The following is a 47334-nucleotide window of genomic DNA, read 5'->3' on the forward strand; positions in this document are numbered from 1 at the left end:
GGGGGGGCCTTGGAGGGGGTTGGGGGGGGGGGGGGGGGGGGTGGGGGGGGGGGGGGGGGGGGGGTGGGGGCAAAACCCAAACCCCCCCCCCACGACCACGCCGACCCCGTCCTTCCTGTTCCCGACCTGCGGAAGTGATAGCAAAGGTCCCCTGCTCCCACCGCCGCCCTTTCGGACGCTGCGCCCGTCACTACTTGTCGGTAGGGTGCTCCCATGGGCGAAGCGAGTCGCGTCACGGGACGGTTCCGCGGGACGTTCGATGTACTGCATTCCCTTACCTACTTCGCCCCCGAGACGGAAGCCGCGCTCACCGGCGCGGGCCTCCGGCCGGGGCGCATGACGTACTTCGCGGGCCGCGCGGCGCCGATGGGCGCGGTGGGTCCCGGCGTGGTCGCGGCCACCTTCTACAACTTCAACCCCGAACTCGTCGCCCGCCACATCCCGCGCGCGTGGACGCTGGCCACGCCCGAAAAGATCATCGAGGCCCGGTTCGAAGCCGTCGACGCGACGCTGACCCGGCTGCTCGGCAAGGAGACGCTCGGTTCCGACGAGGTCGCCGAGGCGGCCGAGCTCGCCCGTGAGGCGACCGGCGGCTGCCAGGTCGACGGCCGTCCCCTGTACGCCGGGCACGCGGGTCTCGACTGGCCGAGCGAACCGCATCTCGTCCTCTGGCACGCCATCACCCTCTTGCGCGAGCATCGCGGCGACGGCCACATCGCCGCGCTCGTCGCCAACGGGCTCGACGGGCTCGCCGCCCTCGTCACGCACACCGCCACCGGCAAGGGGTTCCTGCCAGCCGCGGCCAAGGCATCCCGCGGCTGGAGCGACGAGCAGTGGGACAACGCCGCCGTCAAGCTTCGCGAGCAGGGCATCCTCGACGGCGAGGGTGGCCTGACCGAGGCCGGGAACGATCTTCGCGAACGGCTCGAAGTCGCCACGAACGCGGCGTCGACAGGGCCTTGGGAGCATCTCGGCGAGGAGAAGACGAAGCGGCTTCACGAGCTGTGCGGACCTTTGAGTCGCCAGGCCGTCGAAGCGGGCGCTTTTCCCGCGAATGTGTTCTCGACAGGCCGATAATCACGCTATGTAGTGAAAATATCCGCTCTGTTTTCGCTTAGGGTAACGGAAGTGTGACTTTCACTTGACCGGCGCTCAGGATTTTTGTCGAATGCGTGCTCACCCAGCGGACTCGCGAGAAGCCACCGAACGAGTCATGTCACACTGGTCGAGGCTGGATTCTCCTCGGTCGGTCAGTACTCAGGGTGAGCAAGATGCCTCGCAAGCGAGTGAGGCCGTCAGCACACTGCGAAATACGGGTGGCCGGGGTTAATTCAGACGACCCTTGCAGCGATGATGGAGACCGAGGATGGTCGGGGTGCTGTGCCTCGCTCTGTGATCAGTAGACAAAACGATATCTACAGAGCGCGCTTTGACCACTACGCCTCGTGACGCCATGATGTTCGAAGCACCACCGAGCCAGAACCGCGCGAACCCCCTCTCCGCGCACCGGGAGTAATGCGATGATGACCATGACCACCCTCGACACGCTGGCCGCCGGCGAGCTCGGCACCGGCAACGTCCGCACCTGGCTGATCGACAACATCATCCCCCTGGTGCTGCTGGCCGTCGCGCTTCTTCTGCTGTGGCTGGGCGGTGGCAAAGGGGACAACGCGGGTGTCATGCGCCGACTCGCCGGTGTCGTGATCGCGCTGGCGATCATCGGCCTCGCGGTGAGTGGCGCCGGAGTCAACGTGGGCCAGTGGATCGCCGGCCTCTTCACAGGCTGAGGGCTCGCGTTGCGTATCCGTACCGATGACGAGGTTTACCGGGTCGATGCCGTATGGCTCGGCCCGCCGAAAGCGACTTTTCCCTGGAGAGCCCGCTACGTCGCGTGGCTCGTCGGTATCCCGGTCTTCCTGCTCGTGCTCACCGTCGAACGGTGGGCGGGCTGGAGCTTCGGGTTCTTCTCGACCGCCTGGGCCTTCGTCGCCACAATTGTGATCACCAGATTGATCACGGCCAAGATCAGCCACGAGCGTCCGCTGGGCGCCGTGGCCGCGATGGCGGCGAAAGAGCTCAACACACCCAGAGAACGGACCACGGGCACAGGCGGCGCGGCCAGCGCCTCCCGTGTCCGGGTACGGGCGAACCGCCCGCTACCGAAGCACCGCAGGAGACGGCAGTACCAGCACCACGGCTACGGCGGCGGCGCCGGAGCTCAGGGAACACCACGAGCGCGTCGGAGCCGCCCTGCGGCTCGGGCCGGGAGGTAGTCGTTGTTCGGTCGCGGCGGAAGCCGAGGAAAACGTGATCGAGATCTGCAGCAAGGGGCCTGGCACGCGCCCCAGCAGGTCCGCTCCGCGCAGCCCAAGAAGGCCGGCAAGGGGAGGCGGCTGCCCGGCGAGGCGGCCATACCCTCGTATACCCCGTCGATCGCGGCGCGAAGCATCGACGGGCACCTGTTACGCACCGGTTATGAGGTGTACGCCTGGTACCGGCTCGCGCCACAGCGCTGGTCGTTCCGGTCGGACTCGCAGCGCCGCGACCTGATCGCGGCCATCGCCGGGCAGTACGCGGAGCTCCAGGGCCGCTGGCTGCACCTGCGCGTGACCAACCGGCCGTACCCGATCCGCATGTGGGCCGAGGCCCACGTGCACAACGCCGTCGGCCGTCCTCAGGACGTCCAGGGCGCACTGTCCTTCGACGACTACCTCATCGGCGAGCAGCAGCAGCTGATGGGCCGTTCGATGGCCGAAAAAGAGGTGTACCTCGGCGTCCAGGTGCAGACGAGGCGGATGATCGACCGCGCGGTCGAGAGCGCCGCCCCGGTGCTGCGCAAGATCCTGCCGGAGGCCGTCGACGCCGAGCTGGCCGCGCTCGACTCCGAGGTGGAGCACCTCGACCAGGTGATCGGCTCCGCCGGGCTCGAAGGCCGTCCGGTGCACGCCGAGGAGATGTCCTGGCTGATGCACCGTTCGTGCTCGCTGGGCCTGCCCGCGCCGCGCAACATGCCCGCGGTCCCCGGCGCGGCCTGGGAGCCCGAGGACCTCGCCAGCTTCACCGACGCGGCGGATTTCCACGCCGAGCCGTACGCGCCGACGGTGACCGTCCGCGGTCGCACGGGGTCGAACGCCGGCGTCTCGCGGCATCTCGCCGTCCTCACCGTCGGCCAGATGCACGGCCTCCAGATCCCCGAGGTCGACGACCCGTGGATCCAGCACGCGGACCGGCTGCCCGCGGCGGTCGAGGTGTCCGCGCGGATCTACGTCCGGCGGCCCGAAGAGGTCGCCGGTGAGCTGCAGCGCCAGATGAACAAGGTGCGCTCGCAGGTCAAGCACTACACCGACGAGCACGAGCTGGAGCCGCCGCAGTCGCTGGCGCGCCAGGCGGGCCGCGTGCTGGAGATCGACGACGAGATGACGTCGGGCTTCACCGCGCTGGCCACCCGGGTCCGGTCGTGGTGGCGGCTCGCGGTGTCCGGGCCGACGGAGCGGGACGCGCTGCGCCTGGCCCAGCAGCTTCTCGACCTCTACAAGCCGAAGATCGCGGTCGAGCATCCCGAAGCCCAGTACGCGCTGGCCCGGGAGTTCATCCCCGGCGAGCCGCTGGCTTCGGCGGCGTACATGCGCCGCGGTTCGGTCGTGTGGGCGGCGTCGTCCGTGCCGACGGCGACGGCCGAGGTGGGCGACCGCCGCGGCATCCTGCTCGGCGAGACCGTCACCGCGACCCGGCGCCCGGTGGCCTGGGACCCGTGGATGGCGCAGGAGATCCGCGACGGTTCCGGTCTGACGGCGATGGTCGCGGGCCTCGGTGGCGGTAAGTCGTTCCTCGGCGGCGGCATCGTCTACAAGACGCTCCGCGCGGGCGCGCACTGGACGATCCTCGACCCCTCGGGCCCGCTGTCGCGGCTCTGCGACCTGCCCGAGCTGCGCCCGTACGCCCGGCCGATCAACCTGCTCAACGCGCAGCCCGGCATCCTCAACCCGTACCGGGTGGTCGCCGAGCCGCAGATCGAGCACTTCATGGACGAAGACGACCCCGAGCGTTCGTGGCGGCGGGAGAAGGCCCTCGCGGGCGCGACCCGCCGCCGTCTCGTGCTCGACGTCCTCACCGGCGTCCTGCCGTACGAGGTCTCGCGGATGGCGCAGACCCGGATCGTGCTGCTGCGCGCCGTCCGCGCGGTCGGCGGCCGGTTCGACGCCGACCCGGGCCAGGTCATCGACGCGCTGCGGCGCGACTCCAGTGAGCACCACGAGCACGCCGTCGTCGTCGCGGACTTCCTCGACGAGATGCGCGAGCGGATGGCGCTGCTCATCCCGGAGACCGACGCGGACCCGTACTCCGAGACCCGCGACGACCGGATGACCGTGCTGACCATGGCGGGGCTGACCCTGCCCAAGGACGGCGTCCCGCGCGAGTACTGGACGGACGCGGAATCCCTCGGCGTCGAGATGCTGAACCTCGCCGCGTGGCTGACGCAGCGGTCGGTGTACGAGAAGCCGAAGGAACTGCGCAAGGGCGTCTGGATCGACGAGGCGTTCTTCCTCTCCGAGGTCCCGACCGGTCGCGTGCTGATGAACCGCTTCGCGCGTGACTCGCGCAAGTGGAACGTCCGTGTCCTGCTGTCCTCGCAGATCCCCGCGGACTTCCTGAAGATCCAGGGTTTCGTGGCGCTGCTCGATTCGGTGTTCGTCGGCCGCCTGGACGACGACGACGCCCAGGCCGACGCGCTGCGCCTGCTGAAGGTCCCGGTCGGTGTCGGCTACGAACAGGTCGTCGCGGCGCTGGGCCGCCGCCCCGGTTCGCAACGCGATCTCCAGCGCGACGTCGAGCCGCGGCAGTTCGTCTTCGGTGACGGCGCCGGCGGCGTGGAGCGGATCCGAGTCGACTTCTCCGGCCCGCACCTGGAGCATCTGCGCCGGGTCATGGACACCACGCCGGGTTCACCCGACGCCAAACCGTCCAGGCCGGGCAACGAGCTCGCGGTCCCGGAGGAGAAGCCGTTCGTGGCTTCGCCGCCCGAGGACGACTTCGAACTCGAAGAGGACCTCGAGCTCGCGGCCGAACTCGAGGTCGGCCTCACCGACGAACAGATGCTGGGCGCCCCGGACCCGCTCGCCGCGGAGACAGGTGAGGTCCAGGGTGCCGTCCAAAATGGACACAACGGTAACGGGGGTCAAGGCGAGCACGCGCGCGCCGGCAAGGGTGGCACCGGCAGGGATGCCGCATGAACACAGTGCTGACACTGGCGTTCGTGCTCGCGTTCGCCGCCGGCTGGCACGCGCTGCGCCGCCGGCTCAAAGAGGGGCCGCGGCCCGGCAAGACCAGACCCAGCCGCCGCGCGACGATGTTCGTCGTCATGGTGATCCTGGGCCTTCAAGCCGTGGCGACCGCTCCGGCGGCGTCGGCCGCGGCCTGCGGTGAGGCGCCGAACCCGGAACGGCCGGGCGCGGGCATGGTCGGCGCGCTCGACCCGCCCGCCACCGCTCGCGGTGAAGGCGGCAGCCCGTACAACGTCTACGGGTACGCCGGACACGTCTGGGACACCTTCGAAACCGACTGCGGCCCGCTCGCGGGGATCACCTCGCCCAACTCGACGATCGACACCTGGGCGGGCAACCAGCTGTTCAACATCGGCAAGAACATCGTCGGTGCCACGAACTCGCTGCACTACACCGTGTTGCAGGGCAGCCTGCTCAGCCCGCTGTACAACGCCGTCAAGGCCGGGGCCGAGAAAGTCTACAACAACATCTATGCGCAGCTCTTCGGCCTGGCCGCGCTGATCATGTCGATCATGTTGTTCCGCAACATCTGGCGCGGTGATCTCGCGGCGGTCAGCAAACGGGCGCTGTACGGGCTGGCCGCGGTCTGGCTCGCCGCGTCTTCCTTGGCACTGCTGAGATTCCTCGATCCGATCGACAACGCGATCGTGCAGACCACGACCAACATCCAGGCCGGGTTCATCGACGAGGCCAAGACGCCGCCGCCGTCCCAGCCGCAGCCGCCCGCCGCGCAGCCGTGTCAGGCGACTCCGGAGGCCGTGGCCGCGCGCCAGCCGTGGGACCGGGTCCCGACCGAGCTGCATTGCCGGGTCGTCTACGACAACTGGCTCCGTGGAGAGTTCGGCAGCCCGGACTCGCCGCAGGCGATCCAGTACGGTCCCGCTCTCCTGGACGCGCGTGCCTTCACCTGGGGGCAGATCCAGCAGGGCGGGGACGCCGACGCCGCGCTGGTCGACTCCAAGAAGGCGGCGTTCAAGGACATCTCGACCAAACTCGGCCCGGCGACCGGGTACTTCACGGGTGAGGACGGCAGCCGCGTCGGCGCCGGTTTCCTTTCGCTGGGCCAGGGAATCTTCTACTCGTTGTTCCAGCTGCTGGCCAAGGCCACGGTGCTGCTCGCGCAGGTGCTGATCAGGATCTTCGTGCTGACGGCTCCGCTGATCGGCCTGATCGCGCTGCTCCAGCCCCAGATCATGCAGCGCATCCTGAAGGTCGTCGGCGCGGTCGCCTTCAACCTGATGGTGCTCTCGGTGCTGGCCGGTGTGCACACCCTCCTTCTGGAGGCGATCTTCACCGCGGGGAATTCGCTGTCCCTGCTGACGAAGATGGTGCTGGCCGCGATCATCACCGTCCTGCTGTTCATGGTCGGCCGTCCCGTGCGGCGGCTGTGGCAGATGGTCGAGATGTCCGTGGGCATGGTCGGCGGGGCGATGCCTTCACCGCGCGGCGGGCTCTTCTCCCGCTTCCGCAAGAAGAACAACGAGCAGACCCCGCAGGACGCTTTCTGGCAGAACGTCCGCGACACCGACGACGTCGTCGACGGCGATCTCCGCGGTCCCGTGGGCGCGACGGTCGGCGGCGGGCGGTTCCGCCCCGAAGCGACGATCTTCGCCAGCTCCCAGCGGCTCGACAACGGTTCCGGCGCGATCCGCCCCGCGGCGGCCTGGTCGGGAGCGCCGTGGCCGGGTGCCGTCGGCGGTGGCGGCGGGCTGCCCGCGCTGCCCGCCGGCGGTGGCGGAGGCGTTCCCGTGTTCGGCCAGTACAACCCGTCCGCGGGCAATCCCGGCGACTCGATGTTCACCTCCGGCGGGCGGAGCCCGATCCAGGTACCGAGCCGCCGGGTCGACACCTCGCCGGTCGCCGACCGGCGTTGGAGCGACGAACCCGAGCCGGTCGTGGTGCCGTCGCGGATGAACTCCGCGGGCGGCGGTTACACCACTCCTGACTACTCGGGTGCCGTGCCGGTGCAAGCCGGCCCGTCCACCCCGCGCCCTCGCCGCGTCGACCCCGAAGTCGTCGCGGGGAAGCCGGTCTTCGTGCTGTACCGGCCGTCGCGCGGGCTCGAAGTCCGTGAGGAAGTCCGCGACACAGACCACGCAGTGGGCCGGTGACCCATGCCGATCCGGACCAACCGCGGGCGCACCGCGGTCTACCGCAGACTGTGGGGCTGGCCGTTGCGCTCGCCCCGCCACCTCGTCGGCACGCTGGTGATCCTCGCGGTCGTGCTCACCGCCTTGGGCATCCTGCTGCCCAAGGCCATCGGAAAACCGGGACAGACGGCCACCGGGCCGGGTTCATCGGCGACAGCCACCTCGCGTCCCGGCGTCGCGGCGCCGGTGACCGTGACGTCGACGTTGCCGCCGAGGCTCACCACCCAGCCTCCGCCGTCTTCCGCGCCACCTGACCAGGACGGTATCCGGGTCGCCAAGAATTGGGTGACGGCATGGGCGAACCATCCCGACGGTACGACGACCGAGCAGTGGCTGAGCGGCTTGCGGCCGTACACCACCGAGGAGTACCTCGCCGGGGAACTGACGACGGTGGACCCCGCGAACATCAAGGCGACCAGGGTGGCCGGGGAGCCGCAGGTGGTCTCCTCGCTCGCCGGTTCGATGGAGGTCGACGTCTCGACGGACGGGCCCAAGGTCCGGGTGACCGTCGTCAAGACGAACCCGGGATGGCGGGTCACCAAGTTCACCCAAGCGGGCTGACCCGATGAAGATCGGGCTCATCGTCGGCGTGCTGATCGCCGCGGTCTTCGCCGCGGTGGTCACCACGAGCACGGTCACCAAGGTGGTGACCGACCATGTGGAGGCGCAGTCGGGCGGGGTCGTCAAGACCTCCTGCGACGCGTCGATCGGGCCGACCCTGCCTGGACAGACCGATCGCGGTTCTTCGGACATCAACAAGCTGGACGAAGAACAGAAGGGGATCGTCGCGCTGATCATCTCGATCGGCAAGCAGCGCTCGCTGTCTCCGCGCGCGTGGCAGGTGGCGATCCAGGCCGGGATGACCGAGTCCAAGCTGCGGAACCTGACCTACGGCGACCGCGACTCGCTCGGCATCTTCCAGATGCGGCCGTCGATGGGCTGGGGCACCGTCGCCCAGGTCACCGACCCGCCGTACCAGGTCAACAAGTTCTACGACGTCCTGCTCGCGGTGCCGGACTGGGAGAACATGCGGCCCGGCGACGCCGCCCAGCGGGTCGAGCGCTCCGGCTTCCCCGACCGCTACCACAACTGGGAGCCGATGGCGGCCCTCCTCGTGCAGAACGAGGGCCAGATCGTCGACGTCGTCGGCTGCGGCACGAGCGTCGGCAGCGTGGTGCCGCCGAGCCAGGCGGCCGCGCAGGCCATCAAGTTCGCCCTCGCCGAGCAGGGAAAGCCGTACGTCTGGGGCGCCACGGGACCGAACAGCTACGACTGTTCCGGGCTGATGCTGCGGGCCTACGAGTCGGCCGGGATCATCCTGCCGCGCGTTTCCCGCGACCAGTACAAGGCGGGCGCGATGCTGCCGGTGCGGCAGGCGCAGCCGGGTGACCTGCTGTTCCTCGCCACCGTGCCGTCGAACCCGGCGACCATCCACCACGTGGCGATGTATCTGGGTGACGGCAAGATCGTCGAAGCGCAGCAGACCGGGGTGCCGGTGCACATCCGAGACTTCTCCTTCGACGAGGCCGAAGTGGTCGCGCAGGCGGTCCGCCCTGGCGTTTAGCATGGTGAGAGCGTGGTATCGCGATCGCGGGACCATCGGATTCACCCGAAGTGGCGGCCTGTCCACCGGCACGCGGCCGCACACTGGCAGAGGATGAAGAACGTGGCACGGAAATTCGGAAGGCGAGGCAAGCCCGCGGCGGGCAACGGCCCTGAGGTCGATCCCCGCGATCTTTTCGGCACCGCCCAGCCCGCGCGGCACGCGGCGCGGCCGGCGTCGAGCACGCCGTTGGCCGACCAGCTGAACCAGGGCTGGCCCGGCGTCGATCCCGGTTACGTCGTGTTGCCGCGTTCGCTGGCCGAGGGGATGTCGCTGCCCTGGCAGCAGCAGATGGCCACCCTGCTGGCCCAGTTCCACCAGGAGAACGCCAGGCTCGCCTGGCCGATCTACCGGGTGGTCCCGTCGCGCTACGAAAAGCTCGTCGATCTCGACGAGGAGCAGCTGGCGGAGGCCGGCTACCTGGTCGAGATGGACACCGAAGGCGAGATGATCTACCGCGAGCGCAGCGGCCGGAAGATCGAAGACCCGGCGAACACGACGGTGCTCGTCTCGTGTCTCGACCCGATTCCGAAGCCGTCGCAGCGTCAGGCGCCCCCGGCGCCGTCGCAGGCCGCGCCGCCCGTGACCGGGCAGCCGCCTCGCGCTCCGGCGCCGATGAACATCGGGCCCGCGCCGGTGTGGCGCACGGTCACACCTTCGGGGCCGCCGCTGCCGGGCCATCAGGGAGCGCCTGCGCCTCAGGCACCGGCCCCGCCGGCTGCCGCGCCTCAAGCACCTGCGTCCCAGGCGCCGGCCTCGCAGCCTGCCGCGGCTCAGGCGCAGGCCTCGCAGCCTGCTGCGCACCAACCACCTGCGTCTCAGGCCGCCGCCCCGCAGACGCCCGCGTCTCAGGCACCGTCGGCCCAACCGCCGGTGTCCCAGCCGCCGCTGCCCCAGCCCACGTGGACACAGCCGCCGTCCGGGAACCACATGTCGCCGCCTCCGCCGGTGAGCGCGCCTCCTTCCACCCTGGAAGCCCCGGCCGCCGCCGCGCCCTCCCAGGCCGAGCCGGAGCCGCCCGTGACACCGCCGTCGTCCGCGATGCCCCCGGCTCCTCCGTTGACGCAGCCGGTGTCGCCGCCGCCGGGAATTCCCGTGTCACCCGAACCGGCGACCCCGCCGCGCGGCATCCCGATGCACCGCGGCTGGTTCGACGAACTCGCGGAGAACGTGCCGGAAAGCTCGAAGGTCGACCCGCCCGAGGGCGGCGAGTTCGGCCCGACCGGCGATCCCACGGAGATCCCCTACCGCTATCGCAAGTGATGACAGGACGTCCGGGTGATGTCAGGCTTGACCCATGTCGAGCGACCCGAACCCGGATCAGGGCTGGTACTTCAACACCAAGACGAACCAGGTCGAGCACCTGGAACGAGGCCGGAGCATCGACCTACTCGGGCCGTACCCGGACGAGGCGACGGCGAGGCGCGCCCTGGAGATCGCCAAGGAACGCACCAGGCAGGCCGACGCCGAAGACGCCAAGTGGAACGGCGACTGATCACTGGTCCGTGAAGGCCTCCTTCCCTACCTTGAGAGTGGGGAAGGAGGCCTTCACGGACTCCCGGCAGCCGGTCAGGCGTCCTGCCGCGCCAACGCCGGGCCGAGCACGAACTCCGGGTCCACCTGCGCGGTGAGGTCTTCCCCGGCCCGCCCGCTGCCCCAAGCCCGCGCGTTGCGGAGGTGGAACTCGACGCCCTGTCGCTGGTAACGCGCCCAGTCCCGCTGCTCGCCGTCGACGGTCGCGAGCATCGAGCCCAGCGTCGCGAGGTTGTGCGCCTCGAGTTCGCCGATCGGGCGGGCGCGGCCGCGTTCGGCGGCGCGGACGTGCCGCGAGTTCTCCATCCAGCCCAGCAGGGCGTCGCCGACCTCTTCGCGCAGGAACTCGATGTCCTCGTCTTCGGTGACCTTGTTGCCCACGACGACCAGCCGCACACCGAAGTCCCGCGCGTAGTCGGCGTACTGCCGGTACACGCCGACGCTGCGTACGGTCGGCTCGCACACCAGGAACGTCACGTCGAACCGCGTGAACAGCCCGGACGCGAACGCGTCGGCGCCGGCGGTCATGTCCATGACGACGTATTCACCCGCGTCGTCGATCATGTGGTTCAGCAGCAGCTCCGCCGCGCCGACCTTCGAGTGGTAGCAGGCGACGCCGAGATCGTCCTCGTCGAACTGCCCGGTGACGCCGAGCCGCACGCCGCCGAACTCGCGGAAGCAGGCCTGGAAGATCGGGTTGTCCTCGAACGGCCGGACCAGCCGCGACCCGCGCCCCGGGGGCGTCGTCTTGATCATCGAGGCCGCGTCGGCGATCCGCGGGTTGTCACCGCGCAGGTACTCCTTGATCAGGCCCATGTTGTCGCCCAGCGTCGGCCACGCGATGGCCTCTTCCTCGCTCGCGCCGAGCGCGACGGCGAGGTGCTGGTTGATGTCCGCGTCGATCGCCAGAACCGGTTTCCCGCCGCCGGCCAGGTACGCGGTGAACAGCGACGCCAGCGTGGTCTTCCCGCTGCCGCCCTTCCCGACGAACGCGATCTTCACGCCACGGCCCTTCCTGTCGTTTTGAAAAGGGTATCGGTTTTCATTTCGGTCCGTAACGTACACCCGACCGGCCCGCACCCGAACGGGCGATCAACGGCGCCGGATCGGGATAGGGTTGGGTGGTGCCTCCACTCGTGATCAGGACACATGCGGCGGGAGGGGACTTCGGTCACCTTCGAGCCGAGTTCTCGCTGCCGGAGTCGTTCGGGCCCGAAGTGCTCGCCGAGGCGGAGGCGGCGGTTGTCGACCCGCTCGAGTCTGCGGGGGAACGCGAGGACGCCACCGGCCTGCCCTTCGTCACCATCGATCCGCCCGGCGCCAAGGACCTCGACCAGGCGGTGCTGATCGAGCGCGTCGAGGGCGGCGGGTTCCGGGTCCACTACGCGATCGCCGACCTGGCCGCGTTCATCCCGCCGGGTGGCGCGCTCGACAAGGAGGCGCGCCGTCGCGGGCAGACGCTCTACCTGCCCGACGGGAACGTCCCGCTCCATCCGCCGGTGTTGTCCGAGGGCGCGGCGAGCCTGCTGCCGGGGGAGACCCGGCCCGCCGTCCTGTGGACCATCGACGTCGACGCGGCCGGCGAGCCGACGGCGACCAACGTCCGCCGGGCGCTCGTCCGGTCCACCGAACAGTTCGACTACGAGACCGTCCAGGCGGCGATCGACGCGGGCGACCCGCATCCCTCGGTAGCCGCCCTGCCGGAGCTGGGCCGTCTGCGCCGCGAACTCGCGATCCGGCGCGGAGCGGTGGAGTTGCAGCTGCCGGAGCAGGAGATCGGCGGCGACCCAGACGGCGGGTGGGCGCTGATCCAGCGGCCGCGTAACGACGTCGACGCGTGGAACGCCGAGATCTCGCTGCTCACCGGCATGGCCGCGGCCAAGATCATGATCGGCGCCGGGATCGGGGTCCTGCGCACGCTGCCCCAGCCCGACGCCGAAGCGATCGAATGGCTGCGCCGGTCCGCGCAGGCGCTGAACATCGACTGGCCCGAGGGGAAGAGCGTGTCGGAGTTCCTGGCCGCGCTCGACCCCGGTCAACCCGCGTCCATGGCGCTTTTCGCCGACACCACCAGGCTTCTGCGCGGCGCCGGGTACACCGCGTTCGACGGCGAACTGCCCGCCTTGACCACGCACGCCGGGATCGGCGGCGCGTACGCCCACGTCACCGCGCCGATCCGGCGGCTGGTCGACCGGTTCGCCACCGAGATCTGCCTCGCCGTGAGCGCCGGCCGCGAGGCACCCGAGTGGGTCCGCGCGGCGCTTTCGGAGGTGCCGGAGCAGATGACCGCGTCCGACACACTGGCGGCGAAGGTCGAACGTGCCTGCATCGACCAGGTCGAGGCCTGGGTCATGGCCGAGCACATCGGCGAAGAGTTCGACGCGATCGTGCTGCGAGCCGACGACTCCAAGTCGGAGATCCTGATCGAGAATCCGCCGGTGATGGGCAAGTGCGCGGGCGAGAAGCCGCCCGAAGGCGAGCGGATCCGGGTCCGGCTCACAGCGGTGGACGTCGACAAGCGGAAACTGTCGTTCGAGCGGGCATGATCGACGACCTCGGCGAAGTGGTCCCGCTGCGCGAACCGGCGTCGCGGGTGGTGTCGCTCGTGCCGTCGCTGACCGAGGCCGTCGAGGTGAGCGCGCCGGGAAGGCTCGCGGGCGCCACGGACTACTGCACCCATCCGGTCGATCTGGACGTCCCGAGGGTGGGCGGCTCGAAGTACCCGAACGTGGACAAGGTGCTCGAACTCGAGCCGGATCTGGTGCTGGCCAACTCCGAGGAGAACCGGCCGGAAGACGTGGAATGCTTACGCGCCAACGGGGTTCCGGTCTGGGTGATGGAGGCGTCGGCGACCGTGCCCGGCGCGCTCGCCTCGATCCGGCGGATCCTGACGCAGGCCTACGACCTCGCCGAGCCGGATTGGCTGGTCGAGGCCGAAGAAATCTGGCGGGAGACCTTGCCGGAGCGGTTCCGTGCGGTCGTGCCGGTCTGGCGGAAGCCGTGGATCGTGCTCGGCAGGGACACCTTCGGCGGCGACGTCCTGCATCGCGTCGGAATCGGCAACGTCTACGCGGACCACGAAGAGCGCTACCCGCGTCCGAAGCTCGACGAGCTCCAAGCGCGCTTCGCGGCCGGAGACGCGAACCTGCTCGTACTGCCCGACGAGCCGTACGAGTTCACTGCGGATGACGGCCCCGAAGCGTTCCCCGGCGCGAAGCACGTGCTGGTCTCCGGGCGCTTCCTGACCTGGTACGGCCCTTCGCTCGTCGAGGCCCACTCCCACCTGACGCATTTAGTCCTCTGAATGCGGTTGCAGCGCATTCAGAGGACTAAATGCGGGCAGGTCAGAGAGTCAGGCCGGTCAGGACGGTGACGCGTTCCTCGGTGAAGTCCGCCATCGCCGACGCGGGGCCCTCGCGGCCGACGCCGGAGTCCTTCACGCCGCCGTAAGGCATCTGGTCGGCGCGGAAGCTCGGCACGTCGCCGACGAGCACACCGCCGACACGCAGCTTCGCGGACACGTCGAACGCCGTCGGCAGATCGCGCGTGAACACGCCCGCCTGCAAACCGAAACGCGAGTCGTTGATCCGGCGCACTCCGTCCTCCACCGAGTCCACGCGCGTGATCGACACGACCGGCCCGAAGACCTCGTCGGCCATCACCGACGCGTCCTCCGGCACGTTCGCGAGCACCGTCGGCTCGACGGTCGCGCCGTCGCGCTTCCCGCCGGTCAGCAGTTCGCCGCCCGCCTCGACAGCCGCCGTGATCCACGATTCCACCCGGGAAGCGGCCGCGGTGTTGATGAGCGGCCCGACGTCCACGCCGTCCGTCCGCGGGTTGCCGGTCCCGAGCGCGCGCACCTGTTCCAGCACCTTCGTCTGAAGCTCGTCGTAGACGTCGGCGTGCGCGTACACGCGCTGCACCGAGATGCACGACTGGCCCGCCTGGTACATCGCGAACGTCGCGATCCGCTGCGCCGCGAAGTCCAGATCAGTCCAATCAGGACAGACGAGCACCGCCGCGTTGCCGCCGAGTTCGAGCGCGACGTGCTTGCGCGGCACGCTGTCCCGGATGCCCCAGCCCACCGGCACGGAACCGGTGAACGACACGACCGGCAGCCGCGGGTCTGAAACCAGCTTGGCCGATTCCTCGTTGCTCACCGGAAGAATCGACCAGCTTCCGGCGGGCAGATCGGTCTCGGCGAGGATCTCGCCGAGCAGCAACGCGGTCAGCGGTGTCGCGGGCGCGGGCTTGAGCACGATCGGCGCGCCGACCGCGATCGCCGGCGCGACCTTGTGCGCCACCAGGTTCAGCGGGAAGTTGAACGGCGTGATGCCGAGCACCGGGCCCTTCGGCACACGGCGGACCAGCGCCAGCCGTCCGGTGCCGCCCGGGTCGGTGTCGAGCCGCTGCAGGTCACCGGAGAACCGGCGCGCCTCCTCGGCGGCCCAGCGGAACGTCGACGCCGCGCGCCCGACCTCGCCGCGCGCCCACTTCAGCGGCTTGCCGGACTCGGCGGTGATCAGCCGCGCCAGCTCTTCGGACCGCTCACCCAAAACTCGGGACACGTGGTCCAACGCGCCCGCCCGGACGTGCGCGGGCAGCGTCGCGAATTCCTCCTGGGCGTCGTGCGCGGCCTGGACCGCGGTCTCGATGTCCGAAGTGGACGGAACGTGGTGCGAGCCCGCCTCGCTTCCGTCGAAGGAGTGGCGGATGACGACGGTCTCGCCGCTGGTGACCGGCTTTCCGGCTACCCAGAAAGGAAAGGTGCTCACTTGGAAGCCTCCGTGCGGACAGCGTGCTCAAGGACGGTCAGGCCCTCGTCGAGCAGTTTGGTGGACAGGGACAGCGGCGGCAGCAGGCGGACGACGTTGCCGTAGGTACCGCAGGTGAGGACGACGACACCGGCCTGGTGGCAGGCCTGCGCGACGCGCTTCGTCAGGTCGGCGTCGGGTTCCGTGGTGCCGGGCTTCACGAACTCGGCGGCCAGCATCGCGCCGCGGCCGCGGACGTCGCCGATCACGCCGGTCTCCTCGGCCAGCGCCCGCAGTCGCGGCAGCACCGTGTTCTCGATGCGCTTCGCCGACGCCGCGAGGTTCTCCTGGCGCATGACCTCGATCGAGCCGAGCGCCGCGGCACACGCGATCGGGTTACCGCCGTAGGTTCCGCCGAGCCCGCCCGGCGGGACGGCGTCGAGCAGTTCCGCGCGGCCGGTGACGGCGGCGAGCGGCAGCCCGCCCGCGATGCCCTTGGCGGTGGTGATCAGGTCGGGGACGACGTCTTCGTGCGTGGACGCGAACCACTCGCCGGTGCGGCAGAAGCCGGTCTGCACTTCGTCGGCGACGAACACGACGCCGTTTTCGGTGCACCAGCGGGAAAGCGCGGGCAGGAACCCAGGAGCGGGCTCGATGAAGCCGCCCTCACCCTGCACCGGTTCCAGCACGACGGCCGCGACCTGGTCGCCGCCGATCTGCTTCTCGATGCGGTCGATGGCGATCCGCGCCGCTTCGGGACCGGACAGCCCGTCGCGGTACGGGTACGACCCCGGCACCCGGTAGACCTCGGGCGCGAACGGGCCGAAACCGTGCTTGTAGGGGATGGACTTCGCGGTCAGCGCCATCGTCAGGTTGGTACGGCCGTGGTAGGCGTGGTCGAAGACGACGACGGCCTGGCGCCCGGTCGCGGCGCGGGCGATCTTCACCGCGTTCTCGACGGCCTCGGCGCCGGAGTTGAACAGGACCGAACGCTTCTCGTGGGTGCCCGGCGTCAGCTTGTCGAGTGCCTCGCACACCTCGACGTACCCCTCGTACGGCGTGACCATGAAACACGTGTGCGTGAACCGGCCCACCTGCTCGCGGACGCGGTCCACGACGGCGGGGGCGGCGTGGCCGACGTTGGTCACCGCGATGCCGGAACCGAAGTCGATCAGGACGTTGCCGTCGGCGTCGGTGAGCAGGCCGCCTTCGGCCGAGGTGACGTAGACGGGCAGCACCGAACTCACGCCCGCGGCGACGACGGCGGCGCGTCGCTCCTGCAGGGCGCGCGAGGCGGGGCCGGGGATCTCGGTGCGCAGCCTGCGCTGGGTTTCGGTGGTGACGGTCACGGCCAGACTCCTGCGGACGCGAGGGACGGGGGCGCCCTCCAGAATGGGAGCCCGCCCGGTCCGCGTCAGCTCGACATCTTGTCGATATCGAGGCGTAGAGTTGGACAACATGGCACTGACCCTCGCCGCCCTCGTGGCCGAACGTCCGCTCGGCCTGCGGGTGCGCGCGGCCGAGTCGGGGCTCGACCGGGCGATCGGGTGGGTCCACCCCACCGAACTGACCGATCCGCAGGCCTTCCTCGAAGGCGGCGAACTGCTGCTGACCACCGGCCTCGCCCTCGATGAGACCACGTCGCCCGGGTACATCCGGCGGCTCGTCGACGCCGGCGTGGCGGGGCTCGGTTTCGGAGTCGGCCTCAGCCACGAGAGCATTCCGCGGTCCCTTGTGGACACCGCGGAAGAGGTCGGGCTGCCGGTGCTCGAAGTGCCGAGGAAGACGCCGTTCATCGCGATCACGCGGGCGGTCTCCCGCGCGGTGGCCGCCGACGAGTACGCCTCGCTCGTGCGCACCGGCAAGGGACAGCAGGAACTGACCAGGACGGCCGTCGGCAAGGGCGGGCCCGGTGGCGTGGTGCGCAAACTGGCGAAGCTGGTCGACGGCTGGGTGCTACTGCTCGACTCTTCAGGTGCCGTCACCGAAGCCTCGTCGGCATCCGCGCGGCCTTTCGCCGACGCTGTCCGGGAGGACTTGGCGCGGTTGCGAGCGGGCACACTGGTGACGGTGGCGGGGGAGTACGAGGTCATCCTGCAGACGCTCGACACCCGTGCCCGGGGCGTGCTCGCCGTCGGCACCCGCGAGCCGCTCGATGCCGCGGGGCAGCACATCGTCAACACCGCGGTGTCGTTGCTTTCCCTTGCCCTGGAACAGAACCGTGAACACGTAGGCGCGTTGCGGCGACTGAGGTCAGGGCTGTGCGACCTGCTCACCGCGGGGCACACCGAACTCGCCACGCGCACGATGAAGTCGCTCTGGGGCGGTGTTCCGGAAGCGCCGTGGTCCGTGCTGGCCGTCGCCGGTTCCGTGGGTGCGCGCCGCTCGCTCGCCGACGCGCTCGACGCCGAAACGGCCGGAGACAAGGTGTTCTTCGGCGAGTCGGGGGCGTTCGTGGTCGCGCTCGGCGACGTGGAGACCGTCGCCCGGCAGGCTTCCCGGATCGGCGGGCTGCACGCCGGGCTGTCCGATCCGGTGTCCACAGTGGATTTCCCGGCCGGGCTCCGGCAGGCGAAACAGGCGGCGGAAGCGGCGAAGGCCGAGCGCTCGCCGTTGGTCCGGTTCGCGGAGCACGCCGGGCGAGGCTTCCTGGAGATGGTCGACCCCCAAGCGGCACAAGCGTTCGCGGACAGCCTCCTGGCGCCGCTGCGGCAGCATGACGAAACTGGCCGCGGCGAACTGGTCTCCTCACTGACCTGCTGGCTCGAACACCACGGTCATTGGGATCTGGCGTCCGCGCGGCTCGGCGTCCACCGGCACACCTTGCGCAACCGTATGCGCAAGGTCGCCGAACTGACCGGCCGTGATCTCGATTCCCCCGGGGTGCGAGCCGAATTCTGGCTGGCGCTACAGGTCAGCGCTCGGACCTGACCAGGGCGATCGGCGAGTCGCCGCAGCGCCGCAGGTGGGTGCCGGTCTCCGTCGTGACCGGTTCCGCGCCGGCGGACCACCACGCCGGGACGTCGACCTCGCGGACCAGCGATCCGGTCGCCTGGCGCGCGTTGTTCGAGACGATCACCCGGCCCTGCGCGTTGACCAGCGCCGAGCGCACGCCGAGCGCACGCAGTTTCAGCTGCAGCAGGCGCTCGACCTCGCGCACGTAGATGTCCGCGCCGACGACCCCCGCGAACGACCCGTCACGCTGGACGGGAACCGTGAAGGTCAGCGTGTACTCGTCGGTGCAGAGGTAGTCGACGTACGGGCCGTTGATGTGGCGGCGGCCGGTGTCACGCGGGACGGTGAACCACGATTGCCGGGTGTAATCCAGGAAGTTCTCGCTGTCCGGATCGAGGCTGATGACCAGTTGCACCGGCTCGGCGTCACCGGTTTCGGTCCACCATTCGAAGCCGAATTCCTGATCGGCCAGCGCGTTCGGCGCACTGATGAACCCGGCGCCGACGACCAGGCCGCCGAGGACGTCGAAGACCTGCGGCCGGAGGCGGGCCAGGTCTTCGGCGGTGGCATCGGTGGGCGCGGCCAGGAGCCCCTCGGCGCCTGCCAATAGCGGCTTCAGCCTGCCGAAGACGTCCTCGACCAGGGTGGATACCTGTTCGACGACCTCGGAACCGGCGGACGGTGTGTCGTTCACGATGCTCACCTCGGATGCGCGGATGCCGCAGCTTAAGGGGCCAGAAGGTCTAAATGCACGTCCGCCAGCCGGTCTATCGCTTCGAGGATGTGCTCCTCGGTGAGCTTTCTGGCCAGCTCGCCGTCTCCCTGCGCGATGGCGGCGGCGATCGCGCGGTGTTCGGCGTAGGCGTTCTCGCGGGTGCCGTGCGGCTCGAGCGGCAGCCACAACAATCCCCCGCGTTCGCTCTGCAACTGCACTTCTTCCCTGGTCAGCCGTGGCGATTGGGCGGCGGCGGCGACTTCGAGATGGAACTGGCGCTCGGCGCGCGACGCTTCCGCGCCGGTGGCCGTGCGGATGTCCTCGGTCGCAAGTTCGAGCCGCTCGATGTCTTCGGGCGAACTCCGCTCGGCGGCGAGTTTGGCCGCGGCGCCCGCGATGGCGAGGTAGTGATCGCCGACGTCGCGAAGCTCGGACAGCGAGACCGTGCGAAGGCGCTCTCGCCACGAAGCGGCCGAAGGGTTGACAGGAGTCTTCACGAAGCTTCCGCCGCCTCGGCCGCGTCGCGTCTCGACAAGGCCCTGCTGTCGCAAGGCCACGAGCGCTTCGCGAACCGTCACGGTGGAGACGCCGAACTGGGCGGCCAGCTCGGCTTCGCTCGGCAGCTGTTCCGAATCGGCCAGCAGCCCGAGCGTGATGGCGTCGACCAGCCGCGCGGTGACCGCTTCCGCCCGGCCGATCTGGTCGAGCGGCGCGAACATCGCTGATCGCGCGCTGTGCGACATCCCCTTACGCATGGTGGCCCTTCGCCCGTACCGCTACCCGATGGAAGCAATCTTGCCCCACCGTCTTGTCATTTAACATCTGGACTTATATGTTTTAGCTCCCTCGCCCCCCAAAAGGGAGCAAGGGACCTTTGCTATCGCCTCACGCCCCCAGGCCCAGTAGCCAGGAGCTCTCGTGCAGCAGTTGAAGCACTTCATCGGCGGTGAGTACACCGGATCCGCGTCGGGCCAGGTCGCCGACGTCGTCGATCCCGTCACCGGCCGCCCGTATCGCACCGCCGCCGTCGCCGGCCCCGAAGACGTCGACCGCGCGCTCAAGGTCGCGGCCGCCGCTTTCGAAACCTGGCGCGAGACCACACCCGCACAGCGCCAGCTCGCGCTGCTGAAGATCGCGGACGCCGTCGAAGCACGCGCGGAAGAGATCGTGCTCGTCGAATCGGCGAACACCGGCAAGCCGATCGCGCTCACCGCGGCCGAAGAACTGCCGATGATCGTCGACCAGTTGCGGTTCTTCGCGGGGGCCGCGCGTGTCCTCGAAGGACGGTCGGCGGGCGAGTACATGGAAGGGCATACCTCTTTCGTCCGCCGAGAACCGATCGGCGTGTGCGCGCAGGTTACGCCGTGGAACTATCCGCTCCTCATGGCGGTCTGGAAGATCGCCCCCGCGCTCGCCGCCGGGAACACCGTCGTGCTCAAACCGGCCGACACGACGCCTGCGTCGACCCTGCTCTTCGCCGAGATCTGCGCCGAATTCCTGCCGTCCGGCGTGCTCAACGTGATCTGCGGCGACCGCGACACCGGGCGCGCGCTCGTCGAGCACGAGATCCCCGCGATGGTGTCCATCACCGGCTCCGTGCGGGCAGGGATCGAGGTCGCCGCTTCGGCCGCGAAGGACGTGAAGCGCGTACACCTCGAGCTCGGCGGTAAAGCGCCCGTAGTGGTCTTCGCCGACGCCGACATCGAAGCGGCCGCTGAAGGCATCGCCGCGGCCGGGTACTTCAACGCGGGCCAGGACTGCACCGCGGCGACGCGGGTCCTGGTCGCCGACGAAGTCCACGACACCTTCGTCGCGGCTCTCACCAGGCAAGCGCAGGCGACCACCACCGGCAAGCCCGACGACAGGTCGGTCAGCTACGGACCGCTCAACAACGCCGCCCAGCTCGACCGGGTCGCCGGCTTCGTCGACCGGCTGCCCGAGCACGCGATAGTCCACTGTGGAGGTAAGCGGCATGGGGACGAGGGTTACTTCTACGAGCCGACGGTGATCTCCGGGGTCCGTCAGGACGACGAGATCAGCCAGACGGAGATCTTCGGTCCGGTCATCACCGTGCAGCGCTTCGAGACCGAAACCGAAGCGTTGGCCGCGGCCAACGGCGTCGAGTACGCGCTCGCGTCGTCGGTGTGGACCACCGACCACCAGCGGGCGATGCGGTTGGCCGGGAAGCTCGACTTCGGCTGCGTGTGGATCAACACGCATATCCCGCTGGTCGCCGAAATGCCGCACGGCGGCTTCAAGAAGTCCGGCTACGGCAAGGACCTCTCGCTCTACGGCCTCGAGGACTACACCCGCGTCAAGCACGTGATGAGCGCGCTGTGACGACCACCGAAAGGCACGCCATGCCTCATCAAGCGCCCACCTCCGCCAAGGGGGAGCAAGGGACCTTTGCTATCACTTCCGCAGGTGGAGGCGCGATTCCGGCCATCCGGCTGCGCGGGCTGCGCAAGGAGTTCGGCCAGGTCCACGCGGTCGACGGCGTCGACCTCGACATCCCGCCCGGCGAGTTCTTCTCGATGCTCGGCCCGTCCGGCTCAGGCAAGACGACCGTGCTCCGCATGATCGCCGGCTTCGAGCTCGCGACCGCGGGCACGATCGAACTGCACGGCCGCGACGTCAGCCGTCTCGCGCCCTTCGACCGTGACGTCAACACCGTCTTCCAGGACTACGCGCTCTTCCCGCACATGACCGTGCAGCAGAACGTCGAGTACGGCCTCCGGGTGAAGCGCGTCCCCCGCGCGGAGCGACGTCAGCGCGCGAAGGAGGCTCTCGAGACCGTCCGTCTCGGCGAGTTCGGCGAGCGCAAACCCGACCAGCTCTCCGGCGGCCAGCGTCAGCGCGTCGCGCTCGCCAGGGCACTGGTCAACCGGCCGAAGGTGCTCCTGCTCGACGAACCACTCGGCGCCCTCGACCTGAAACTGCGCCACACCATGCAGACCGAGCTGAAACAGATCCAGCGCGACGTCGGCATCACCTTCATCTTCGTCACCCACGACCAGGACGAGGCGTTGACGATGAGCGACCGCATCGCGGTGTTCAACGCCGGCCGCATCGAACAGGTCGGCTCACCGGTCGAGGTCTACGAACGGCCTGCGTCCGCGTTCGTCGCCGGCTTCGTCGGCACCTCGAACCTGCTCAGCGGCGGCGGCGCCGAGAACATCGTCGGCAAACCCGGTGTGTTCAGCATCCGCCCCGAGAAGATCCGCATCGACGCCGATCTCTCGAAATCCGCCGAGGTCGGCGAGACCAGCGCCACCGGCACCGTCACCGACACCGTCTACGCCGGCGCGACCGTGCGCTACGAGGTCACGCTCGACGCCGGAGGCCAGCTCTCCGTGGTCCGGCAGAACACCGCCGAACCCGCGGACTTCGAAGGCGGCCGGGTCCGCCTGAGCTGGCCGCACGAACACAGCTTCCGCGTCCCCGAAGCCGGTTAGTTCTCCCCCTGTACCGAAAGGTTGTTCAATGAAGAACAGGAAACTCGCGCTCGCCGGCCTGCTCGGCGCCGGCCTGCTCGTGGCCGCCTGCGGAACCTCCGGATCCAGTTCGACCGCCGCCGCGCCCGGCGGACAGGGCTTCATCCCGCCGAAGCTCGACGCGCTCGCGCAGCTCGGCCAGCCGGAAGGCCAGGTCAACGTGCTGGCCTGGCCCGGCTATGCGGAGAACGGTTCCAACGACCCGGCCGTCGACTGGGTCACCGGCTTCGAGAAGGAGACCGGCTGCAAGGTCAACGTCAAGGCGTTCGGCACCTCCGACGAGGCCGTGAGCCTGATGAAGACCGGACAATACGACGTCATCTCCGCCTCCGGTGACGCTTCGCTGCGGCTCATCGCGTCCGGAGACGTCGAACCGGTGAACACCGCGCTCGTGCCGAACTACGCAGACGTCTTCGACTTCCTCAAGAATCGCCCGTGGAACAGCGTCAACAACGTCTCCTACGGCGTGCCGCACGGCTGGGGCGCGAACCTGCTCACCTGGCGCACCGACAAGGTGACCCCGGCGCCGACATCGTGGTCCGTCATGTTCGACGCGAACAGCCCGTACAAGGGCAAGATCACCGCCTACGACTCGCCGATCTACATCGCCGACGCCGCGCTGTACCTGCAGACGCACAAACCCGAACTCGGCATCAAGAACCCGTACGCCTTGGACGACAAGCAGTTCCAGGCCGCGGTCGACCTGCTCAAGCAGCAGCGGCCGATGGTGGCGGAGTACTGGTCGGACTACCTGAAGGAAAGCCAGGCGCTCAAGAGCGGCGACGCCGTCGTCGGCACCGCCTGGCAGGTGACGGTGAACCTGACCAAGAGCGAGGGTGCGCCGGTCGAGTCCGTGCTGCCGTCCGAAGGCGCGACCGGCTGGTCGGACACCTGGATGGTGGGCGCGAAGTCGCCGCACAAGACTTGCTCCTACAAGTGGCTGAACCACATCGTCAGCCCGAAGGCGAACGCTCAGGTCGCCGAGTACTTCGGTGAATCGCCCTCGAACCCGAAGGCGTGTGCCGAAACCAAGAACAAGGCGCACTGCGAGACCTTCCACGCCGGTGACGCCGCGTACGCCTCGAAGATCCAGTACTGGACGACGCCGATCGCGCAGTGCCTCGACGGCCGCACCGACATCAAGTGCAAGGACTACGGCGAGTGGACCCGCGCCTGGACCGAAATCAAGGGCTGACCTCCCGAACCCCGGGAGCGGCCGGTGGGCCCCCCACGCCGGCCGCTCCCGGTCCCATTCCTAGGTGGAAAAAGATGACGACCACCCTCGATTCGTCGAGGCGGAAAGCCTCCGCCTTCCTGTACCGCAAACCCAGGCTGCGACTGGGAATTCTGCTCTCCGCGCCGATGCTGTGGCTCGGCCTCGCCTACCTCGGCGCACTGGCCGCGTTGTTCGTGACCGCGTTCTGGAGTACCGACGTCTTCACCGGCCAGGTCGTGACCGAGTGGTCGCTGAACAACTTCGTCACTCTCTTCAGTGACGCGGTGTACCGCACGATCACTTTCCGGACGGTCGGGATCGCCGCGCTCGTCACGGTGGTCACCGCGATCATCGCCTTCCCGATGGCGTTCTACATGGCCAAATTCGCCTCGCCGAGGGCGCGGCGGCTCCTGGTGATCGCCGTCATGACCCCGCTGTGGGCGAGCTACCTGGTGAAGGCCTACGCGTGGCGGACCATGTTGTCCGGCAACGGGGTCCTGCACTGGCTGCTGAACCCGTTCGGCCTCGACACCCCCGGTTACGGCGTTCTCGCGACCGTGATCACCCTGTCGTATCTCTGGCTGCCGTACATGATCCTGCCGATTTACGCGGGCCTGGAACGGCTGCCGAACTCGCTGGTGGACGCCTCGGGCGACCTCGGCGCCCGGCCGTTCAGGACGTTCCGCTCGGTGGTGCTGCCGGTGACCTTCCCGGCCGTCGTCGCCGGCTCGATCTTCACGTTCTCGTTGTCGCTGGGCGACTACATCGCGGTGAAGATCGTCGGCGGCACGTCGCAGATGCTCGGCAACGTCGTCTACGACAACATCGGCGCGGCCAACAACCTGCCGTTCGCGGCGACCGTCGCGACCGTACCCGTGGTGATCATGCTCGCCTACCTCGCCGCCGTGCGCCGCACGGGCGCGCTGGACAACCTGTAGGAGCGCGCGATGCGGCTTTCCCGGACGACCAAATACCTGCTGCTCGCGGCGCTGGTGCTCGGCCTGGCGGTGATCTACTTCCCGCTGCTGGTGGTCCTGCTCAATTCGTTCAACGCCGACACCACCTTCGGCTGGCCGCCGTCCAGTTTCACCCTCGAATGGTGGGGCCGGGCCGCGGAGAACGAAGGCGCGCTGAACGCGCTCGGCACGAGTGTCCAAGCAGGACTCGCCGCGACCGCGATCGCCTTGGTACTCGGCACGATGGCGGCCTTCGCGCTGCAGAAGTACCGCTTCTTCGGCCGTAACCAGGTGTCGCTGCTGATCATCCTGCCGATCGCGCTGCCCGGTATCGTCACCGGTATCGCGCTGAACAACGCCTTCCGCACCATTCTCGGCATCGATCTCGGCCTGTTCACCGCGATCGTCGCGCACGCGACGTTCTGCATCGTGGTGGTGTTCAACAACGTCGTCGCCCGCCTGCGGCGGATGGGCGGCAACCTCGAAGAGGCGTCGATGGACCTCGGCGCCGACGGGCTCACGACGTTCCGGCTGGTGACCTTCCCGATGCTGCGTTCGGCCCTGCTGGCCGGCGGCCTGCTGGCGTTCGCCCTGTCCTTCGACGAGATCATCGTCACGACGTTCACTCTCGGGACCGGGCTGGAGACGCTGCCGATCTGGATCCTGAACAACCTGTTCCGGCCGAACCAGGCGCCGATCGTCAACGTCGTGGCGGCGGTGCTGATCCTGGCCTCGACCGTGCCGGTGTATCTGGCGCAACGGCTGTCCGGCGACACGGCTTCGGGCGGCCGGTTGTAGTCGCTTAGCGAAAGGAATCCGTCGCGGCCCGGAGCGCCGCCAGCATCCCCGGATCCGTCACCGCGTGCCCGGCCGCCTCCACCAGTTCCAGCTTCGAGTCCGGCCAAGCCCGGTGTAGCTCGTAAGCCGTCACTGGAGGACACACCGCGTCGTAACGCCCCTGCACGATCACACCCGGAATCCCGGCAAGCTTCCCGGCTTCCCGGATCAGCTGTCCTTCCTCAAGCCACGCCCCATGGCAGAAGTAGTGCAGGGCCAGCCGGGCGAACGTGACCGCGAACTCCGGCGACGCGTACTGATTGCGGAAGGCCGGATCCGGGCGCAGGCAGACGATCGCGCCTTCCCAGGCGCTCCACGCGATGGCGGCGCGTTCCCGGATCGCCCGATCGTGGTGATAGACGAGCTCGCGGTACGCAGACAGCGGGTCGTCGCGGCGGTCTTCGGAGATCGGGGCGAGGAACGCTTCCCACTCGCGGGGGAAGAGATTCGCGGCGCCGCCGTTGTAGATCCAGTCGAGTTCACTGCGGCGGACGGTGAAGACGCCGCGCAGGATGATCTCGCTGACGCGGCTCGGGTGGGTTTCGGCGTAGGCGAGGGCGAGGGTCACGCCCCACGAGCCGCCGAAGAGCTGCCACTGGTCGAGATTCAGCCGTTCGCGCAGCTTTTCCATGTCCGAGACGAGGTGCCAGAGGGTGTTGACCGACAGGTCGACGTCCGGCGTGCCGATGTGCGGGGTGCTACGGCCGGCGCCGCGCTGGTCGAACAGGATGATCCGGTAGGCCTCGGGGTCGAAATGCCGCCGGGCCATCGGGGAGGTGCCGCTACCAGGGCCTCCGTGCAGGACGACCACGGGTTTGCCGTCCGGGTTCCCGGCTTCCTGGCAGTAGATCCGGTGCCCGTCGCCGACGTCGAGCATGCCCTCGGCGCGAACATGGATCGGCGGGTACAGGTCTTCCATAAGGACACTCTGCCCGAATCGGCGAGTGTCCGAAGGGTGGGGGCCCGCCCCCGCCGCCGGGCTGAGCGGGCCCCCGGTCTTCGGTCGCGTCAGCAGCCCGCCGTGGCGGCCACGTTCGCGAATCCCTTCCCGGCACCGGTCACCTTGTTGCTCGCGCAGACCTTGTTCCCGGTCGCCGCCTTCACGAGATAGAAGCCGTACGCGTAGGAGGACTGCACGTCCGCGGTGTTGCCGGAGAAGGTGTTGCCGCGGCCCCAGCCGTCGAGCTGGACATGGACCTCGAAGCCGCCGTAGGTCGCGTCGTGCACGAAGACCTTGCTGCCCCGGTTGTCCGCGATCACGTAATTGTTGCCCTTCATGTCCACCCAGCTGTCGGCGAAGTGCTCGCCGCTCTGCCCGGTCCCGTCGAAGACGTTGCCGCGCAGTTCGCCGCCGGTGGTGCCTTCCTTGATGTCGATCGACTCGGCCCGCACGTTCGGGCCGATCTTGTTGTTCAACGCCTTGTTCCGGTCGCTCCGGTCGGGCGTGCCGCCGGGCCAGTTGCCCTTCGCGGAACCGAAGTAGATACCTTCGCCGTAGCCCGCGTACTCGCGGCCGGTGTCGGTCACCTCTGAGTTCTTCACGACGTTGTCGGTGCTCGTGTACTGGAAATGGATGCCCTCGTGGCCGACGCCGGTGACCTTGATGCCGTCGACGACGGTGTTCTTGACGCCTGTCGCCATCAGGCCCTTCTGGCCACCGGTGAGAGTGAAGCCGGTCAGGTTCCAGTAGCTGCCCGTCAGCTCCAGCGTGCGTCCGGCCGAGGCCTTGATGACCGCGCTTCGCGGCCCCTTCAGCGTGATACGGCTGCTGGACGTGCCGCTCTTCGCCGCCTTGAAGTTGCCCGTGAAAGTCGTGTCTGCCGCGAGTTCGATGACGGTACCCGGAGTGACCGAAGCGAGCGCCGCCGTCAATTGCTCCGCAGTCCCTACGCGGACCGTCGCGGCCTGTGCCGGGTACGCCGCCAGCGTCGACAGCAGGGCGGCACCGGTCGCAATGGCCAGAACCCGCTCACGAACACGCATCCGTGGTCCTCCTCGTCGAGGTATCGAAGCTCGGTCGTGGCGGCGACGGGCTAGACGTTAAGCCTCTTTACGAACGTGAGTCAAGGACATGATTCAAGTTCATGTATGTGAACAACTAAAGGAGGGTCGCCCTGCGTGGCCCACCCGAAAAAAGAGCAAGGGACCTTTGCTACCGCCTTCCGGCGGACGGGGTGTGTGGAAATAGGGACGTTGAGCGTCCCTGTTTCCACACGCCCTGTACTCCGCGTAGTAGCGCTGACTGACTGTGTGGGTTTTGGGGCGTTAGATGACCAGAAATCCACACAGCCAGCCGCGAGGAGAGCAAGGGACCTCTGCTATCGCCTTCCTCAACGTTGAGAGAAGTGATAGCAAAGGTCCCTTGATCTCTTTCTGCAGGTCAGAGGCGTGTTAGTCGTGGAATGAGTGCTCCGGAGCCGGGAACTCGCCTCGCCGGACGTCCTCCGCGAACGCCGACGCGGCCCCCGCCAGCACGCCGGCGAGGTCGGCATACTTCTTCACGAAGCGAGGGGTCTTGCCGCGTCGAAGCCCGGCCATGTCCTGCCAGACGAGCACCTGCGCGTCGCAGTCCGGCCCGGCGCCGATGCCGACGGTCGGGATCTTCAGTTCGTGTGTGATCCGCTTCGCCGCTTCGGCGGGCACCATCTCCATGACGACCGCGAAGGCGCCGGCTTCCTCCAGGGCGACTGCGTCGGCGAGCAGCGCTTCGGCCGCTTCGCCGCGTCCCTGGACTCGATAGCCGCCCAGATTGTGTTCACTCTGCGGAGTGAATCCGATATGTCCCATCACCGGGACACCGGCCGAAGTCAGTGCCTCGACATGCGGAGCGAATTTCCGTCCGCCTTCGAGTTTCACCGCGTGCGCGCGGCCTTCCTTCATGAACCGCACCGAGGTTTCCAGTGCCTGCTGCGGTGAGAGCTGATACGAGCCGAACGGCAGATCAGCCACGACCAGCGCCCGCTTCACCGATCGGGTCACCGCCCGGACCAACGGGAGCAGTTCGTCCACGGTCACCGGAAGCGAAGTGTCGTAGCCGAAGACGTTGTTCGCCGCTGAATCCCCGACGAGCAGCACGGGAATGCCCACTTCGTCGAACAGTGCGGCGGTGTACATGTCGTAGGCGGTGAGCATCGGCCAGGTTTCGCCGCGCTCTTTCATGTCACGAAGGTGATGTACACGGACCTTCTTCCCAGATGTGGCCTGGGGTGCCGCGCCGGTCCCGTACGGAGCCGCGAGCTCGCCGGAATCCTTTTCGGTGGCAGACATCCTTGTCGACCGTCCTTCCCTCGAGGCCTCGAAGAGGTCCCCGGGTCGTGGAGCTGAACAGGCCAAGCGTGACATGCCGATTTGACCGTCCCAAGGCCCTGCGACCAGCTTCACACAGCGCCGTCACACCCGCGAATGAGGAAATTCAGACCAGAGGATGATGATCGTTGACAACCACACGGGGTTGTGTGACGTCAAGTAAGTACAGCTGTCGATCTCCTGTGTGTACCGCGAAGGACCAGAATGGCAAACCCAGTGGGCCGAGTCACGCCGTGGAAGGCGAGGGCGGGCGGGATCGTCGCCACTCTCGTGCAACTCGCGGCCGTGTTCTCGGTGATCCTCCTGCTCGCCGGCGGTGTGAAGGGGCCGGTGCTCAGGACGGGTGACATCGCCTTCTCGGCCTTGAGCATCCCGACGAACGCGAGCCTCGTGATCGTCCTGCTGCTCGTCGTCCTCGGCGCCGCGCTCCGCCGCCGCAAACGCGCCGCGCTTTACACACTGCTGCTGTTCCAGGTCGGTGGACTGGCGGTGACGCTGGCGTTCCAGGCCGCGCTGCTGTGGTGGCCTGAGCTGCTGAAACTCGGTCCGTGGCAGGTTCGGCACATCCCGCACCAGGTGTGGGTGCTGGCCATCGCCGACCTGATCTCCCTCGGCATGATCGCGTTCCTCTGGATTCTGCGTCCGGCGTTCCCGGCCCGGCTCGCGCCCGGCGCGTGGCGCGACGGACTCACCGTCCTGTTCGGTGGCCTGGCCGCGGTCATTCTCGTCGGCTGGGGCTTGAGCGAAGCCTTTCCCGGTCGTCTCGCCGACACCTGGGCGCGCTTCGCCTGGGTCGTCAACCACACGACCGGTGAGAACATCCAGCTCCGCCGGGTCGGTATCGGTGAAGGACCGGCCTGGCTCGACCTCGTGCTCGATCTCAGCGCGACAGCCGTCGCGACGGCCGCGTTGTACACGCTCTTCCGCGGCGTACGTAGTCGTCGCTTGAGGACAGACGAGGAAGAACTGCGCGTACGTCGCCTTCTTGCCGAACACGGCGAAGACGACTCTTTGGGTTATTTCGCCACCAGGCGCGAGAAGAGCGTCGTCTTCTCGCTCAACGGCCGTGCCGCCGTGGCCTACCGCGTGCTCGCGGGCACCAGCGTCGCGAGCGCGGACCCCATCGGCGACCCCGACGCCTGGTCCGACGCCGTCCGCGCCTGGCTGAACGAAGCGCGCACCTACGGCTGGACTCCCGGCGTGCTCGGCGCGAGTGAACGCGGTGCGAAGGTCTACGCCGACGCGGGCCTGCGTGCGCTGGAAATCGGTGACGAAGCCGTCCTCGACGTCCGTGACTTCAGCCTCGCCGGGCCGGAACGACGCTCGGTCCGCCAAGCGGTCAAACGGATCGAACGGGCGGGATACACCACGAAAGTCCGGCGGCACAGCGAAATCCCGGCCGAGGAAATGGCCAAGCTCCTGCTGCACGCACAGCAGTGGCGCGGGGCGGAAACCGAGCGCGGGTTCTCGATGGCGCTCGGCAGGCTCGGCGATCCGAGCGATGGTCGCAGCGTGATGGTGGAGGCGTACGACGCCAAGGGCGAACTTCGCGGCATGCTGTCGTTCGTGCCGTGGGGCCGTCGCGGCCTGTCCCTCGACCTGATGCGACGCGACCGCGACGCCGAAAACGGCCTCAACGAATTCATGGTCGCGGAGGTCGTCGCGGCGAGCTCACACCTTGGCGCACAACGGATTTCGCTGAACTTCGCGATGTTCCGCGCGGTCTTCTCCGAGGGCGAGCGGATCGGCGCGGGCCCGGTGCTGCGCGCATGGCGCGGTGTCCTCAGCATGGCGTCGCGCTTCTTCCAGTTGGAATCGCTCTACCGGTCCAACGCCAAGTACGGTCCCGACTGGGAGCCGCGTTTCCTGTGCTATTCCTCGGCTCGACGGCTGCCGAGGGTCGGCATCGTCGCAGGCGCGCTCGAAGGATTCGTCCCGACAGGACGGTCGGGGCGAGCGCTGAAACTGGAGACCGTCACCGACGAATTCGTCGCCGAGGTCCACAACATCGAAGCGAACGCCGCCACTCCCGCGCCGAATCAGGTGCGACGCCCCGACCAGGTCCGGGTGCGGATGGCGAAGCTGGATCGCTTGCGGGAAGCCGGGATCGACCCCTATCCGGTCGGTTTCGCCCGGGAGGACCTGCTCGGCGACGTCGTCTCGAAGTTCGGTGATCTGAGCCCGGACACCCACACCGGTCATCGGGTCCGGGTCGCGGGCCGGGTGCTCGCGATGCGTAATCTCGGCGGGCTGTGTTTCGCCCGGGTCAAGGATTTCAGCGGTGAGATCCAGCTGATGCTCGACGCTTCCGTGCTCGATCCCGGGGGCTGGCGGCGAGGTGTCGACCTCGGCGACCACGTCGGTGTGAGCGGGCAGGTCGTGACGTCGCGGCGCGGTGAGCTTTCCGTGCTCGTCGACGAATGGACCGTCACGGCGAAGAGCCTGCATCCGTTGCCGGACAAGCGAAAGGGCCTCACCGACCCCGAGACGCGGGTGCGGCAGCGTTACCTGGACCTCGCGGTGAACCCGGATTCGACGGCGATGCTGCGAATGCGCTCGACCGTGGTGCGTGCCGTGCGGGAAAGGCTGCACCAGGGCGATTACCTCGAAGTCGAGACGCCGATGCTGCAGACGGTCCACGGCGGCGCCAACGCCCGCCCGTTCATCACGCATATCAACGCCTACGACATGCGGATGTACCTGCGGATCGCGCCCGAGCTGTACCTGAAGCGGCTGTGCGTGGCCGGCGTCGAGCGCGTTTTCGAACTGAACCGGAACTTCCGCAACGAAGGCGTCGACGCGACGCACAACCCCGAATTCACCATGCTGGAGGCGTACCAGGCGTACGCCGACTACAACACGATGCGGACGCTGACGCGGGAACTAGTGCAGTGCGCCGCGGAAGCCGCGTACGGCGCGCAGGTCGTTCGCCGTCCGGGGCCGGACGGGACGGTCGTCGAGTACGACATCTCCGGTGACTGGCCGGTGATCCCGGTGCACGAAGCCGTCTCGGCGGCGCTGGGAGAGAAGATCGACGCGAGCACCTCGGTCGCCGAACTGCAGCGGTTCTGCCGCGCGGCGGGAGTGCCGGTGAACGAGGAGGCCGGGCACGGCGACCTCGTGCTGAAGGCCCACGAGCACTTGGTCGAAGGCGCGACCGTGCTGCCGACGTTCTATACCGACTACCCGACCGACGTCTCGCCGCTGACCCGGCAACATCGCGTGGACCCGCGGTTGGCCGAGCGCTGGGACCTGATCGCGTTCGGCTCCGAGGTCGGCACGGCCTACACAGAGCTGACCGACCCGCTCGAACAGCGGCGGCGGCTGGAGGCCCAGTCGCTGCGCGCGGCGAGCGGGGACGTCGAGGCGATGGAGCTGGACGAGGACTTCCTGCTCGCGCTCGAACACGGCATGCCGCCGACCGGCGGGCTCGGCATCGGCGTCGACCGGCTGCTGATGATGCTGACCGGGGCGTCGATCAGGCAGACGGTGCTGTTCCCGTTCGTCCGGCCGCAGGGGTAGCGGGGGAGCAAGGGACCTTTGCTACCACTTCTCTCAACGTCGAGAGAAGTGGTAGCAGAGGTCCCTTGCTCTCTTCCGGGCCGAATCGCCGCAAGAAGCCGGTGCCGGATGTCATGATCCCCTTCCCAACGGAAGGAGCCGCCATGGCTGGAAACGTTCCCCCGGTCGCCGACGAACGCGAAGGTCTCCTCGCCTACCTTGAGCAGCAGCGCCACGTTCTGCGGATCGCGGCGCACGGCCTCACCGAAGAACAGGCCAGAGCCGTCCCGACCAGAAGCTCACTGAGCGTCGGCGGCCTGATCAAGCACACCGCTTTCACGGAAGACGGCTGGATCGACATCCTTCTCCAGAAGCCCTCGAAGTCGATGGACGAAGCGATGAAGGAGTACGAAGCCGGGTACGTGATGACGACGGAAGAGACGGTCGAAAGCGTCCTCGCGCGCTACGACGAGGTCGCTCGCCGCACTTCGGACGTCATCGCCGGCATCGCCGACCTCGGCCAGCCGGTCCTGGTGCCGAAGGGCGTGCCCTGGTACCCGCAGGATGTCGACGCGTGGTCGGTCCGCTGGGTGCTGCTCCACCTCATCGAAGAGACCGCGCGCCACGCCGGGCACGCCGACATCATCCGCGAGCACATCGACGGCGCGACGGCGATCCCGCTGATGGCCGCCGCGGAAGGCTGGCCGGAAACGCCCTGGCTCAAGCCCTGGTCACCGGCTCAAAACAGCTAGAACAACGTCGGTTCGTCCGCCAAAGCGCCTTCGATGACCAGCATCCGGCGCTTGGTGGCGACCCCTCCGCGCGCGGAGAAGCCGCCGTCCTTGCCACCCGCGGCGAGCACGCGGTGGCACGGCACGATGATCGGGAACGGGTTCCGGCCCATGGCCTGCCCCACGGCCTGCGCGCCGCCGGGCATACCGAGGATGTTCGCGATGTCGCCGTAGGTCAGCGTCTTGCCCGCGGGGATGGTGCGGATGAATTCGTAGACCCGGTGGTGGAAGTCCGGTACTCCTTCGTAGTCGAGGCCGACGCCGGCGAGGTCCGTGCGCTTGCCGTCCATCAACGAGACGATCCCGTCGATCGCGCGCTGGATCTCGCCCGGCGGTGTGGATTCGGTCGCCTCGGGAAGGCGCGCGGTCAGTCGCGCCCTCGTCTTCTCTTCACTGCCCTCGGGGAGCTGGACCGCGACGACCCCGCGTTCGCTCCACGCGATGCCGCAGTGGCCGATCGCGGTGCCGAACACGGAGTAGCCCGGTGCCGTCATATGTCCAGGGTACGAGAGCGGTACGACAGTTTCGGATCGACGGCCATGCCGCGGTGCCGCCGAAGCCGTGGCTGCGGTAGGAGTATGCACATGAGCGACCTCGTGCTTGACCACCTCGTCTACGCCGGGCCGGATCTCGAAGAGGCCGTCGCGCGCGTCGCCGAGCTGACCGGTGTCACGCCGGTACGCGGCGGAAAGCATGTCGGGTTCGGTACGGCCAACTACCTGGCCGACCTGGGCGCCGGTGCCTACCTCGAGGTGGTCGGCCCCGACCCGGATCAACCCGAGCACATCGGGCCGCGTCCGTTCGGCATCAACGAGCTGACCGCTCCCGCCCTGATCACCTGGGCCGCGCGTGCGGACGGCATCGACGAGGCGATCGCGGAAGCACGCCGACGCGGTTACGACCCGGGCGAAGCGTCCGAGATGTCGCGGACCACCGACGACGGCGAACTGCTGACTTGGCGTCTCACCGGCGCAGGCGGTCTCGATGGGCTCGCGCCCTTCCTCATCGACTGGGGGAGCACCCCGCATCCGACGACGCGGGGACTCCCGTCGATCCCGCTGCTCATGGTCACCGGCGTCCACCCCGAGCCCGCCGCGGTCGAATCCGCGGTCCGCGCGCTCGGGATGGACATGCTCGTCCGGCGTGACAAGAAGCCCGGCCTGGTGGCCGTGCTGACGAACTCAGCGGGGAAGCAGGTCGCGCTGAACTGAGGGGGTCACGACGGTGCCCTCTCGCCAGCCGTTGGTCATCGGCAGCCGCCGGTCCCGCCCGAACGCCTTGAAGGTGATCTTGGTGCCCGGCGGGTACTGGCGGCGCTTGTATTCGGCCTTGTCGACCATCCGCACCACACGGTCGATGGTCTCCGGCTCGAAGCCCGCGTCGACCAGGTCGACATAGCCGCGGTCGCCCTCGATGTAGTCGTCGAGGATGTCGTCGAGCATCAGGTAGTCGGGCAGCGAGTCGCTGTCCAGCTGACCGGGCCGCAGCTCGGCCGACGGCGGTTTGGTGATCGAGTTCTCCGGGATCGGCGGGGTTTCGCCGTTCTTTTCGGCTTCGGCGTTGCGCCACTTGGCCAGGTGCCAGACGTGCGTCTTGAACAGGTCCTTGATCGGCGCGAAGGCTCCGACGGCGTCGCCGTAGATCGTCGAGTAGCCGACGGCGAGCTCGGTCTTGTTGCCGGTGGCGAGTACCAGGTGACCGTCCTGGTTGGACAGGGCCATCAGCAACATGCCGCGAACGCGGGCCTGGATGTTCTCCTCGGCGAGGCCGGTCAGCTGAAGCTGCTCCACGTAGACCTTGACCATGTCCGCGATCGGCTCGACGCGATAGTGCGCGCCGATCCGGCGGGCGAGGTCTTCGGCGTCGCCCTTCGAGTGCTCCGAGGAGTACTCCGAAGGCATCGAAACGCCATAGACGTTGTCTCCGCCCAGCGCGTCGGCGGCCAGCGCCGCCACGACCGCGGAGTCGATGCCGCCCGAGAAGCCGAACGTCACCGACGAGAAGCCGTTCTTGTGCACGTAGTCGCGCAGGCCGACGACCAACGCGTGCCACACCTCGGCTTCGTCCGACAGCGGCTCGCTGATCGCGGACTCGGTGCGCGGGGTGTACGCCGGAACCGGCTCCTCGCTGAGCACTCGGCGCTTCACCCGCAGGCCTTCGAACTCGCCTTCGGCGGTGTGCCCGCCGGCGACGAGGTCCGTGTCGACGACGAGCAAGTGCTCGACGAACTGCGGAGCGCGAGCCAGCAGTCGTCCGTCCGCGCCGACCACGATCGAGTCGCCGTCGAAGACGAGGTCGTCCTGGCCGCCGACCTGGTTCGTGTACACCAGCGGCGCCCCGGCCTCGGCCGCGCGGCGCGCGATCAGCGGCAGGCGGATGTCGTCCTTCGCCCGCTCGTAGGGCGAAGCGTTGGGAGCGACCACGAGGTCCACTCCGGCCTTGCCGAGTGCGGAGATCGGGCCGCCGTCCTGCCAGACGTCCTCGCAGATCACCATGCCGACGTCGACGCCGTGGAAGCGGACGACCTCGAGGTCGTGGCCCGGCTTGAACCAGCGGTGCTCGTCGAAGACGCCGTAGTTGGGCAGGTGGTGCTTGAACTGGCGGGCGACCACTTCGCCGCGGTACAGCGCGGCCGCCGCGTCACGCGGGCCAGCCTCGTCCAGATCGAGGTACCCGATGTAGGTGAGGACCTCGCCGCATCCGGCGTCTTCGAGCCGCTTGGCGAGCGCTTCGACCATCTGCTTCGAGGCGGAGGCGAAGGTCGGGCGGAGGGAGAGGTCCTCGACGGGGTAGCCGGTGAGGGACATCTCCGGGAAGACGACGACGTGGGCGCCTGCTTCGGCGGCTTTGCGAGTCCACTCGACGGTGAGCTCGGCGTTGCCTTCGAGGTCCCCGACGGTGGTGTTGACCTGGGCCAGTGCGATGCGCAGTTGCGGCATGCCGACATTCTCACCCACTGGCGTCCGCGGGGACGACCGGATGTGCCGAATCGCCCACCTGGGTCCGGCCGGTGCGGAAAGAGAGCGGGGGACCTTTGCTGTCGCTCTCCAAAAGAGAGTGACAGCAAAGTCCCCCGCTCCCCGCGCGCTACTTGCGCTTGATCATGCTCCGCACCTTCTTGATGGTCTGCTCGAAGTCGGAGTCGAACGGGTTGTCGTGCACCAGGTAGGTCCACGTCGTGTTCGCCCGCCGCACGCCCGCGTCGCCGAGGTCGATCCCGTTCTCGGTGATCTCGGCTTCCTCGAGCGTCTTCGCCGCCCGCTCGGCCGCCTCCGGGATGATCTTGTGGAACTCGGGGATCGCCGCGCGGTGGAACTCGTCGATCGGCGTCTCCCGCGCCAGCGCCCGCAGGTGGATGCTCTCTCGCACGTCGGTCAGGAACGCCAGGTGGTCGGACCACAGCTGGTCGATGTGGAACAGCAGCACCTCACGGCACAGCTGCTCGACGCGGGCCTCGTCGTCGACGGCCTCCGAAAGCTCCTTGAACTTCTCCGGGTGCGCCTTCTCCAGCACCTCCGCGGCGTGCGCTGTCCGCAGCACCTTGTCCCGGTGCTCCAGCAGCTCGCCGCGCTGCCGCTCGATCAGCCGCGTGTAGCGCCACGTGTTCCGGTGGATCTCCAGGTCGACGCCCTCGGCGACACGCTGCGCGTGGTTGATCTGCCGCAGCGCCGCCGGGTCGACGATCTCGCCGCTGCCCACGTCTGAGCTGATGCCCTCGGGGATGTCCGGCGCGTTCGACAGCACGAGCTCGTCGTTCAGACTGGCGAAGAACACCGCGCTGCCCGGGTCGCCCTGTCGCCCGGACCGGCCGCGCAGCTGGCCGTCCAGCCTGCTCGACGGGTAGCGCGCGGTGCCGATCACGTGCAGGCCGCCCAGCTCGACGACCTCGTCGCGGCCTTCGCCGTCCTTGCCGCCCAGCCGGATGTCGGTACCCCGGCCCGCCATCTGCGTTGAGACGGTGACCGCGCCCTTCTTGCCGGCGTCGGCGATGATCGCGGCTTCCTCGGCGTCGTTTCGCGCGTTGAGCACGACGCATTCGAGGTCGACCTTCGCCAGCTTCTCGGCCAGCTCTTCGGATTCGGCGACGTCCTGGGTGCCGACGAGGATCGGCCGCCCGGTCTCGTGCACCCGCCGGATCTCCTCTTCGATCGCGCGCAGCTTCTGCGACGGCGATCCGAAGATCCGGTCCTCCTGGTCCTCACGGATGTTCGGCGTGTTCGGCGGGATGACCGCGACCTCGAGCTTGTAGAACTCGCGCAGCTGCTCGGCGACCGCGACCGCGGTACCGGTCATCCCCGCGACCTCCGGGTACCGCGCGAGCAGGGCCTGCACGGTGATCGAGTCGAGGATCTCGCCGCGGTCGGTCGCCTTGACCTGCTCTTTCGCCTCGACGGCGGCCTGGAGGCCGTCCGGCCAGCGCTGCAGTTCGGCGACGCGGCCGCGCGCGGCGTTGATGAGCTGCACCTTCCCGTCGCGCACGAGGTAGTCGACGTCGCGGGTGAGCAGCGCGTGCGCGTGCAGCGCCACGTTCACCGCGGGCAGCCTGTCCGAACCCGTCTCGTCGTAGAGGTTGATGTCGTCGCCGAGGGCCTTCTCGACCACCGAAGCGCCCGCCTTGGTCAGCCAGGCGTTGCGGCCGTCGGCGTCGGTCTCGTAGTGCAGCCCGAGCCGCAGCCGCCGGACGATGTTCGCGACCTCTTCGTCGGCGTCGGTGTGGTCGATCGACCCCGCCATCACCAGCGGCACGCGGGCCTCGTCGACCAGCACGGAGTCCGCCTCGTCAACGATCGCGACTTCCGGCTCGCGCTGGACCAGGTCCTCCTCGCGGGTCACCAGCCGGTCGCGCAGCACGTCGAAGCCGATCTCGCTGACGGCGCCGTACGTGACCTCCTTCGCGTACGCCTCGCGGCGCTCGTCGCGGGAGTGCGCGGGCTCGACCCAGCCGACGGAGACACCGAGCAAGTCGTAGATCGGGCCCATCCACTCCGCGTCGCGGCGGGCGAGGTAGTCGTTCACCGTGACGACGTGGACGTGCTTCCCTCGCAGGGCGTACCCGGCGCCCGCCAGCGCGCCCGCCAGCGTCTTGCCCTCACCGGTCTCCATCTGCACGATATGCCCGCTGAGCAGGCCCATCGTGCCCAGCAGCTGGACGTCGAAGGCACGCTCGCCGAGCGCCCGCCGCGCGGCCTCGCGACCGAGCGCGCAGACCTCGATCAGCTGGTCGTTGCCGAAGGAAGCCGCGTCCCGAAGCTTGCCGGCCCGCTCTGTCAGCTCCTCGTCGGAAAGCTTCTCCAACTCGGGCTCGAGCTTCTCGATGCCCGGCAGCAGCGCTTCGTAGCGGGTCAGCTCGACGCTGCCCGGCCGCTGGATGATCCGGCGCAGCTTCTTGCCCACCCGGCTGATCAGTGCTGCCACCCCTGTGCTCCCGTCTGTTCTACTGCCGTCCGCACCCGTACCACCAACGCAGTGGTGGTGCGGCCGAGTTCCACGGCCGATGGCACGATCCAACCGTGTCCACTCATGTCAGCGCCAGGTCCCGTGCCCGTCGATTCGCCGCGATCACGCTGTCCGGCCTGTTTGCCGTCACCGTCGTCGCGTGCTCGTCGGGAGAGGGTAGAACCCAGCCGCCGCCTCCGGCCACCGAGTCGCACGCTCCGACCGGACCGGTGCCCGCCGGACTCGAGAAGTTCTACGGACAGAGCCTGACCTGGGCCGACTGTGCACCCTACGCGACATCTGATGACGCGAAAGCGGCGTTTCGAGTGAAGGACGCACAGTGCGCCCGGCTCACCGTCCCGCTCGACTACGCGAAGCCCGAAGGCGACTCGATCACGCTCGGCCTGCTGCGCCGGAAGGCGCTGGATACCGACGAAAGGATTGGGGCGCTCGTGGTCAACCCGGGCGGACCCGGCGCCTCCGGGATGCAGGCCGCGGCCGGTCTCGCCTCCCGGACGGCGACGAACGAGCTGGGCAAACGCTTCGACGTGGTCGGTTTCGACCCGCGCGGCATCGGCGCGAGCCAGCCGCAGGTCCGCTGCCTGACCGACGCCGAACGCGACGCGGACCGCGCGGACGACAGCGAGACCGACGGCTCACCCGAGGGAGTGAAAAAGCAGGAGACCGAGTCCCAGGATTTCGCGGCGAAGTGCGCCGGGCGGACCGAACACGGCGCCGCGATGCTCGCGAACCTGGGCACGCGTGACGTCGTCAAGGACATGGACATCCTGCGCTCGGTCCTCGGCGAGCCGAAGCTGAGTTACCTCGGCTACTCCTACGGGACGCGGATCGGGTCCGCCTACGCCGAGGCGTTCCCGGCGAACGTACGCGCCTTGGTGCTCGACGGAGCCGTCGACCCGGAGCAGGACGCGGTGGAGTCGCTGGTCGCGCAGGGGCAGGGCTTCGGCAAGGCGTTCGGGGAGTTCTCGAACTGGTGCGCCGCGCGTGAGGACTGTGCCCTCGGGCGCGACGCCGCCGGCGTGACGAAGGCGTTCCAGGATCTGGTGCGCCCGCTGATCGATTTCCCGGTGCCGGTCAGCGATGGCCGAAAACTGTCGTACGAGGACGCGACGACAGGCGTGATACAGGCCCTCTACCAGGAAGATCTCTGGGAACCGCTGAACACCGCGCTCAACGACCTGAAGCGCCAGCGCGGCGACGGCCTGGAGAAACTGGCCGATCTCTACAACGAACGCGGCGCCGACGGCCGTTACGGGACGACGCAGGACGCGTTCGTCGCGATTCGCTGCGTCGACGACCCGCGGGTCACCGATCCGGCGAAGATCCTCGACGCGCAGAAGCGGTACGCGGAGGCGGCGCCGTTCCTCGACGACGGCAAGCCGGACGGTTCCGCGCGTGACGCCTGCGCCTTCTGGCCGGTGCCGAACACGTCCGAGCCGCACCAGCCGAACGTCGAAGGGCTGCCGAAGACGCTGGTCATCTCGACGACGAACGACCCCGCGACCCCCTACCAGGCGGGCGTCAACCTGGCGAAAGCGATCAAGGGAGCTTTGCTCACGTTCGAGGGCAACCAGCACACCGTGTTCCTCCAGGGCGTGTCGTGCGTCGACCAGATCGGCATCGATTACCTGGTGAACGGCGCCCTGCCGGACGAGGGCACGCGCTGCGCCGCCAAGTAACGAGTTCGGCGCTAAGGCCCCTGAGCGGCCGGGACGCTGCGAAGATCGCGAGATGAGCCTTCGCCGCGTCCCGGCCGTGCTCGTTGCTGCCTTGCTCGTCGCCTCGTGCACGACACAGCAGCCACAGTCGGCGCCGCCGGCGTCCCCGACCACCACGGCGTCACCCACTCCGGACCCGAAGGCGCTCGAGAAGTTCGCCGAGCAGAAGCTCGCGTGGGAAGCGTGCGCGTCCTTCACAGACAAGGCGTTCGACTGCGCGAAGCTCACCGTGCCGCTCGACTACCTGAAGCCGGACCGCGAGACGATCTCGATCGGCGTCCTCCGGCACAAGACGAAGAACACCGGCCGGCGGATCGGCTCGCTCGTGCTCAACCCGGGTGGCCCCGGTGGCTCAGGCGTCTCGGCCGCGGCGCGGATCGCGAAGTCCCGGCCCGCGGCGGCGCTGGCCGAACGTTTCGACATCGTCGGCTTCGATCCGCGTGGGGTGGGGACCAGCGAACCGAAACTCGTCTGCCTCACCGATGCCGAACGCGACGCGGACCGTGCGGAGGATTCGGAAAGCGACTCGACACCCAGCGGGATCGCGAAGCAACTCTCCGACGCCAAGACGTACGCCGCGAAGTGCGCCGAGCGCACGAAGCACGGCAAAGAGCTGCTCGCCAATATCGGGACCAGGGACGTCGTCCGCGATCTCGACGTCCTGCGTTCGGCCCTCGGCGACGAGAAGCTCAGCTACCTGGGCTTTTCCTACGGAACGCAGATCGGGACCGCCTACGCCGAGGCCTATCCGGACAAGGTTCGGGCGCTGCTCCTCGACGGCGCGGTCGACCCCGAACTCGACACCGCCGAGTCGCTGGTCACGCAGATGGCCGGCTTCCAGAACACGTTCGCCGAATTCGGCAAGTGGTGCGCCGCTCGCGCGGAGTGCGCGCTCGGCCGGGACGCGGGCGCGGTGACGAAGGCGTTCCAGGACCTGGTGCGGCCTCTGATCACCGAACCGGTGCCCGCGGGGTCCCGCAAGCTGTCGTTCGAGGACGCCATCACCGGGACCAGTGCCGCGCTGTACTCGCAGGACGCGTGGAAGTTCCTCAACGACGGGCTCGCCGAGCTGAAACGGGGGAGCGGCAAAACCCTGGTCGCGCTCGCGGACAACTACTACGGCCGCGAGACGGACGGCCGGTACACCGGCATCCTCGACGTGTATTTCGCGGTCCGCTGCGTCGACAGCACGCGGATCGCCGACAGGCGTGTCATCGAAGGCGCCCACCAGCGGATGCTCCATGGCGCGCCGTTCCTCGCCGGCGGCACCCCGGACATGAGCGAGCTCGACATCTGTTCTGTGTGGCCCGTGCCCGCCACTTCGGAGGTGCACAAGCCGGACGTCGACGGCTTGCCGAAGCCCTTGGTCATCTCGACCACGGACGACCCCGCGACCCCGTACGCGTCCGGGGTGAACCTCGCGCGGGACCTCAAGGGAGCATTGCTCACGTTCGAGGGAGCGCAGCACACCGTGTTCCTCGACGGGAACGAGTGCGTCGACAAGGCCGGCATCGCCTACCTGATCGACGGCGCACTACCCGCTCCGGACACCCGCTGCTCCTAGCGGGGGAGCAAGGGACCTTTGCTACCGCCCTGCCCCGACGACCACCGCGTTATGCCTGGTCAACGCCAGTTCCAGCATCACCGCGAACTCCTCCGGCCTCGTCGGCGGCACCTGCAGCCACACCCGCACCAGCCGCCGCGGCTCGTCCTGCGAAATCCACAGCTTCACGAACACGTCCGACTTGATCTCCGGCACGATCCCGCCGATCACCGCGGCCGGCACCTTCGCCGCGATCCGGAACGACTCGGTGTCCTGCACCCGCTCCCACCGCTCACCCCGCAGCTCGGTCGCCCCGGTCAGCAGCCGTCGAAGCCCGCCTTCAGGCCCGAGCATCGCTTCAGGCGTGTACGGCTCCGAAGCCGGAATCACGCGCTCCCCGCGAGGCCCGCTGAGGGTGATCTCCGAGCCCGACAGCCGGTACTTGACCTTCACTCGTTCGAAGTCGTCCTGCAGATCGGCATTACCGACCGCGCCACCATCCAGGCTGACGTCGCCGTCGAGCCCGCGCACCGGCAGGCCGGTGACGACGCCGTTCACCCCGAGAGTGAACCGCACGCTGCGCAACGAGACGAGGGACTCGGCCGCCGCGCTCACGTAGTCCTGGGCAGGCGGCAGCGGGGGAGACCCCGCGCAGCCGCCGATGAGCCCGATCGTGAGCAGCAGCGCCGGCACGAGGAGACGGCAGCGCATGAGCAAAGCCTATGGCTTGGCCCGAATCTTTCGCACAGTGTCCTTCCGGCCGGTTTCGCCGGGCGCCGCCGCCCATGACGCTGTACCCGTGCAATCCGAGACCCGGCTCCACCGCGCGTGGTTCGTCGCCGCCGCCGCATTCATCGCCCTGCTCGCCGCCGCCGGTTTCCGCGCGGCTCCCGGCGTGCTCATCGACCCGCTTCACAACGAGTTCGGCTGGTCGCGCGCGACGATCGCGTCGGCCGTCTCCGTGAACCTCGTCCTCTACGGCCTCTTCGCACCCTTCGCCGCAGCTCTCATGGAGCGCTTCGGCATGCGACGTGTCGCCTCGACGGCGTTGTTCGTCGTCGCGATCGGCGCGGGCGGCACGGTGTTCATGAACGCGAGCTGGCAGCTCATCCTCTGCTGGGGCGTCCTGGTCGGCGTAGGCACCGGCTCGATGGCGATGAGTTTCGCCGCGACGGTCGCCGCCCGCTGGTTCGTCCGCAGTCGCGGCGTCGTCACCGGGGTCCTCACCGCGGCAGGCGCCACCGGCCAGCTGATCTTCCTCCCGATCGTGGCGAACCTCGCCGTCGACGAGGGCTGGCGGACGGCATCGCTCGTCATCGCCATCGCCGCACTGGCCGTCGTGCCCGTCGTTCTCCTGGTGGTTCGCGATCACCCGTCCGACGTCGGAACGACCGCTTATGGCGCGCAGCCTGGCGAAGCCGCTCCTGTCGCCCGCACGGGCGGTTCCGTTCGCCGCGCGCTGTCGGTACTCGGATCGGCGGCGCGCACGAGGACGTTCTGGCTGCTCGCCGTCGGCTTCGCGATCTGCGGCGCAACGACGAACGGCCTGGTCAGCACCCACTTCGTGCCTGCTGCGCACGACCACGGCATGCCGCAGACGACTGCCGCCGGACTGCTCGCCCTCGTCGGGATCTTCGACGTCGTCGGCACGATCGCCTCCGGCTGGCTCACCGACCGCGTCGATCCGCGGATCCTCCTCGGCGTCTACTACGCCCTTCGCGGCGTTTCGCTCGCCCTGCTCCCGCAACTGCTGAGCGGAACGGTGGAACCGAGCATGTGGGCGTTCATCATCTTCTACGGCCTCGACTGGGTGGCGACGGTTCCGCCCACGGTCGCGCTCTGTGTCCGGCAATACGGCGCCGCCGGGCCGATCGTCTTCGGCTGGGTCTTCGCCAGCCACCAGCTCGGGGCCGGTCTCGCGGCCTTCGGCGCGGGCGCGATCCGCGATTCATCGGGCAGCTACGCGCTCGCGTGGTACATCGCGGCGAGCCTCGCCGTGATCGCTTCGGTCGCTTCGCTGGCGATCACCAAGGCGGCCAAACCCGAACCGGTGCTCGTGGGGTGATCCACCACTTCCGGTCGATCGGCGCGTCGCGAAACATGTCGTTAACACGTTCTCGTTAGGGTGCGGCCATGGATCGCCAGCAGGAGTTCGTGCTCCGTACCTTGGAAGAGCGCGACATCCGTTTCGTCAGGCTCTGGTTCACGGATGTGCTGGGGTTTCTCAAGTCCGTCGCGGTGGCGCCCGCCGAACTCGAGGGCGCCTTCAGCGAGGGGATCGGCTTCGACGGATCGGCCATCGAAGGATTCGCCCGGGTCTACGAGTCCGACATGGTCGCGAAGCCCGACCCGGCCACGTTCCAGGTCCTCCCGTGGGAGACCCCGGACGGCGGCCCGTACTCGGCGCGCATGTTCTGCGACATCGCGATGCCGGACGGCTCCCCGTCCTGGGCAGATCCCCGGCACGTCCTGCGCAGGCAGCTCTCGAAGGCGGGCGAAGCGGGTTTCACCTGCTACGTCCACCCCGAGATCGAGTTCTTCCTGCTCGCCAGCCTGCCGGACGACGGGAGCGAGCCCGAGCCCGCGGACAACGGCGGCTACTTCGACCAGGCCAGCCACGCCACGGCGACGCACTTCCGCCGCCACGCCATCGAGACGCTCGAGGCGATGGGGATCTCGGTCGAGTTCAGCCACCACGAGGGGGCGCCCGGTCAGCAGGAGATCGACCTCCGGTACGCCGACGCGCTGACCATGGCCGACAACGTGATGACCTTCCGCTACGTCGTCAAGGAGGTCGCGCTCACGCAGGGCGTCCGCGCGACTTTCATGCCGAAGCCGTTCACCGACCAGCCGGGTTCCGGGATGCACACCCACGTGAGCCTGTTCGAGGGTGACCGCAACGCCTTCTACGACGCCGAAGACCCGTACGAGTTGTCGGCGACCGGTAAAGCTTTCGTGGCGGGACTGTTGCACCACGCGAAGGAGATCTCCGCGGTCACCAACCAGTGGGTGAACTCCTACAAGCGGCTGATCAGTGGCAGCGAGGCCCCGACGACCGTTTCGTGGGGCCGTGCCAACCGCTCCGCGCTGGTCAGGGTGCCGATGTACTCGCCGGGCAAGGCGTCGTCACGCCGCGTGGAGATCCGCACGCTCGACTCCGCGTGCAACCCCTATCTGGCGTACTCGGTCATCCTGGCCGCCGGTCTCAAGGGCATCGAGAAGGGGTACGAGCTCCCGCCCCCCGCCGAGGACAACATCTGGCAGCTGTCGGACGCCGAGCGCCGCGCGGCCGGGTATGCCCAGCTCCCGCAGAACCTCGGGGAGGCGCTGGCGGAGATGGAAAAATCGGAACTTCTGCCCGAAGCACTCGGAGAGCACGTTTACGACTTCTTCCTTCGCAACAAACGTGTTGAATGGGATAACTACCGCAGCGCGGTGACCCCGTACGAGCTGCGGACCCTGCTTCCGGTTCTCTAGACGAAGGAGACCTGATGGTGCGGCGGCCGGTGTTCGGAGTTCTGACGACGTTGGTCGCCGCGACCATCGCGGCAGGTGCCGCACCAGCGGCCTCCGCCGCCGGAAAACCACTCGATCTCGACGCCGCCGACATCCCCGCGCTCCAGGCCCGGATGTCCTCCGGACGGCTGACCGCGGTCGGTCTGACCTCGGCTTATCTCGATCGCATCCACAAGCTCGACCGGAAGGTGAACGCGGTCATCGCGGTCAATCCGGCCGCGGTCGCGCAAGCCGCGGAGAGCGACGTCCGGCGTCGCGCCGGCAAGACCCGCGGACCGCTGGACGGCATCCCCGTCTTGGTGAAGGACAACGTCGACACCCGCTCCATGCAGACGACGGCGGGGTCGCGCGCGCTGCGCGGCAAGCCCGCGAAGGACGCGACCCTGATCCGCCGTCTGCGTGACGCGGGCGCGGTCGTCCTCGGCAAGGCGAACTTGTCCGAGTGGGCGAACTTCCGCGCCGCCAAACCGACTTCCGGGTGGTCGGGCGTCGGCGGGCAGACGAACAACCCGTATGTGCTCGACCGCAACCCGTGTGGGTCGTCCGCCGGATCCGCCGCGGGTGTCGCCGCGTCACTCGCCCAGGTCGCCATCGGCAGTGAGACCGACGGCTCGATCGTCTGCCCGGCCGGGATGACCGCGACGGTGGGCCACAAACCGAGCCTCGGCCTGGTCAGCCGCACCGGCGTGGTGCCGATCTCGGCCGAACAGGACACCGCCGGCCCGATGGCCAGGCACGTCGTCGACGTCGCGCTCACCCTGTCCGCTCTGCAGGGCCGTGACCCGAGCGACCCGGCCACCGGCGCGTACCCGCCGAATCAGCCGGCCGACTACGCCGCGCACCTCCGGCCCGGCGTGCTGAAGGGTTCCCGGATCGGTCTCTGGCGCCTGCCCGTCCTCGGCCCGGATGTTGACGCCGTCATGACGAGGACCAGGAATTCGCTGGTCAAGGCCGGTGCCGAAGTCGTCGAGGTGACGCCGCCGTACCAGGCCAGGCTCGGTGAACTGGAGTTCCCGGCGCTGCTCACCGAGTTCCACCGGGACATCGATCGCTATCTGGCCACGCGCCCCGAAGGCCCGCGCGACCTCGCCGCGCTCATCGACTACAACCGCTCCGACCCGCTGGAGCAGACGTGCTTCGCAGGGCAGGAACTCTTCGAACAGGCGCTCGCCGCACCCGGCCCGTCCGATCCCGGCTACCAGGCCATGCGCCGCGAGCTCACCGATCTGGCGAAACGCTCGATCGACGAGACCCTCGCCAAGCACCGCCTCGACGCGCTCGCCGCGCCCACGAACCCGCCCGCCTGGAAGACCGACTGCAAGACCGGCGACAACGACGTGATCCCGTCATCGACGCCGGCCGCGGTCTCGGGCTACCCCGCGGTGACGGTGCCCGCCGGATTCGTCGGCGAGCTCCCGGTCGGTGTCTCGTTCATGGCGGGGCAGTGGACGGACGCCCGAGTGCTCGCCTACGCAGCCGACTTCGAACGCGTCGCGCCCGCCCGCAAGCCGCCCCACTTCCTGAAGACCGTCGGATGACGGGGGTTCATACCGGCTGACCTGCGGCGATGTCGTTAAGTGACCCCCCTGTTTTCAGGGGGTTCCGGGGCATGTAATCTTCTCTTCGTCGCCAGGAACACCGGGCCACCGGGGCCGAAAGCCCCGAGGCCAGGCGCCAGGGCCGAGCGGGTTGACACCGCGAACCGGACCAGGTAATGTTCAGCGTCGGCCCACGAGCGGCCGCCGACCCCCTACGGCTAACAGCGTAGGATTCGGCATGCTCGACCAAAAGCTTGTGAATATCGCTTTGAAACAAAGCGTGTTGCTTGAGAACTCAACAGTGTGCTAGTGAACTAAGCCAGTAGAGCTTATGTTTTTTGAACCTCGTTTTGGGGTTCCTTTGAGAGCATTAGATTGCCTCGATCAAATTTGACATTGTTGGAGAGTTTGATCCTGGCTCAGGACGAACGCTGGCGGCGTGCTTAACACATGCAAGTCGAACGATGAA

37 protein-coding genes and 1 rRNA gene are annotated in these 47334 nt (G+C 68.7%); 26 read left to right on the forward strand and 12 right to left on the reverse strand.

Features of this window, described 5'->3' with window-relative positions; all coding sequences use genetic code 11:
* The first annotated feature begins 213 nt into the window (after positions 1–213).
* From AC069I_RS43405 to AC069I_RS43445, 9 genes are all read left to right on the forward strand, one after another.
* Complete coding sequence (locus AC069I_RS43405; protein ID WP_340684354.1) at positions 214–1077, forward strand: SCO6745 family protein; 864 nt, start codon at positions 214–216, stop codon at positions 1075–1077.
* A 443-nt stretch (positions 1078–1520) separates the two neighbouring features.
* A complete protein-coding gene (locus AC069I_RS43410) occupies positions 1521–1787 on the forward strand; it encodes a hypothetical protein (RefSeq protein WP_007035338.1) in 267 nt (88 codons plus the stop codon).
* Between the two features lie 9 nt (positions 1788–1796).
* Positions 1797–2273 (forward strand): hypothetical protein, encoded by a 477-nt coding sequence (locus AC069I_RS43415; RefSeq protein WP_076153445.1) that lies wholly within the window; start codon positions 1797–1799, stop codon positions 2271–2273.
* Positions 2274–2276: 3 nt separating this feature from the next.
* Positions 2277–5231, forward strand: a complete 2955-nt coding sequence (locus AC069I_RS43420; RefSeq protein WP_478230378.1) for an ATP-binding protein — start codon at positions 2277–2279, stop codon at positions 5229–5231.
* On the forward strand, positions 5228–7393 hold the full coding sequence (locus tag AC069I_RS43425; RefSeq protein ID WP_478230377.1) for a magnesium transporter: 2166 nt from the start codon (positions 5228–5230) through the stop codon (positions 7391–7393). Before AC069I_RS43420 ends, AC069I_RS43425 begins: the two co-directional genes overlap by 4 nt.
* Before the next feature lie 3 nt (positions 7394–7396).
* Positions 7397–7993 (forward strand): hypothetical protein, encoded by a 597-nt coding sequence (locus AC069I_RS43430; protein WP_478230376.1) that lies wholly within the window; start codon positions 7397–7399, stop codon positions 7991–7993.
* A 4-nt stretch (positions 7994–7997) separates the two neighbouring features.
* Positions 7998–8996, forward strand: a complete 999-nt coding sequence (locus tag AC069I_RS43435; RefSeq protein WP_478230375.1) for a C40 family peptidase — start codon at positions 7998–8000, stop codon at positions 8994–8996.
* A gap of 93 nt (positions 8997–9089) precedes the next feature.
* Positions 9090–10298, forward strand: a complete 1209-nt coding sequence (locus tag AC069I_RS43440) for a hypothetical protein (RefSeq protein WP_478268011.1) — start codon at positions 9090–9092, stop codon at positions 10296–10298.
* Positions 10299–10332: 34 nt separating this feature from the next.
* Positions 10333–10530, forward strand: coding sequence for a hypothetical protein (locus AC069I_RS43445; RefSeq protein ID WP_016331585.1), 198 nt, complete (start codon positions 10333–10335; stop codon positions 10528–10530).
* 74 nt (positions 10531–10604) lie between these two features.
* Here AC069I_RS43445 and AC069I_RS43450 read toward each other — a convergent pair whose 3' ends face one another.
* Positions 10605–11570 carry an ATP-binding protein gene (locus AC069I_RS43450; protein ID WP_478230373.1) on the reverse strand — a complete coding sequence of 322 codons (966 nt, stop codon included), beginning with the start codon at positions 11568–11570 and terminating at the stop codon, positions 10605–10607.
* A 134-nt stretch (positions 11571–11704) separates the two neighbouring features.
* On the opposite strand from AC069I_RS43450, the gene AC069I_RS43455 reads away from it, so the two are divergent.
* Positions 11705–13114, forward strand: a complete 1410-nt coding sequence (locus tag AC069I_RS43455) for an RNB domain-containing ribonuclease (RefSeq protein ID WP_478230380.1) — start codon at positions 11705–11707, stop codon at positions 13112–13114.
* Positions 13111–13872, forward strand: coding sequence for a helical backbone metal receptor (locus AC069I_RS43460; protein WP_478230372.1), 762 nt, complete (start codon positions 13111–13113; stop codon positions 13870–13872). Before AC069I_RS43455 ends, AC069I_RS43460 begins: the two co-directional genes overlap by 4 nt.
* 40 nt (positions 13873–13912) lie before the next feature.
* On the opposite strand, the gene AC069I_RS43465 is transcribed toward AC069I_RS43460, so the two are convergent.
* Complete coding sequence (locus AC069I_RS43465) at positions 13913–15343, reverse strand: aldehyde dehydrogenase family protein (RefSeq protein WP_478230371.1); 1431 nt, start codon at positions 15341–15343, stop codon at positions 13913–13915.
* A complete protein-coding gene (gene gabT / locus AC069I_RS43470; RefSeq protein WP_478230370.1) occupies positions 15340–16671 on the reverse strand; it encodes a 4-aminobutyrate--2-oxoglutarate transaminase in 1332 nt (443 codons plus the stop codon). The genes AC069I_RS43465 and gabT overlap by 4 nt, the downstream gene beginning before the upstream one ends.
* Positions 16672–16780: 109 nt before the next feature.
* Here gabT and AC069I_RS43475 point away from each other — a divergent pair, with 109 nt between their 5' ends.
* Complete coding sequence (locus AC069I_RS43475; protein ID WP_478268012.1) at positions 16781–18253, forward strand: PucR family transcriptional regulator; 1473 nt, start codon at positions 16781–16783, stop codon at positions 18251–18253.
* Here AC069I_RS43475 and AC069I_RS43480 read toward each other — a convergent pair.
* The gene (locus AC069I_RS43480) at positions 18237–18971 is read right to left on the reverse strand and encodes a cache domain-containing protein (RefSeq protein ID WP_478268013.1); all 735 of its coding nucleotides are present in this window, start codon (positions 18969–18971) and stop codon (positions 18237–18239) included. The genes AC069I_RS43475 and AC069I_RS43480 overlap by 17 nt on opposite strands.
* Positions 18972–19003: 32 nt before the next feature.
* Entirely contained in the window at positions 19004–19747 is a 744-nt protein-coding gene (locus tag AC069I_RS43485) for a FadR/GntR family transcriptional regulator (RefSeq protein WP_340684343.1), read from the reverse strand.
* Positions 19748–19910: 163 nt separating this feature from the next.
* On the opposite strand from AC069I_RS43485, the gene AC069I_RS43490 reads away from it, so the two are divergent.
* The 5 genes from AC069I_RS43490 to AC069I_RS43510 all read left to right on the forward strand — a co-directional run bounded on the left by AC069I_RS43490 (position 19911) and on the right by AC069I_RS43510 (position 25456).
* Entirely contained in the window at positions 19911–21332 is a 1422-nt protein-coding gene (locus AC069I_RS43490) for a gamma-aminobutyraldehyde dehydrogenase (protein WP_478230367.1), read from the forward strand.
* Positions 21333–21352: 20 nt separating this feature from the next.
* On the forward strand, positions 21353–22447 hold the full coding sequence (locus tag AC069I_RS43495) for an ABC transporter ATP-binding protein (protein ID WP_478268024.1): 1095 nt from the start codon (positions 21353–21355) through the stop codon (positions 22445–22447).
* A 28-nt stretch (positions 22448–22475) separates the two neighbouring features.
* On the forward strand, positions 22476–23681 hold the full coding sequence (locus AC069I_RS43500) for an ABC transporter substrate-binding protein (protein ID WP_478230366.1): 1206 nt from the start codon (positions 22476–22478) through the stop codon (positions 23679–23681).
* A gap of 74 nt (positions 23682–23755) precedes the next feature.
* Positions 23756–24640: an ABC transporter permease gene (locus AC069I_RS43505; RefSeq protein WP_478268014.1), complete on the forward strand. Its 885-nt coding sequence runs from the start codon at positions 23756–23758 to the stop codon at positions 24638–24640.
* 9 nt (positions 24641–24649) lie between these two features.
* On the forward strand, positions 24650–25456 hold the full coding sequence (locus tag AC069I_RS43510; protein ID WP_478230364.1) for an ABC transporter permease: 807 nt from the start codon (positions 24650–24652) through the stop codon (positions 25454–25456).
* A 4-nt stretch (positions 25457–25460) separates the two neighbouring features.
* Here AC069I_RS43510 and pip read toward each other — a convergent pair whose 3' ends face one another.
* From pip to panB, 3 genes are all read right to left on the reverse strand, one after another.
* Positions 25461–26414, reverse strand: coding sequence for a prolyl aminopeptidase (gene pip, locus AC069I_RS43515; protein ID WP_478230363.1), 954 nt, complete (start codon positions 26412–26414; stop codon positions 25461–25463).
* Positions 26415–26503: 89 nt separating this feature from the next.
* Positions 26504–27478, reverse strand: coding sequence for a right-handed parallel beta-helix repeat-containing protein (locus tag AC069I_RS43520; RefSeq protein ID WP_478234570.1), 975 nt, complete (start codon positions 27476–27478; stop codon positions 26504–26506).
* A gap of 408 nt (positions 27479–27886) precedes the next feature.
* On the reverse strand, positions 27887–28762 hold the full coding sequence (gene panB, locus AC069I_RS43525; RefSeq protein ID WP_478268015.1) for a 3-methyl-2-oxobutanoate hydroxymethyltransferase: 876 nt from the start codon (positions 28760–28762) through the stop codon (positions 27887–27889).
* A gap of 243 nt (positions 28763–29005) precedes the next feature.
* Between panB and lysX the strand changes: the two genes are divergently transcribed.
* Together lysX and AC069I_RS43535 are read left to right on the forward strand one after the other, a co-directional pair.
* Positions 29006–32323: a bifunctional lysylphosphatidylglycerol synthetase/lysine--tRNA ligase LysX gene (lysX, locus tag AC069I_RS43530; RefSeq protein ID WP_478268016.1), complete on the forward strand. Its 3318-nt coding sequence runs from the start codon at positions 29006–29008 to the stop codon at positions 32321–32323.
* 143 nt (positions 32324–32466) lie between these two features.
* A complete protein-coding gene (locus tag AC069I_RS43535) occupies positions 32467–33054 on the forward strand; it encodes a DinB family protein (RefSeq protein ID WP_478268017.1) in 588 nt (195 codons plus the stop codon).
* Here AC069I_RS43535 and AC069I_RS43540 read toward each other — a convergent pair.
* A complete protein-coding gene (locus AC069I_RS43540) occupies positions 33051–33587 on the reverse strand; it encodes a methylated-DNA--[protein]-cysteine S-methyltransferase (RefSeq protein WP_478230358.1) in 537 nt (178 codons plus the stop codon). The genes AC069I_RS43535 and AC069I_RS43540 overlap by 4 nt on opposite strands.
* A gap of 90 nt (positions 33588–33677) precedes the next feature.
* Between AC069I_RS43540 and AC069I_RS43545 the strand changes: the two genes are divergently transcribed.
* On the forward strand, positions 33678–34304 hold the full coding sequence (locus AC069I_RS43545; RefSeq protein WP_478230357.1) for a VOC family protein: 627 nt from the start codon (positions 33678–33680) through the stop codon (positions 34302–34304).
* Here AC069I_RS43545 and AC069I_RS43550 read toward each other — a convergent pair.
* Together AC069I_RS43550 and secA2 are read right to left on the reverse strand one after the other, a co-directional pair.
* Positions 34275–36032, reverse strand: a complete 1758-nt coding sequence (locus tag AC069I_RS43550) for an NAD+ synthase (RefSeq protein ID WP_478230356.1) — start codon at positions 36030–36032, stop codon at positions 34275–34277. The two genes, AC069I_RS43545 and AC069I_RS43550, sit on opposite strands and share 30 nt — an antisense overlap.
* 148 nt (positions 36033–36180) lie before the next feature.
* Positions 36181–38508, reverse strand: coding sequence for an accessory Sec system translocase SecA2 (gene secA2, locus AC069I_RS43555; RefSeq protein WP_478268018.1), 2328 nt, complete (start codon positions 38506–38508; stop codon positions 36181–36183).
* A 95-nt stretch (positions 38509–38603) separates the two neighbouring features.
* On the opposite strand from secA2, the gene AC069I_RS43560 reads away from it, so the two are divergent.
* Positions 38604–40229: an alpha/beta hydrolase gene (locus AC069I_RS43560; RefSeq protein WP_478268019.1), complete on the forward strand. Its 1626-nt coding sequence runs from the start codon at positions 38604–38606 to the stop codon at positions 40227–40229.
* Positions 40230–40281: 52 nt separating this feature from the next.
* On the forward strand, positions 40282–41832 hold the full coding sequence (locus tag AC069I_RS43565; protein WP_478268020.1) for an alpha/beta hydrolase: 1551 nt from the start codon (positions 40282–40284) through the stop codon (positions 41830–41832).
* Between the two features lie 21 nt (positions 41833–41853).
* Here AC069I_RS43565 and AC069I_RS43570 read toward each other — a convergent pair whose 3' ends face one another.
* Positions 41854–42522, reverse strand: a complete 669-nt coding sequence (locus tag AC069I_RS43570) for an LppX_LprAFG lipoprotein (protein ID WP_478268021.1) — start codon at positions 42520–42522, stop codon at positions 41854–41856.
* An 88-nt stretch (positions 42523–42610) separates the two neighbouring features.
* Between AC069I_RS43570 and AC069I_RS43575 the strand changes: the two genes are divergently transcribed.
* From AC069I_RS43575 to AC069I_RS43590, 4 genes are all read left to right on the forward strand, one after another.
* On the forward strand, positions 42611–43876 hold the full coding sequence (locus AC069I_RS43575) for an MFS transporter (protein WP_478268022.1): 1266 nt from the start codon (positions 42611–42613) through the stop codon (positions 43874–43876).
* 68 nt (positions 43877–43944) lie between these two features.
* On the forward strand, positions 43945–45288 hold the full coding sequence (glnA, locus tag AC069I_RS43580) for a type I glutamate--ammonia ligase (RefSeq protein WP_340684322.1): 1344 nt from the start codon (positions 43945–43947) through the stop codon (positions 45286–45288).
* 14 nt (positions 45289–45302) lie between these two features.
* Positions 45303–46865, forward strand: a complete 1563-nt coding sequence (locus tag AC069I_RS43585) for an amidase (RefSeq protein WP_478268023.1) — start codon at positions 45303–45305, stop codon at positions 46863–46865.
* 396 nt (positions 46866–47261) lie between these two features.
* Positions 47262–47334 (forward strand): 16S ribosomal RNA (locus AC069I_RS43590); the annotation flags it as partial.

The organism is Amycolatopsis sp. NPDC043885 (assembly GCF_056435685.1).

Bases quoted from the DNA above. Each gene is read 5' to 3' on its own strand.
- AC069I_RS43405 (WP_340684354.1), top strand. From the start codon at position 214: ATGGGCGAAGCGAGTCGCGTCACGGGACGGTTCCGCGGGACGTTCGAT.
- AC069I_RS43410 (WP_007035338.1), top strand. From the start codon at position 1,521: ATGATGACCATGACCACCCTCGACACGCTGGCCGCCGGCGAGCTCGGC.
- AC069I_RS43425 (WP_478230377.1), top strand. From the start codon at position 5,228: ATGAACACAGTGCTGACACTGGCGTTCGTGCTCGCGTTCGCCGCCGGC.
- AC069I_RS43430 (WP_478230376.1), top strand. From the start codon at position 7,397: ATGCCGATCCGGACCAACCGCGGGCGCACCGCGGTCTACCGCAGACTG.
- AC069I_RS43435 (WP_478230375.1), top strand. From the start codon at position 7,998: ATGAAGATCGGGCTCATCGTCGGCGTGCTGATCGCCGCGGTCTTCGCC.
- AC069I_RS43440 (WP_478268011.1), top strand. From the start codon at position 9,090: ATGAAGAACGTGGCACGGAAATTCGGAAGGCGAGGCAAGCCCGCGGCG.
- AC069I_RS43445 (WP_016331585.1), top strand. From the start codon at position 10,333: ATGTCGAGCGACCCGAACCCGGATCAGGGCTGGTACTTCAACACCAAG.
- AC069I_RS43460 (WP_478230372.1), top strand. From the start codon at position 13,111: ATGATCGACGACCTCGGCGAAGTGGTCCCGCTGCGCGAACCGGCGTCG.
- AC069I_RS43475 (WP_478268012.1), top strand. From the start codon at position 16,781: ATGGCACTGACCCTCGCCGCCCTCGTGGCCGAACGTCCGCTCGGCCTG.
- AC069I_RS43485 (WP_340684343.1), bottom strand. From the start codon at position 19,747: ATGCGTAAGGGGATGTCGCACAGCGCGCGATCAGCGATGTTCGCGCCG.
- AC069I_RS43495 (WP_478268024.1), top strand. From the start codon at position 21,353: ATGCCTCATCAAGCGCCCACCTCCGCCAAGGGGGAGCAAGGGACCTTT.
- AC069I_RS43500 (WP_478230366.1), top strand. From the start codon at position 22,476: ATGAAGAACAGGAAACTCGCGCTCGCCGGCCTGCTCGGCGCCGGCCTG.
- AC069I_RS43505 (WP_478268014.1), top strand. From the start codon at position 23,756: ATGACGACCACCCTCGATTCGTCGAGGCGGAAAGCCTCCGCCTTCCTG.
- AC069I_RS43510 (WP_478230364.1), top strand. From the start codon at position 24,650: ATGCGGCTTTCCCGGACGACCAAATACCTGCTGCTCGCGGCGCTGGTG.
- pip (WP_478230363.1), bottom strand. From the start codon at position 26,414: ATGGAAGACCTGTACCCGCCGATCCATGTTCGCGCCGAGGGCATGCTC.
- AC069I_RS43520 (WP_478234570.1), bottom strand. From the start codon at position 27,478: ATGCGTGTTCGTGAGCGGGTTCTGGCCATTGCGACCGGTGCCGCCCTG.
- panB (WP_478268015.1), bottom strand. From the start codon at position 28,762: ATGTCTGCCACCGAAAAGGATTCCGGCGAGCTCGCGGCTCCGTACGGG.
- lysX (WP_478268016.1), top strand. From the start codon at position 29,006: ATGGCAAACCCAGTGGGCCGAGTCACGCCGTGGAAGGCGAGGGCGGGC.
- AC069I_RS43535 (WP_478268017.1), top strand. From the start codon at position 32,467: ATGGCTGGAAACGTTCCCCCGGTCGCCGACGAACGCGAAGGTCTCCTC.
- AC069I_RS43540 (WP_478230358.1), bottom strand. From the start codon at position 33,587: ATGACGGCACCGGGCTACTCCGTGTTCGGCACCGCGATCGGCCACTGC.
- AC069I_RS43545 (WP_478230357.1), top strand. From the start codon at position 33,678: ATGAGCGACCTCGTGCTTGACCACCTCGTCTACGCCGGGCCGGATCTC.
- AC069I_RS43550 (WP_478230356.1), bottom strand. From the start codon at position 36,032: ATGCCGCAACTGCGCATCGCACTGGCCCAGGTCAACACCACCGTCGGG.
- AC069I_RS43565 (WP_478268020.1), top strand. From the start codon at position 40,282: ATGAGCCTTCGCCGCGTCCCGGCCGTGCTCGTTGCTGCCTTGCTCGTC.
- AC069I_RS43570 (WP_478268021.1), bottom strand. From the start codon at position 42,522: ATGCGCTGCCGTCTCCTCGTGCCGGCGCTGCTGCTCACGATCGGGCTC.
- glnA (WP_340684322.1), top strand. From the start codon at position 43,945: ATGGATCGCCAGCAGGAGTTCGTGCTCCGTACCTTGGAAGAGCGCGAC.
- AC069I_RS43585 (WP_478268023.1), top strand. From the start codon at position 45,303: ATGGTGCGGCGGCCGGTGTTCGGAGTTCTGACGACGTTGGTCGCCGCG.